The organism is Enterococcus sp. AZ040 (assembly GCF_050499185.1).
Classification (GTDB): domain Bacteria; phylum Bacillota; class Bacilli; order Lactobacillales; family Enterococcaceae; genus Enterococcus_D; species Enterococcus_D entomosocium.
Genome location: NZ_JBMHEW010000001.1, coordinates 913,186 through 970,856, shown reverse-complemented (window position 1 = coordinate 970,856; position 57,671 = coordinate 913,186). Strand labels below are relative to the sequence as shown.

General features: G+C 43.0%; 52 protein-coding genes and 2 pseudogenes (2 of these 54 only partly in view). 14 read left to right on the top strand and 40 right to left on the bottom strand.

Annotation, left to right across the window (positions count from 1 at the left end):
* Together IGK63_RS04375 and map are read right to left on the bottom strand one after the other, a co-directional pair.
* A protein-coding gene (locus IGK63_RS04375) for a YihY/virulence factor BrkB family protein (RefSeq protein ID WP_005237256.1) crosses the window boundary here: on the bottom strand, nucleotides 1-173 show its start. 751 nt of this gene lie to the left of the window's left edge; 173 of the gene's 924 nt are visible here — the first part of the coding sequence; its start codon is at nucleotides 171-173; its stop codon lies beyond the left edge, outside the window.
* A 79-nt stretch (nucleotides 174-252) separates the two neighbouring features.
* The gene (map, locus tag IGK63_RS04370) at nucleotides 253-1,017 is read right to left on the bottom strand and encodes a type I methionyl aminopeptidase (RefSeq protein ID WP_005228863.1); all 765 of its coding nucleotides are present in this window, start codon (nucleotides 1,015-1,017) and stop codon (nucleotides 253-255) included.
* A gap of 176 nt (nucleotides 1,018-1,193) precedes the next feature.
* On the opposite strand from map, the gene IGK63_RS04365 reads away from it, so the two are divergent.
* Nucleotides 1,194-1,640 (top strand): flavodoxin, encoded by a 447-nt coding sequence (locus tag IGK63_RS04365; RefSeq protein WP_005237258.1) that lies wholly within the window; start codon nucleotides 1,194-1,196, stop codon nucleotides 1,638-1,640.
* 54 nt (nucleotides 1,641-1,694) lie between these two features.
* Here IGK63_RS04365 and IGK63_RS04360 read toward each other — a convergent pair whose 3' ends face one another.
* Nucleotides 1,695-2,270 carry a TetR/AcrR family transcriptional regulator gene (locus tag IGK63_RS04360; protein WP_005228861.1) on the bottom strand — a complete coding sequence of 192 codons (576 nt, stop codon included), beginning with the start codon at nucleotides 2,268-2,270 and terminating at the stop codon, nucleotides 1,695-1,697.
* Nucleotides 2,271-2,501: 231 nt separating this feature from the next.
* Here IGK63_RS04360 and IGK63_RS04355 point away from each other — a divergent pair, with 231 nt between their 5' ends.
* The 11 genes from IGK63_RS04355 (at nucleotide 2,502) to vanS (ending at nucleotide 13,962) form a co-directional block, all read left to right on the top strand.
* Nucleotides 2,502-3,737, top strand: coding sequence for an aminopeptidase (locus IGK63_RS04355; protein ID WP_005237260.1), 1,236 nt, complete (start codon nucleotides 2,502-2,504; stop codon nucleotides 3,735-3,737).
* A 142-nt stretch (nucleotides 3,738-3,879) separates the two neighbouring features.
* Nucleotides 3,880-4,527: a metal-dependent transcriptional regulator gene (locus IGK63_RS04350; RefSeq protein ID WP_008377371.1), complete on the top strand. Its 648-nt coding sequence runs from the start codon at nucleotides 3,880-3,882 to the stop codon at nucleotides 4,525-4,527.
* Between the two features lie 9 nt (nucleotides 4,528-4,536).
* Nucleotides 4,537-6,063 (top strand): glucose-6-phosphate dehydrogenase, encoded by a 1,527-nt coding sequence (zwf, locus tag IGK63_RS04345; RefSeq protein ID WP_008377369.1) that lies wholly within the window; start codon nucleotides 4,537-4,539, stop codon nucleotides 6,061-6,063.
* Nucleotides 6,064-6,166: 103 nt separating this feature from the next.
* The gene (locus IGK63_RS04340; protein ID WP_005237263.1) at nucleotides 6,167-6,955 is read left to right on the top strand and encodes a bifunctional hydroxymethylpyrimidine kinase/phosphomethylpyrimidine kinase; all 789 of its coding nucleotides are present in this window, start codon (nucleotides 6,167-6,169) and stop codon (nucleotides 6,953-6,955) included.
* Entirely contained in the window at nucleotides 6,952-7,431 is a 480-nt protein-coding gene (locus tag IGK63_RS04335) for an ECF transporter S component (RefSeq protein WP_016613832.1), read from the top strand. The genes IGK63_RS04340 and IGK63_RS04335 overlap by 4 nt, the downstream gene beginning before the upstream one ends.
* A gap of 5 nt (nucleotides 7,432-7,436) precedes the next feature.
* Nucleotides 7,437-7,982, top strand: a complete 546-nt coding sequence (locus tag IGK63_RS04330; protein WP_008377364.1) for a TIGR01440 family protein — start codon at nucleotides 7,437-7,439, stop codon at nucleotides 7,980-7,982.
* Nucleotides 7,983-8,327: 345 nt separating this feature from the next.
* Nucleotides 8,328-9,380 carry a D-alanine--D-serine ligase VanC gene (vanC, locus tag IGK63_RS04325; RefSeq protein WP_016613831.1) on the top strand — a complete coding sequence of 351 codons (1,053 nt, stop codon included), beginning with the start codon at nucleotides 8,328-8,330 and terminating at the stop codon, nucleotides 9,378-9,380.
* Nucleotides 9,377-9,949, top strand: coding sequence for a D,D-carboxypeptidase/D,D-dipeptidase VanXY (gene vanXY / locus IGK63_RS04320; protein ID WP_008377360.1), 573 nt, complete (start codon nucleotides 9,377-9,379; stop codon nucleotides 9,947-9,949). The genes vanC and vanXY overlap by 4 nt, the downstream gene beginning before the upstream one ends.
* Nucleotides 9,946-12,048, top strand: a complete 2,103-nt coding sequence (gene vanT / locus IGK63_RS04315) for a membrane-bound serine racemase VanT (protein WP_008377356.1) — start codon at nucleotides 9,946-9,948, stop codon at nucleotides 12,046-12,048. The genes vanXY and vanT overlap by 4 nt, the downstream gene beginning before the upstream one ends.
* 98 nt (nucleotides 12,049-12,146) lie before the next feature.
* Complete coding sequence (gene vanR-C, locus IGK63_RS04310) at nucleotides 12,147-12,842, top strand: vancomycin resistance response regulator transcription factor VanR-C (RefSeq protein ID WP_005237269.1); 696 nt, start codon at nucleotides 12,147-12,149, stop codon at nucleotides 12,840-12,842.
* Nucleotides 12,832-13,962 carry a vancomycin resistance histidine kinase VanS gene (vanS, locus tag IGK63_RS04305; protein WP_034878724.1) on the top strand — a complete coding sequence of 377 codons (1,131 nt, stop codon included), beginning with the start codon at nucleotides 12,832-12,834 and terminating at the stop codon, nucleotides 13,960-13,962. The genes vanR-C and vanS overlap by 11 nt, the downstream gene beginning before the upstream one ends.
* Nucleotides 13,963-14,045: 83 nt before the next feature.
* Here the strand turns inward: vanS and IGK63_RS04300 are convergent, their stop codons facing one another.
* The 19 genes from IGK63_RS04300 to IGK63_RS04210 all read right to left on the bottom strand — a co-directional run bounded on the left by IGK63_RS04300 (nucleotide 14,046) and on the right by IGK63_RS04210 (nucleotide 38,853).
* Nucleotides 14,046-15,485, bottom strand: coding sequence for a glutamate synthase subunit beta (locus tag IGK63_RS04300; RefSeq protein WP_275626288.1), 1,440 nt, complete (start codon nucleotides 15,483-15,485; stop codon nucleotides 14,046-14,048).
* A 1-nt stretch (nucleotide 15,486) separates the two neighbouring features.
* Nucleotides 15,487-19,992 carry a glutamate synthase large subunit gene (gene gltB / locus IGK63_RS04295; protein WP_429972445.1) on the bottom strand — a complete coding sequence of 1,502 codons (4,506 nt, stop codon included), beginning with the start codon at nucleotides 19,990-19,992 and terminating at the stop codon, nucleotides 15,487-15,489.
* A gap of 367 nt (nucleotides 19,993-20,359) precedes the next feature.
* Complete coding sequence (gene ileS, locus IGK63_RS04290) at nucleotides 20,360-23,155, bottom strand: isoleucine--tRNA ligase (RefSeq protein ID WP_275626290.1); 2,796 nt, start codon at nucleotides 23,153-23,155, stop codon at nucleotides 20,360-20,362.
* 582 nt (nucleotides 23,156-23,737) lie between these two features.
* Entirely contained in the window at nucleotides 23,738-24,493 is a 756-nt protein-coding gene (locus IGK63_RS04285) for a DivIVA domain-containing protein (RefSeq protein WP_005237274.1), read from the bottom strand.
* Between the two features lie 20 nt (nucleotides 24,494-24,513).
* A complete protein-coding gene (locus IGK63_RS04280; RefSeq protein ID WP_086372687.1) occupies nucleotides 24,514-25,296 on the bottom strand; it encodes an RNA-binding protein in 783 nt (260 codons plus the stop codon).
* Nucleotides 25,297-25,314: 18 nt separating this feature from the next.
* Nucleotides 25,315-25,578 (bottom strand): YggT family protein, encoded by a 264-nt coding sequence (locus IGK63_RS04275; protein ID WP_005228822.1) that lies wholly within the window; start codon nucleotides 25,576-25,578, stop codon nucleotides 25,315-25,317.
* A 26-nt stretch (nucleotides 25,579-25,604) separates the two neighbouring features.
* Entirely contained in the window at nucleotides 25,605-26,258 is a 654-nt protein-coding gene (locus IGK63_RS04270; RefSeq protein ID WP_005237276.1) for a cell division protein SepF, read from the bottom strand.
* A 16-nt stretch (nucleotides 26,259-26,274) separates the two neighbouring features.
* Nucleotides 26,275-26,946, bottom strand: a complete 672-nt coding sequence (locus IGK63_RS04265; protein WP_008377340.1) for a YggS family pyridoxal phosphate-dependent enzyme — start codon at nucleotides 26,944-26,946, stop codon at nucleotides 26,275-26,277.
* 12 nt (nucleotides 26,947-26,958) lie between these two features.
* On the bottom strand, nucleotides 26,959-28,203 hold the full coding sequence (gene ftsZ / locus IGK63_RS04260) for a cell division protein FtsZ (protein ID WP_005237278.1): 1,245 nt from the start codon (nucleotides 28,201-28,203) through the stop codon (nucleotides 26,959-26,961).
* 31 nt (nucleotides 28,204-28,234) lie between these two features.
* On the bottom strand, nucleotides 28,235-29,557 hold the full coding sequence (gene ftsA / locus IGK63_RS04255; protein ID WP_005237279.1) for a cell division protein FtsA: 1,323 nt from the start codon (nucleotides 29,555-29,557) through the stop codon (nucleotides 28,235-28,237).
* A 153-nt stretch (nucleotides 29,558-29,710) separates the two neighbouring features.
* Nucleotides 29,711-30,703 (bottom strand): cell division protein FtsQ/DivIB, encoded by a 993-nt coding sequence (locus IGK63_RS04250; protein WP_275626291.1) that lies wholly within the window; start codon nucleotides 30,701-30,703, stop codon nucleotides 29,711-29,713.
* Between the two features lie 86 nt (nucleotides 30,704-30,789).
* Entirely contained in the window at nucleotides 30,790-31,884 is a 1,095-nt protein-coding gene (murG, locus tag IGK63_RS04245; protein ID WP_005237281.1) for an undecaprenyldiphospho-muramoylpentapeptide beta-N-acetylglucosaminyltransferase, read from the bottom strand.
* A gap of 15 nt (nucleotides 31,885-31,899) precedes the next feature.
* Complete coding sequence (gene murD / locus IGK63_RS04240) at nucleotides 31,900-33,258, bottom strand: UDP-N-acetylmuramoyl-L-alanine--D-glutamate ligase (RefSeq protein ID WP_005237282.1); 1,359 nt, start codon at nucleotides 33,256-33,258, stop codon at nucleotides 31,900-31,902.
* A 12-nt stretch (nucleotides 33,259-33,270) separates the two neighbouring features.
* Nucleotides 33,271-34,233, bottom strand: coding sequence for a phospho-N-acetylmuramoyl-pentapeptide-transferase (gene mraY / locus IGK63_RS04235; RefSeq protein ID WP_005237283.1), 963 nt, complete (start codon nucleotides 34,231-34,233; stop codon nucleotides 33,271-33,273).
* 15 nt (nucleotides 34,234-34,248) lie between these two features.
* Nucleotides 34,249-36,444, bottom strand: a complete 2,196-nt coding sequence (locus tag IGK63_RS04230; protein WP_008377336.1) for a penicillin-binding transpeptidase domain-containing protein — start codon at nucleotides 36,442-36,444, stop codon at nucleotides 34,249-34,251.
* Nucleotides 36,445-36,864: a cell division protein FtsL gene (gene ftsL / locus IGK63_RS04225; protein ID WP_008377334.1), complete on the bottom strand. Its 420-nt coding sequence runs from the start codon at nucleotides 36,862-36,864 to the stop codon at nucleotides 36,445-36,447. It lies immediately after the preceding gene.
* Nucleotides 36,865-36,869: 5 nt separating this feature from the next.
* Nucleotides 36,870-37,829: a 16S rRNA (cytosine(1402)-N(4))-methyltransferase RsmH gene (gene rsmH, locus IGK63_RS04220; protein WP_008377332.1), complete on the bottom strand. Its 960-nt coding sequence runs from the start codon at nucleotides 37,827-37,829 to the stop codon at nucleotides 36,870-36,872.
* A 25-nt stretch (nucleotides 37,830-37,854) separates the two neighbouring features.
* Complete coding sequence (gene mraZ / locus IGK63_RS04215; protein WP_005228792.1) at nucleotides 37,855-38,286, bottom strand: division/cell wall cluster transcriptional repressor MraZ; 432 nt, start codon at nucleotides 38,284-38,286, stop codon at nucleotides 37,855-37,857.
* Nucleotides 38,287-38,484: 198 nt separating this feature from the next.
* The gene (locus IGK63_RS04210; RefSeq protein WP_005237289.1) at nucleotides 38,485-38,853 is read right to left on the bottom strand and encodes a DUF3397 domain-containing protein; all 369 of its coding nucleotides are present in this window, start codon (nucleotides 38,851-38,853) and stop codon (nucleotides 38,485-38,487) included.
* Between the two features lie 332 nt (nucleotides 38,854-39,185).
* On the opposite strand from IGK63_RS04210, the gene IGK63_RS04205 reads away from it, so the two are divergent.
* Nucleotides 39,186-39,305, top strand: coding sequence for a DUF4044 domain-containing protein (locus IGK63_RS04205; RefSeq protein WP_005237290.1), 120 nt, complete (start codon nucleotides 39,186-39,188; stop codon nucleotides 39,303-39,305).
* A gap of 62 nt (nucleotides 39,306-39,367) precedes the next feature.
* Here the strand turns inward: IGK63_RS04205 and cls are convergent, their stop codons facing one another.
* The 16 genes and pseudogenes from cls to IGK63_RS04125 form a co-directional block, all read right to left on the bottom strand.
* Nucleotides 39,368-40,813, bottom strand: a complete 1,446-nt coding sequence (gene cls / locus IGK63_RS04200; RefSeq protein WP_005237291.1) for a cardiolipin synthase — start codon at nucleotides 40,811-40,813, stop codon at nucleotides 39,368-39,370.
* A 123-nt stretch (nucleotides 40,814-40,936) separates the two neighbouring features.
* Nucleotides 40,937-41,821 (bottom strand): permease-like cell division protein FtsX, encoded by an 885-nt coding sequence (ftsX, locus tag IGK63_RS04195; protein WP_005237292.1) that lies wholly within the window; start codon nucleotides 41,819-41,821, stop codon nucleotides 40,937-40,939.
* Nucleotides 41,814-42,500: a cell division ATP-binding protein FtsE gene (gene ftsE / locus IGK63_RS04190; RefSeq protein ID WP_005237293.1), complete on the bottom strand. Its 687-nt coding sequence runs from the start codon at nucleotides 42,498-42,500 to the stop codon at nucleotides 41,814-41,816. The genes ftsX and ftsE overlap by 8 nt, the downstream gene beginning before the upstream one ends.
* A 112-nt stretch (nucleotides 42,501-42,612) precedes the next feature.
* Nucleotides 42,613-43,720, bottom strand: a protein-coding gene (gene prfB / locus IGK63_RS04185) for a peptide chain release factor 2 (protein WP_101495161.1) whose coding sequence is annotated in 2 segments (ribosomal slippage) — nucleotides 42,613-43,647 and nucleotides 43,649-43,720 — 1,107 coding nt in all. Because the reading frame shifts where the segments join, the coding sequence is not laid out codon by codon here.
* Between the two features lie 88 nt (nucleotides 43,721-43,808).
* A pseudogene (locus IGK63_RS04180) lies at nucleotides 43,809-43,883 on the bottom strand (SEC-C metal-binding domain-containing protein); the annotation flags it as partial.
* Between the two features lie 45 nt (nucleotides 43,884-43,928).
* A pseudogene (secA, locus tag IGK63_RS04175) lies at nucleotides 43,929-46,313 on the bottom strand (preprotein translocase subunit SecA); the annotation flags it as partial.
* A gap of 247 nt (nucleotides 46,314-46,560) precedes the next feature.
* The gene (locus tag IGK63_RS04170) at nucleotides 46,561-47,376 is read right to left on the bottom strand and encodes a hypothetical protein (protein WP_016613819.1); all 816 of its coding nucleotides are present in this window, start codon (nucleotides 47,374-47,376) and stop codon (nucleotides 46,561-46,563) included.
* Between the two features lie 10 nt (nucleotides 47,377-47,386).
* Nucleotides 47,387-48,220 (bottom strand): sugar ABC transporter permease, encoded by an 834-nt coding sequence (locus tag IGK63_RS04165; protein WP_005237297.1) that lies wholly within the window; start codon nucleotides 48,218-48,220, stop codon nucleotides 47,387-47,389.
* A 2-nt stretch (nucleotides 48,221-48,222) separates the two neighbouring features.
* Complete coding sequence (locus IGK63_RS04160) at nucleotides 48,223-49,512, bottom strand: carbohydrate ABC transporter permease (RefSeq protein WP_005237298.1); 1,290 nt, start codon at nucleotides 49,510-49,512, stop codon at nucleotides 48,223-48,225.
* 160 nt (nucleotides 49,513-49,672) lie between these two features.
* On the bottom strand, nucleotides 49,673-50,938 hold the full coding sequence (locus IGK63_RS04155) for an extracellular solute-binding protein (protein WP_005237299.1): 1,266 nt from the start codon (nucleotides 50,936-50,938) through the stop codon (nucleotides 49,673-49,675).
* A 156-nt stretch (nucleotides 50,939-51,094) separates the two neighbouring features.
* The gene (locus tag IGK63_RS04150; RefSeq protein ID WP_429972444.1) at nucleotides 51,095-52,042 is read right to left on the bottom strand and encodes a LacI family DNA-binding transcriptional regulator; all 948 of its coding nucleotides are present in this window, start codon (nucleotides 52,040-52,042) and stop codon (nucleotides 51,095-51,097) included.
* Between the two features lie 186 nt (nucleotides 52,043-52,228).
* On the bottom strand, nucleotides 52,229-52,786 hold the full coding sequence (hpf, locus tag IGK63_RS04145; RefSeq protein ID WP_005237301.1) for a ribosome hibernation-promoting factor, HPF/YfiA family: 558 nt from the start codon (nucleotides 52,784-52,786) through the stop codon (nucleotides 52,229-52,231).
* Between the two features lie 137 nt (nucleotides 52,787-52,923).
* Complete coding sequence (locus IGK63_RS04140; RefSeq protein WP_034872461.1) at nucleotides 52,924-53,607, bottom strand: ComF family protein; 684 nt, start codon at nucleotides 53,605-53,607, stop codon at nucleotides 52,924-52,926.
* Nucleotides 53,597-54,907, bottom strand: a complete 1,311-nt coding sequence (locus IGK63_RS04135) for a DEAD/DEAH box helicase (protein WP_016613815.1) — start codon at nucleotides 54,905-54,907, stop codon at nucleotides 53,597-53,599. The genes IGK63_RS04140 and IGK63_RS04135 overlap by 11 nt, the downstream gene beginning before the upstream one ends.
* Nucleotides 54,908-55,013: 106 nt before the next feature.
* Complete coding sequence (locus IGK63_RS04130) at nucleotides 55,014-55,334, bottom strand: PTS sugar transporter subunit IIB (protein WP_005228768.1); 321 nt, start codon at nucleotides 55,332-55,334, stop codon at nucleotides 55,014-55,016.
* Nucleotides 55,335-55,406: 72 nt separating this feature from the next.
* Nucleotides 55,407-55,700: a DUF7662 domain-containing protein gene (locus tag IGK63_RS04125; RefSeq protein WP_005237305.1), complete on the bottom strand. Its 294-nt coding sequence runs from the start codon at nucleotides 55,698-55,700 to the stop codon at nucleotides 55,407-55,409.
* 110 nt (nucleotides 55,701-55,810) lie between these two features.
* Between IGK63_RS04125 and IGK63_RS04120 the strand changes: the two genes are divergently transcribed.
* Nucleotides 55,811-56,452, top strand: coding sequence for a YigZ family protein (locus IGK63_RS04120; RefSeq protein WP_016613813.1), 642 nt, complete (start codon nucleotides 55,811-55,813; stop codon nucleotides 56,450-56,452).
* A gap of 200 nt (nucleotides 56,453-56,652) precedes the next feature.
* Here IGK63_RS04120 and IGK63_RS04115 read toward each other — a convergent pair whose 3' ends face one another.
* Both IGK63_RS04115 and IGK63_RS04110 read right to left on the bottom strand, forming a co-directional pair.
* Nucleotides 56,653-57,360, bottom strand: a complete 708-nt coding sequence (locus IGK63_RS04115) for a GntR family transcriptional regulator (RefSeq protein ID WP_005228765.1) — start codon at nucleotides 57,358-57,360, stop codon at nucleotides 56,653-56,655.
* A 199-nt stretch (nucleotides 57,361-57,559) separates the two neighbouring features.
* Nucleotides 57,560-57,671 carry the 3' portion of a 2-hydroxyacyl-CoA dehydratase gene (locus IGK63_RS04110; RefSeq protein WP_016613812.1) on the bottom strand. The gene runs 4,115 nt beyond the window's last position, so 112 of the gene's 4,227 nt are visible here — the last part of the coding sequence; its start codon lies beyond the right edge, outside the window; it ends in the stop codon at nucleotides 57,560-57,562.

The window sequence follows — 57,671 nt, the reverse complement described above, 5'->3', positions numbered from 1 at the left end:
AAATAAGGCAAAAGATTCCCCAGCGCAATCATTAACGGGAAAAGTGAAAGCAATAAATAGTAGGCCACGACGACCGAAGTGGTCCCCATTTCTGAATCAGTTATTCTATTTTGCGTCGTTTCGATGAAACGCATCAGCTTTTGATTGCTTTTTACTTTATCAACGATTTTCATGTTTCTTCCTCCGCCAGCGAATCATCTGCCTTTTTTTCTTTGTCATACGTAACAACCAGAAGTCTCCTACTTATAAAATTTAGTAGGTTCCTTCTTCTCCTTGAGAAGTTAAAATTCTCGGACCTTCTTTGGTGATCGCCAAACTATGTTCATATTGGCAGCTTAAGCCACCATCTAGAGTATAGGCGGTCCAGCCATTAGGGTCCATTTTCATTTTCCACGTCCCTGTATTGATCATAGGTTCGATGGTAATGACCATTCCTTCTTTTAAACGTAACCCTTTGCCGGCTTCTCCGTAGTGAGGGATCATCGGACTTTCATGGATCGTTGGGCCAATGCCGTGTCCTACGAAATCACGCACAACCCCGTACCCTTCTTTTTCCGCATAGGTTTGAATGGCATGACCGATGTCACCGATTCGGTTGCCCACTTGCGCTTGTTCGATTCCTAGATACAATGCTTTTTTGGTTACTTCCATTAATCGATCAATCTCAGGCGTCGAGTTCCCTACGACATAACTCCAACAAGAATCAGAAATGGCGCCTTTTAAATCAATACACATGTCGACTTTGATTAGATCGCCGTCTTTCAATGGTTTTTTTCGAGGAAACCCGTGACAAATCTCATCATTGATACTGCAGCAAGTGGCATATTTGTAATCTTCAAAACCAATTTGGGCAGCGATGCCGCCGTGGCTTTCAATATAATCTCTGACAAACACTTCGATATCCCAACTCGTGATACCTGGTTTGATGAAACTGCGTAATTGTTTGTGGACATCTGCTAACAGCGCGCCGGATTCGGCCATGCGGTCAATTTCTCTGGCAGATTTTAATGTAATCATGTTCTCGTCTCCCTTAATTAAATTCCTCTTATTTTACCATAGAAATCCCTTATTTTACAAAATTCACAGACATTGTAAAGAGTTTTTCAAGTTTTGTTTTCAAACTTTCGTGCATTTGCTATAATCTGTAAGAGAGTTTTCCTTGAGAATAGGAATGAGATTGGAGGAAAAAGCCCATGGCTTTAGCAAAAATCGTCTATGCAAGCATGACGGGGAATACGGAAGAAATTGCGGATATCGTTTCTGAAGCCCTTGAAAATCTTGACATGGAAGTAGAAATGAATGAGTGTACCCAAGTGGATGCAGATGACTTTGAAGATGCCGATATCTGTATCGTCGCAACGTATACATATGGAGACGGGGAGCTACCGGATGAGATCGTCGATTTTTATGAAGATTTGCAAGAACTTGATTTAAGCGGCAAAATCTTTGGAGTCTGCGGCTCCGGTGATACTTTTTATGATGACTTTTGTAAATCGGTTGACGACTTTGAAGCCGCCTTTAGCAAAACTGGTGCGACAAAAGGAGCTGACAGCGTCAAAGTTGACTTGGCTGCAGAAGAAGACGATATTCAAAACTTAGAAGCCTTTGCCAAAAAACTAGCAGAAGCATTCGCTGAATAAAACAAGAAAACCTCTGACAAAATCAATTGATTCTGTCAGAGGTTTATTGTTTGCTTAATGATAACTGATATCGATGGGGGTTTCTCTTGCTAAAATATTATCGGTGGTTTCCGTCATCAGCTTAGCAATCTGATCTTCTGTCGGATGAATGATTCCCGAAGACATCAATGCCGCTAAGCCGGTAGCGACGATCCAGACACCGGTGTGCAAAGATTGTAATTTTACATCAGATAGATCTTGATATTTTGGTTCTTTTTTCACTGATTTCACAAAAAGGTCAAATGAAAACTGTTGCATGGAATCCCCACCACCATGCTCTTCTAAGTATAGCGCTCGGTATAATCGTTTTTCTTTATTTGCAAAGCCAATATAATTTAGCGTTAAGTCAACGATGACATCTCCCCGTCTTTCAACTGGAAAAACTTCTGTCGCTAAGTAGTCGTAAATCTGATTGATCAATGCATTTTTTAAGTCATCCATATTTTTAAATTCTAAGTAGATCGGTTGCGTTGAACATTTCATCTTCGCTGCGATATTGCGTGCGGTAAAACGTGTAAATCCTTCGGTTGCGACAACTTCATAGGCAGCTTTTAAAATCTGGTCTCTAGTAATAGTTTTCTTTCTTGCCATAATTTTTTAATCTCCTTAATTCTGCTATACATCGCTTTCAGAAATACCTTTTACTTATTGTATCATGTTTTTTTAAGTTTGCAAAAAAACTTTTATAATTATTGCCCTTAGTGTTTCCAGTTTTTCAATTTGAAGACCACTGTTTTTTTGCTCACTTTTTCGTTTGTTTTCAAAAATACTTAGTGCTATCATGAAGACAGTTATAAATTTAGAATAAATGGAGGAATTTTAATGGTTTTACCAAACTTTAATCAGAACCTTGAAAAATATGCCCAACTGATCACTGAAGTTGGCGTAAATGTCCAAAAAGGGCACACGATCGTCATCCAAATCGCCGTGGACCAAGCACCTTTAGCTCGCCTATTAACGAAAAAAGCGTATGAATTAGGTGCAGACGAAGTAATCGTCCAATGGACCGACGATGAGATCCAAAAAGAATTTCTGACTCATGCGGCCGAAGATCGTTTGTCTACGATTCCTCAGCACAAAATTGATCAAACGGAAGACTGGGTTGAAAAAGGTGCCAGCCGTATCAGTGTCGTTTCCGCGAATCCAGATGCGTTAGCGGGCGTCGACTCAGACCGAGTGGCAACCTTCCAAGCAGCTTCTGGTAAAGCGATGATGAAATTGCGGCAAGCAACACAAGCCAACAAAGTCAGCTGGACTGTGGTTGCGGCGGCTGGTCAAGATTGGGCTCAAAAAGTATTCCCTGATGCTTCCCCTGAAGAAGCACAAGACAAGCTTTGGGATCAAATTTTCAAAACGACGCGTATCTATGAAGAAGATCCTGTCGCAGCTTGGAAAAAACACGATGAAACCTTGCAAGTTAAAGCCGAAGAATTAAACAAAGAACAATTCAGTGCTCTGCACTATACGGCACCTGGTACCGATTTGATCATCGGTTTGCCTAAAAACCACTTGTGGGAAGGTGCTGGCAGTTACAATACCCGCAATGAAAAATTCATGGCGAACATGCCAACAGAAGAAGTCTTTACTGCCCCAGATAATCGTCGCATCGATGGCTATATTTCAAGTACGAAACCATTGAGCTACGCAGGCACCATCATCTCTGGGATGAAGTTCACCTTCAAAGACGGCAAAGTCGTGGACTTTTCTGCGGAACAGGGCGAAGAAGTGTTAGGCAAACTGCTAGCAATCGATGAAGGAGCAAAATCTTTAGGTGAAGTCGCATTAGTTCCTGATCCTTCCCCTATCTCACAATCCGGCATCATCTTCTTCAATACGTTGTTCGATGAAAATGCCTCAAACCACTTGGCTTTAGGATCCGCTTATGCCTTCAGCTTGCAAGGCGGCACTGAGATGAGTGAAGAAGAACTGGCAGCTGCTGGTTTGAACCGCAGCCAAACCCACGTAGATTTCATGGTTGGCTCTGACCAAATGTCCATCGATGGCATCAGAGAAGATGGCACCACGATTCCTGTCTTTCGCAATGGTGACTGGGCTTAATAAAAAAAGGCTGAGGTGGAGTTGCTCCCCTCGGCCTTCTTTTACATAGAATATTGGAAACCGGCGGGTTTTTTCGTAGTAATCAGCCGGATTTTTTGATAAAATCTACTTTGATAGTCTTTGATAAGAGAGGATGGATCCGATGACACCAAATCGTGAAGATTATTTAAAGCTCATCTTGGAGCTTGGTGGTGACCAAAAGAAAATCAATAACAAACAAATCGTGTCAGGTCTGGACGTCTCAGCAGCTTCAGTAAGTGAAATGATTTCAAAATTATTAAAAGAAGGCTTAGTGGAACATTCACCTTATCAAGGGGTACAGTTGACTGAAACTGGTTTAGCTTCTGCAAGTGCTCTGATCCGCAAGCATCGTTTATGGGAAGTCTTTCTTGTGGAGCACCTGCATTACTCATGGAATGAAGTTCATGATGACGCAGAAGTTTTAGAACACGTCACCTCGGAAACACTGGCGAGCCGCTTAGAAGCCTACCTTGATCATCCTCGGTATTGCCCACATGGCGGAATGATCCCCGAACAAGGAGAACTCATTCACGAAGGCGAAAAAAACACCATGAGTTCCTACCCGGTAGGAACCAAGATTCGTATCGCCCGTGTCCTTGATGAACGAGAACTGCTGGATTACCTTGTTTCGATCCAATTGAATATTCATGAAGAATACGAGATCATCGATGCGGCAGCATACGAGGGTCCGATTACGATCAAAAATGACACAAAAGAAATTGCTGTCAGCTACAAAGCCGCCAGCACGATTTTTGTTGATAAACTGTAAGGAGTGAAGATGATGGAAAAAAAGGTCCTTTTTACGATTTTTGGCGGTACGGGCGACCTTGCCCAACGCAAACTATACCCTTCTTTGTTTCGGTTGTACAAAAAAGGCGATTTGAAAGAAGATTTTGCAGTCATCGGTACTGCTCGCCGTCCTTGGTCGGATGAACACTATCGTGAAGTAGTAATAGGTACGATCAAAGAATTGAGCGACTCACAAGAGCAAGCAGAGACATTCGCTTCTCATTTCTACTACCAATCACATGATGTAACAGATACGAGTCATTATGATTCATTAAAGGATTTGGCGGAAACCTTAGATCAGAAATACCATTTAGAAGGCAATCAGATTTTTTACTTAGCAATGTCCCCTAATTTCTTTGGGACGATCGTTTCTCACTTGAAATCCCAAGGAATGCTGGATACTGACGGCTACCATCGAGTGATCATCGAAAAACCATTTGGAAGCGACTACGACTCAGCAAAAGAATTGAATGAAGAGATCAATCAAGTCTTTACAGAGCAAGAAATCTACCGGATCGATCATTATTTAGGAAAAGAAATGATCCAAAACATTTCTGCGATTCGTTTTGCCAATAACATTTTTGAGTCGATGTGGAACAATCGGTACATTGACAATGTTCAGATCAATATCGCAGAAAACTTAGGTGTTGAAGAACGCGGTGGGTATTATGATAAGAGCGGCGCCTTGAAAGATATGGTCCAAAACCATATTCTGCAGATCCTTTCCTTATTAGCCATGGAACCGCCAGTGGCTTTTTCTGAAAAAGAATTACGGACGGAAAAAATCAAAGCCTTAAATGCGATCCGTATTTACTCCGAAGAAGAAGTGAAACAACACTTCGTTCGTGGTCAATACGCCAAAGGGCAATTAGAAGATAAGGAATTTGCTGGCTACCGAGAAGAAGCCAATGTCGATGAAGAATCGGCAACTGAAACCTTCGTTGCTGGAAAATTCTTGATCGACAACTTCCGCTGGTCCGGCGTACCTTTCTATGTACGAACCGGGAAACGCTTGACGGAAAAAGGCACTCGAATCAACATTGTCTTTAAACAAGTCCCTGTCAATGTCTTTAAGCAAGACCTGAATGAACAAAAGCAAAACGAGAGTTTGGCACCGAATGTGCTGACAATCTACATTCAACCGACAGAAGGCTTCTCTCTTTCCTTGAATGGAAAAGAAATTGGCCAAGGGTTTGAGACATTGCCAGTGAAGCTAGATTATCGGAATAGTACTGAAATCGTCGAAAACACCCCTGAAGCCTACGAAAAATTGATTTTAGATGCTTTGAATGGGGATGGCACTAACTTTACCCATTGGGATGAAGTTGCCCAATCTTGGCGCATCGTTGATGTGATCCGTCACGCTTGGGACCAAGAAACACCTGATTTTCCAAACTATGCCGCAGGAACGATGGGACCCCAAGCTGCCTATGATCTCTTAGCTGCCGATGGTTTTGAATGGATCTGGCGCCCCGATGAATGGTATCGTGAGCGAGATTTACTAAATGAGAAATAAGCAAATGGTCAATTGGATGAGGAAAAAACATCCAATTGGCCGTTTTTCTTTTTTACCGACTGTTTATAATAGAAAGAAATGAGAAACGAAAGGAGCAGCAGACATGAAACAAGTCTTATCGATCGCCGGTCTCGACAGTTTGGCAGGTGGCGGCATGACGGCTGATTTGAAAACATTTGAGGAATTCGGGGTGTTTGGCCATGCCCTATTAACATGTGTGGTCGCCATCAAGGATGATCTTATGTTCCATGATCTCCCTGAGCCTGTGATCCAAGCACAGCTGGATTCACTGCGCTCGGTCGTATCCCTAGATGCAATCAAAATCGGGCTGCTTCACCAAACGGCCATCATTGAATTGCTGCGGGATTTTTTACAAACATTTACCGGACCGATCGTGCTCGATCCAGTTCTTGCCTTTAAAGAAGGAGATACTGCCTTTAACCACTCCTATCAAGCAGGATTGATCTCATTGTTTCCTTACACAGCATTAGTGACACCTAATCTGCTCGAAGCACAACACTTATCTGGACAAAGCATTACCTCTTTAGCAGAGATGAAAACGGCGGCAAAAAAAATCCATGCGCTTGGTGCCCCAAATGTTCTGATCAAAGGTGGCAGTCGACTAACTGGGGAAACAGCCTATGATGTTTTGTATCAAGAAGGACAATTTACCGTTTTTGAGGCAGAAAAAAGTACGCGAACCACAACCAACGGTGCTGGCTGTACCCTCTCATCAGCGATTGCCGCAATGCTTGCTAAAGGCACTTCGTTGGAAGCAGCTATCCAAACCGCAAAAGCATTTGTTTGGGCAGGGATCGAAGACGGTCTGCCTTTAGGAACCTCTGGCAACGTCAATCAGCTCGCCTATTTTAAAAAGGAGGAACACCTATGAAAGTAAGAAACCTAACCATGATCGCTATGCTGACGGCACTTACCTGTGCACTTTCTTTGACCTTTATCATTCCTGTTCCACAAACGAAGGGCTTTGTGACCTTATGTGAAGCAGGGATCTATATCTCGGCCCTTTTGTTCGGACCTAGCGCCGGGGCCTTCGTAGGCGGAATGAGCGGTGGCATCATTGATTTTCTATCAGGCTATCCTGAATGGGCCTTCTTTTCCATTGTGATCCATGGTGTACAAGGCTGGATCGTGGGTAGAATGAATCATCGACCACTAGCAGCCGTTATTGTTGGCAGCTTGATCATGATTGCCGGCTATGCAGCAGCAACAGTTTTACTATTCGGTTTAGGGGCAGGGATCGCCTCAGTTCCAAGTAATTTGATCCAAACGGTCTTTGGCAGCATCGTTGCTTTACCGCTGATCCATGCCTTACGCCGCACGAAAAAGTTTTCTTTAAATGAAAGGTGATTCTCATGACAGATATCAATCAATTAAAAACGGATTTAACTACAATCGTTGAAGAAGTCATTACGACAGCGAACGTTGATGAAAATGATCTTTTTGTTCTCGGCTGTTCAACAAGTGAAGTGGTTGGTGGCTTGATTGGCAAAAATTCCAGTCAAGAAGTAGGCATGGTTATCGTTGAAACACTACGAGCGATTTTGCGTCCCAAAAATATTCATTTAGCCGTTCAAGGCTGTGAACACCTCAATCGGGCTTTAGCCGTTGAGCGTGAAACGGCTCGACTATATCAATTAGAAGAAGTCGCAGTAGTGCCCCAGCTGCATGCAGGCGGTGCTTGCTCAGTTGCGGCTTTCCAGCTGTTCGATGAGCCTATTGAAGTGGAGCACATAGTGGCAAAAGCTGGCATCGATATTGGTGACACAGCGATCGGCATGCATGTCAAACATGTTCAAATCCCGATCCGTCCCTCTATCAAGACCCTTGGCGCTGCCCATGTCACAGCTCTGGGATCACGGCCCAAATATATCGGTGGTCCTCGTGCTCATTACGCATAATAAGCGAATCGTATAATGAGCGAAAAACCATCTTCAAAAGGAAAAAGCATGCTTCGGCGTGCTTTTTTTGTGTCAACGTTCCTGCTATTGCCTCTCCTTTCCTTCCTTAAATGTGCTCTCCTTTCACTATTTTCTCCGCTCCATCTTATGGCAGCTTTTTCTACTTCAAATTCTGTTTCCTTTCTTGCGTAAAAAGAGCGACAGCTGTCGCCTTCCTTTTGTCATAAATTCGTCACAATTTCATCACAAAAAGAAAAGAAAGATACCAGTAAGCCCGTAAATTTCTTTTTTCTTTCCTTGATAGACTGAATGTAGCAAGAATCGAAAAGTGGAAGGAAGAAAAATATGAAAAAAATCGCCATTATTTTTGGAGGCAATTCATCGGAATACACCGTTTCTTTAGCCTCAGCAACTAGCGCAATCGAAGCACTCCAATCATCTCCCTATGATTACGACCTCTCTTTGATCGGGATCGCCCCAGATGCTATGGATTGGTATTTGTACACAGGAGAACTGGAAAACATCCGACAAGACACGTGGCTGTTGGATACGAAACATAAACAGAAAATCCAGCCGCTTTTTGAAGGAAACGGCTTTTGGCTAAGTGAAGAGCAACAAACGTTGGTACCTGATGTTTTATTTCCCATTATGCATGGCAAATACGGGGAAGATGGCAGTATCCAAGGATTGTTTGAATTGATGAAACTACCTTATGTAGGCTGCGGTGTGGCGGCCTCCGCATTATGTATGAACAAATGGTTATTGCATCAAGCAGCAGAAGCGATTGGCGTACAAAGCGCTCCTACGATTCTCTTGACAAATCAAGACAACCAGCAAAGACAAATCGAAGCCTTTATCCAGACCCATGACTTTCCGGTTTTCTTTAAGCCTAATGAAGCGGGCTCCTCAAAAGGGATCACAAAAGTGACTTGTGTCGAAGAAATTGCTCCTGCCTTGAAGGAAGCCTTCGCTTATTGTTCAGCAGTGCTCTTACAAAAAAATATAGCTGGCGTTGAGATTGGTTGCGGTATCTTAGGCAACGACTCTTTGACTGTCGGTGCTTGTGACGCTATTTCATTAGTAGAAGGCTTTTTCGATTTTGAAGAAAAGTACCAGTTGATTAGCGCCAAGATCACCGTTCCTGCACCATTGCCTGAAACGATTGAAACCAAGGTCAAAGAACAAGCTCAGCTGCTCTATCACAGTCTTGGTCTTAAAGGACTTGCTCGCATCGACTTTTTTGTCACGGATCAAGGAGAACTATACTTGAATGAAATCAATACTATGCCGGGCTTTACTAGTCACTCCCGCTATCCTGCCATGATGGCAGCAATCGGCTTATCCTATCAAGAACTACTACAAAAACTGCTTGTCTTAGCAAAGGAGGAAGGCAAATGAATCCCTATCTACAGTTAGTTAGCAAAGAGTTTCCATTAGAAAAAAACCAAGAGCCGCCCCACCTCGTCCTTGCTGCTTTTAGTGAAGAAGAAGTTTACTTGCAGCCTGAAGCAGCCAAACAATGGGAACGCCTCGTCAAAGCCTTAAAACTTGAAAACGAGATCTGCTTATTAGACGGCTATCGAACCGAAAAGCAGCAACGGCATTTATGGGAATATTCCTTAAAAGAAAATGGATTAGCCTATACGAAACAATTTGTGGCGTTGCCCGGCTGCAGCGAGCATCAGTTAGGCTTAGCGATCGATGTTGGTTTAAAAGGCCAGCAAGGTGATTTGATCTGCCCACGGTTTCGTGACAGCGCAGCGGCGGATTTATTTACACAGGAAATGATGAACTACGGATTTATTTTACGCTATCCCGCAGACAAACAGGAGATTACAGGGATTGGCTATGAACCATGGCATTTTCGTTATGTCGGTCTGCCTCATAGTCAAATCATCGCCAGTCAACAGTGGACATTGGAAGAATACTATCAATATCTTGAACAAACCGCGAGGCAGTTCGCATGAAGAAGAATCAAGGAATTGAGCAGTTTCGGGTGATTTTAGCGATGATGGTGGTGGCGATCCACTGTCTGCCCCTTCATCGATTGTGGCCCAATGGTGATATCCTGATCACATTGACTCTTTTCAGAATCGCCGTCCCCTTCTTTTTTATGATCAGCGGGTATTATGTGTTCAGTGATTTAGCCACCCAAAACAGCTATCCTGCCAGACAACGTATCTGGTTATTTATCAAAAAACAGCTGCAAGTCTATCTCATTGCCACACTGCTCTTTTTGCCGCTTGCTTGGTACAGCGGCATACTAGGATTGAACATGCCACTAGACACTTTTATTCAAACTTTGCTAGTCAACGGCATTCTTTACCATCTTTGGTATTTTCCTGCGATCATTACCGGCGGTCTACTAGTGATGGGCCTCTTGACACGGCTTTCTTTCAAGCAGGTGTTTTTCATTGCTGTCGGTTTGTATGTGGTTGGTTTAGGTGGGGACAGTTGGTCTGGCCTGGCTGCACAAACACCCATCACGCCACTCTATTCACTGATTTTCCAACTATTGGATGGAACTCGCAACGGCATTTTTTTTGCTCCCTTATTTTTGATCTTAGGGGTACTAGCCAGAAGATTTGCCAAAAAACCTGCTTCTCCCCATCGCTATAGTTATCTGATGATTAGTCTTATTTGCTTGCTTTTGGAAAGTTATCTCTTGCATCACTTTACTACACCTAAACATGACAGCATGTATGTCTTTTTGCCCTTCGTTCTCTTGTTTTTATTTCCGATCATTCAGCAATGGCAAGCACCCATGATCTGGAAACAAGCGGGTCGTCTGTCCCTTTGGCTCTATTTGCTCCATCCTTATACCATTGCAGTAACCCATTTTCTTAGTCAAAAGCTACCCTTGCTGCAAAACAATCTGATCAATTTCTTGGTGGTCTTAGGACTGACCATTGGGGTGGTGCATGGTCTCTTTGCTTTGCAAAAGCTGTTGCCGTTTCCGAAAAAAACGCCGCTCCACTTGCAGCGGGCAGCCAAAGAATTCTCAGCCCCCGCCCTGTTGCACAACTTGCAGGAAATCAAACGAGTGATTCCATCCACAACAAAAGTGATGGCGGTGGTTAAAGCAGATGCCTATGGTTGCGATGCGCAATTGGTCGCTCGTACCTTGGAAAGAGTAGGCGTCGATTTTTTTGCTGTTGCCACCATAGAAGAAGCCATCGAATTACGGCGAGCTGGCATTAAAAGTCGCTTACTGATTTTAGGGTACACTTCTGCCCAACGTGCCAAAGAGCTGAAACATTATTCCTTGATTCCAACCATCGTTAGTGAGGCCCATGGGCATGCTTTAGCCCAAACAAGCATTCCGATCGAATGCCATTTAGCGGTAGATACTGGTATGCACCGCTTAGGCGTTGCACCTGATGTTGAGACAGTTACTGGACTTTACGCCTTGCCATCTCTCAAGATCACGGGCATTTTTTCCCATCTAGGCTCTTCAGATCAGCTGGATACGGCAAGTATCTTGCGGACACAAGCCCAAATCACTTGTTTTGATGATCTGTTGGCTGGCTTATCCGCTAAAAATATCGCCTATGGACTGACACATCTGCAAAGCAGCTACGGAATATTGAATTACCCAGAGAAACACTATGATTATGTACGTCCAGGTATTCTTCTAACTGGTTCATTGAGCGTCCCGAACGAACCAACGAAGCAGAAGATAAACATACAGCCGATTTTGACACTCAAAGCCTTACTGGTAGACAAAAAAACAGTTGCCGCTGGTGAAGCGATCGGCTATGGATTAGGCACTGTTTTTGATCGACCAGCCACGATCGGGATCGTTAGCATCGGCTACTGCGACGGGGTTCCACGTGCCCTATCAAACCAAGGGTTCCAGCTTTCTTATCAAGGTGCTTTACTCCCGCAGATTGGGTTGGTTTGTATGGATATGCTCTTGATCGATTTAACGGACTATCCAGAACTGGCGGTCGAAAGTTCGCTCGAAGTAATCAGCGATTGGACGACTACCGCTGATCAAGCACAAACCATTACCAATGAATTGATCAGCCGCCTAGGTTCCCGCATCACCTCTAGTTCAAAGTAGAAAACGAATGCATTCGCTTACCGATTACGGTATGATGGGTGTAGAGTAAATGGTAGTTTAAATGAAAAAAGATCGTAGATAGTTGGAGTGAATCAAGGATGGCAGAAAAAATAATTGTTGTTGATGATGAAAAAGAAATCGCCGAGTTAGTCACGACGTTTCTAAGGAATGAAGGCTTTCAAGTGGAACCTTTTTATGATGGAACGAGTGCTTTGGCTTATCTCGAAAAAGAAACAGTCGATGTGGCAGTTTTAGATGTGATGCTGCCGGATATCGACGGCTTTCAGCTGTTACAGACCATTCGCAAAACCCACTTTTTTCCAGTACTGATGCTCACTGCCAAAGGAGAAGATCTGGATAAAATTACCGGTCTAAGTCTAGGTGCAGATGATTATGTGACTAAACCCTTCAATCCATTAGAAGTTGTTGCTCGGGTCAAAACGCAACTACGGCGATACCAACGATACAATCAGTCAGCTGTTCCGCAGAAGATTGAAGAATACGAAAAGGAAGGCTTACTGTTGAAAATCAACAGTCACCAATGTTATCTTTATGGCAAAGAGGTTTTCTTGACCCCCATCGAATTTAAAATCCTGCTTTACTTATTTGAACACCAAGGATCGGTCGTTGCCTCAGAAACTCTTTTTGAAGCAGTCTGGAAAGAAAAATATTTAGACAACAATAACACAGTGATGGCACATATTGCCCGTCTGCGGGAAAAGCTAAACGAACAACCCCGCAAACCGAAATTAATCAAAACTGTATGGGGGGTCGGCTATATCATTGAAAAATAGAAGTCCATTGATCCGGAAACTTTTGACTCAATACTTTATCACCACAGGTGTTTTAATGCTCCTTTTGATTCTGATCCCTTTAACTGTTCGCTTTGTAGCAGGATTGAGGGTTTGGTACGGCTATGAGCCCATTTATCAAATATTACGGCTTTTTGCTGATTATTGGCTCGTCTGTCTAGCGATCGGTGCCTTGCTGATTTGGGTGAGCACAACGATTTATTATATGAGTAAAGCCATCAGCTATTTGAATGAAACGATCCAAGCCACGAATCAATTGATTGCCGAACCAACGAAGCGAATCATTCTCTCCAGCAATCTGATCGATGTGCAAGAAGAAATGAACCAGTTACGGGAAAAAAATCTCCAAGATCAACGAGCAGCCAAAGAAGCAGAGCAGCGGAAAAATGATTTGATCGTCTATCTCGCACACGATTTACGCACGCCTTTGACCAGTGTGATCGGCTACTTGACGCTTTTAGAAGAGGAACCACAGCTTTCTACCGAACTACGGGCACGCTATACCAAGATCGCCTTGCAAAAAGCCCAGCGGCTAGAATTATTGATCAGCGAGTTTTTCGAAATCACCCGTTTTAATCTTACAACGATCGCCTTACAGACCGAAACCACGGATCTGAGCTTGATGCTGGAACAGTTGACGTTTGAATTTTTGCCGCTGTTAGAAGAAAAAAACCTTCATTGGCAACTGCAGCTGCAGAAAAAAGTCTATGCGACTGTCGATACAGAGAAGATGGAACGCGTCTTTGATAACTTGATCCGCAATGCCATCAATTATAGCTATCCTAACTCCCCTTTGCGTTTAGCCATCAGCGAATCTGATGATATCCTGATTCGTTTGACCAATCAAGGAAAAACGATCTCAGCTGAAAAGATCGGCTTGATTTTTGAGCCTTTCTACCGCATGGATGCTTCCCGAGCAACAGCGACGGGTGGGACCGGTCTGGGGCTGCCGATCGCCAAAGAAATCGTTGAAGCATTAGGTGGAAAAATCTGGGCGGAAAGCCGTGACGAAACCATCGTCTTTTCGATTCGTCTACCGAAGGTATCAATGGAAAAAAATGAACAGCGGTCAAAGCCCCATCCATCTGAACCAACTGCTTAACAGGCAAACAACCTGAGCATTTCGCTGTTCCCCATCTAATTCAGAGGGAGGAAGAGCTGCTCAGGTTGTTTTTTATTGATTGCTTATTGATACACCAATGATCGTAACGCTTGATCGACTTTTTCTGCCGCTAAGCGTCCTTCGCGAATCCCCCAGATGACTAAACTCGGTCCTCTTTTAGCATCTCCTGCGACTAACACTCGTTCATTGTTCGTCGTGTAATCATCGTACACTTCTCGCACACCAAAGGCATCGAAGAGTTGGGTCTCTGCACCAACAAAGCCCATTGCCAACAAAACCAAATCCGCCTTGATCACTTGCTCTGTGCCAGGGATCGGCTGAAACTGTTGATCTACTGAGACCGTTTCGATGGCGATCAACTGGCCGCGTTCGGCGCCGATAAAGGCTGTTGTGGACACCCCATGATACGTCACTTGTGTTTGCAGGACTTCAGCCGCTTCTTCTTGCCCATATCCTGTGCGGGCTGTCATTGGGTATTCAGGCCAAGGATTGCTGTCGGTACGTGTCAATGGCAGTTGGGGCGTGATCTCCAATTGACGCACAGAAGCGGCTCCTTGCCGAATCGCTGAACCAATACAGTCATTTCCAGTGTCGCCGCCGCCAATCACGACGACGTGCTTGCCAGCAAGTTTTTTACTTGTTGCCGCTTTGCCATGCTTTAAGACATCTTTGGTTGCTTCCGTCAGATAATCGACTGCAAATTGCACCCCAGTCAATTCACGACCTGGAATCTTCAAGTCACGAGGAACACTAGCTCCTGTTGCCAAAATGACCCGATCATACTGAGCGGACAATTCTTCTGCTGACAAGTCACGACCGATCTCCGTATTAGCGACAAAGGTCACGCCTAGCTCTGCCATTAGATCAATACGTCGCTGCACGACATCTTTGTCTAATTTCATGTTTGGGATACCATACATTAGCAAACCGCCAAAGCGATCGCTGCGTTCATAGACCGTCACTTGATGTCCTAGTTGATTCAAGCGCCAAGCAGCGGATAAACCAGCCGGTCCACTACCAACAATGGCCACCTTGAAACCAGTCGCATCTTGAGGCAACCCGGAAGCTTTGACCCAATCGTTTTCAAAAGCAGTATCGATAATAAAACGTTCATTGTCATGGATCGTGACACCTGATCCATTCAGTGCCTCGGTACAGCCTTTTTCACATGGAGCAGGACAGACACGCCCTGTCATTTCTGGTAGTGGATTGGTTTTGGCTAAACGCTCAAAGGCGGCTTGGAAACGCCCTTGATAAACCAGATCATTCCATTCAGGAATCAGGTTGTCATTGGGACAACCGGAAACCGCCCGTTGCCCGCCGTAAAAAGAACCCGTATGACAAAATGGGATCCCGCAATTCATACAGCGTGCCGCTTGCTCTTGACGCTCATTTTCAGGCAATGGCATCTGTAATTCTTGCCAGTCTTCGATACGTTCTGAAACCGGTCGGGTAGGATTTTCTACTCTTGGGTACTTTAAAAAACCAAATGGATCTGCCATATTAGTCACGCTCCTTTCCTGGGATGGTCAATTGTGGACCGACGACAGCTTCGAAGGCTTTCGTCACAAGTTCCTCCCCGATAAATCCTTGCTCAGCCAAGGTCTCCGTCGCTTGGATCATCTGATGGTATTCTGTCGGATAGACTTTGATGAAATGTTGTTGCTGATTTTCCCAATCTTCTAAAATCTCAGCCGCCTTCAATGAATCCGTATAGGCAAAATGCTGCTGGATCATCTCCTTCAACTGGTGGTCATCACCGCTTTCACCAATCCGGTACAAATCAACCATTTCCCGATTGCATTTATCAGCAAAGGTTTGATCGGGATCGTAAACATACGCCACGCCACCGGACATTCCAGCACCGAAGTTGCGACCGGTTTTTCCTAAAATTACCACGACACCGCCAGTCATGTACTCACAGCCATGGTCACCAACGCCTTCGACAACGACTTTGGCTCCACTGTTACGGACACAAAAGCGTTCGCCAGCAATGCCGCGGAAATAGCCTTCACCACGATTCGCCCCGAAACAAGCAACATTACCGACAATCGGTGAATGCTCTGCGTCATAAGCGGCATCATCAGGCGGCACAATGATCAAACGGGCACCACTCAGTCCTTTGGCTACATAATCGTTGGCCTCGCCAATCAGTTTCAACTGGATGCCCTGGGTGGCAAACGCCCCAAAACTTTGTCCAGCAATGCCGCGGTACGTAAACTGCAACAAGCCTGGTGTTACTTCGTAATTGCCAAAGCGTTCTGCGATCCAGCCCCCTAAACGAGCGCCGACTGAACGTTGAACATTATTGATCGTATGATTCATAACGATTTCTTGATTATTGTCGATAGCTGCTTGGGCAAAAGCGTCTAATTCTGGCCATTGTCGTTTTTCAAGGAATGGGTCGGTCACTTTGCGCTCGATTGGGATCGTCGTCCCAATCATTCTAGAAAAGTCTAACGACTTTGCTTTGCCTTTGGCAACGAAGCGTGGTGTCAACACTTCCGCGTGTCCTACCATCTCATCAATCGTGCGAAACCCTAGCTCGGCCATTGTTTCCCGTAAATCTTCTGCTAAAAAGTACATCGTATTGATGATGTGCTCAGGTTTCCCTGCGAAAAATTTGCGCAACGCTGGATTTTGCGTAGCAATGCCGACAGGACATGTATTGATACTGCAAACCCGCATCATGACACAACCAATCGCAACTAGCGCTAAAGAGGCAAAGCTATATTCTTCTGCTCCTAAAAGAGCAGCAATGGCGATGTCTCGACCCGTCATTAATTTTCCATCTGTCTCTAAGGTCATTCGCTGCCGCAAATGATTCATAGCTAACGTTTGATGGGCTTCTGCAAGCCCCATCTCCCAAGGCAAGCCAGCATCACGAATCGAATTTCTCGGAGAAGCACCGGTCCCACCGTCATAGCCTGAGATCACGACTACGTCTGCGCCGGCTTTGACGACACCGGTAGCGATCGTACCCACGCCCGTACTAGAAACCAATTTGACATTGATGCGGGCATAGGGATTGATTGCCTTTAAGTCATAGATCAGCTGGGCTAAGTCTTCAATCGAATAAATGTCGTGATGTGGTGGCGGCGAAATCAATCGGACCCCAGGTGTTGAGCCACGAATCTCAGCGACCCACGGGAAGACTTTGTTGCCTGGCAATTGCCCCCCTTCACCAGGTTTCGCCCCTTGCGCCATTTTGATCTGGAGTTCGTCCGCACTCATTAAATATTCGGCGTTGACACCAAAACGGCCAGAAGCTACTTGTTTGATGCGACTATTATAATTAATGCCCTTCACTGGTTTGAAACGATTTCGGTTTTCTCCACCTTCTCCACTGTTGGATTTTGCACCGATCGCATTCATCCCTTCAGCAATACAGCGATGCGCCTCTTCACTTAGAGAGCCGTAAGACATCGCACCGACTTTAAACCGTTTGACGATCGTTTCAACAGGTTCCACCTCAGCTAAAGGAATACTGCGTCTCGTGTTCCCAAAAGTCCACATAGAACGGAGGGTCGTTGGATTCTCTAACGCGTCTTGGTTCATCTCCGCCGCATATTCTTTATAAAGCGCATAGCTGCCTGTACGAACAGCTTTTTGAAACCCATAGATCGTTTTTGGATTGAACAGATGATGTTCCCCGTCGGCTTTGTATTGGAAACTACCACCCGAATCAAGATAATCCACGCGTTTCTCGCCATACGCCGCTTCATAACGCATTAAGTATTCTTGCTCGATTTGCGCTAATGAAAGTCCACCGATACGAGTAACCGTGCCGGTAAAGTATTCGGAGATGACTTTCTCAGAGATACCAACAGCTTCAAACAATTGCGCCCCATCGTAACCGGCGATCGTTGAAATCCCCATTCGTGACATGATTTTGACAATGCCCTTTTCACATGCCTTACGGTAACTTTCGATCTTCTCTGAAAGCTCAAAATGCGCCAATGTCTGGTAAGCCCCATAAGGGTGGACCCCACTTACTCCGTAGCCGACTAACATGGCATAATGATGGACCTCACAGACTTCCGCAGTATCCGCAACGATTGATACCAAGGAACGTTTGCCTTTTCGCACCAAGTAATTGTGCAGACCTGATACCGCCAAGAGAATCGGAATCGCCACTTTTCCTTCTTGCGCTTGGATGACTTCCCGATCACTTAAAATGACGATCGTTGCCCCAGAATCGATTTTTTGCTCCGTCTCTTTAAAAAGCGCTTCTAATGCTTGTTGCAAAGCTGCCCCGTTTTCTGGTACATAATCATAAAGAATCGACTGTAAAGCCGCTTTTTGACCATTTTGATCTAACTGTTTGATTTTTTCATATTCACTCGTTTTTAACACCGGACTAGCAATCTTCAGCTTATTACAATTGATTCGAATGTCCTTTGAAACATCCCCATCTCGACCTAAAAACAGCTCGGTACCGATCACCAATTTTTCGCGAATCGCATCGATTGGCGGATTGGTCACTTGGGCGAATTGTTGCTTGAAGTACGTAAACAAGGATTGGGGACGTTCGCTCAAAATAGCTAAGGGTGAATCAAACCCCATGGAGATCACTGGTTCTTCTCCCGTTTGAGCCATTGGTAAAATCAACGTGCGAATGATCTCATCCGTGTAACCATTTCGTTTCCAAAGGGTCTGGATCGCATCATCTGCTGTTTCCTCCTGCTTCTCAGTCTCAGGAAGCAGCTCTGGTGTCAATAAGTGATCCGCTAGCCACTCCTGGTAAGGATGGGCATTCGCATAATGCGCTTTGATTTCTTGATTGCGTAAGATCACCCCTTTTTTGGTATCCACCAAAAACATATTTGCTGGTCCAAGCACCCCTTTTTCAATCACTTCCGATGCTGGAAGATCCACAACGCCTGACTCAGAGGCCACGACCACAAAACCAGTTTTCGTGATCGAGTAGCGAGATGGCCGTAACCCATTTCGATCGAGTGCAGCCCCTACCAAATCCCCATCTGTAAAACATAAAGCTGCCGGTCCATCCCAAGGAGCCATAAAGCTTGCGTTGTACTCATTAAAAGCCGTCAGCTCCGGTGACAATCCAGCTTCTTTGGACCACGCTTCTGGCACCATCATCAACAGTGCTTGAGGAATATCTCGCCCTTGACGGTACAAATATTCCATACAATTTTCTAGTTTCGCCGAATCAGAATTTTCATCATCATAGACTTCGATCTGATGTCCATGCATCCAATTTTCTGCCCCGCGTAACGTGTTGATTTCGCCATTATGGGCTAAGAAACGAAAAGGTTGCGCCCGACTCCAACTTGGAAAGGTATTTGTCGAAAAACGAGAATGGGTCAAAGCAATACTCGAAGTCATTTCTGCGCTTTGAAGATCTTTGAAAAATAAGCCAACTTGATAGGCATGCAGCATTCCTTTATAAACAACTGTCTTACTGGACAAGCTGCAGATAGACAACTCATCGGTATGATACGTTTTTTCCAGTTTACGTCGTAGCCGGTAAAGCTGATCTTCAAAGAGACGTCCAGCAGCTACATCGACAGGTTTTTCAATAAAGACTTGCACAAATGAGGGCATGACTTTTTGCGCCCCCGGTCCACACTGATAATAATCATAAGGCACATCCCGTTGCCATAAAACGGTAAAACCCATTTGTTGAATATCTTTGACTACTTCTTCTTGGACCTGTGCTGCTCGGAGCTTTTCTTTCGGTAAAAAAAACATCCCAACAGCATAGGCGCCTTTTTCAGGCAATGGGATTTCGGCCTCTTTTGCTCGCTGTTGAAAAAATGGGTCAGGCATTGCCATCAAAATTCCAGCTCCGTCACCTGTGTCAGGTTCAGCGCCAGTTCCCCCTCGGTGGTTCATCCGTTCTAACATTGTTAAGGCATTTTGCACAAGTTCTCGGGAATAGCGACCATCTTTTTGTGCAATAAACCCCATCCCACAAGCATCTTTTTCAAAAGCGGCATCGTACATCGTTTGGTTCGTTTTCCTCATCATCTCTAAATCACTCATGGAATCACACTTTCTTTCAATATTCTGAATATTCCGATTTTTAACAGTTTACAACCTGTTTTTCTATCTGGCAAGTTTTTTTTACTTGATCCGAGCTCGTTGGTTTCTTCTGTTGACTGTGAAATACTCTATCTCGAACAAACAATTGCCTACAGACCTTTAAGGAAGAAACTTCGTCTAGTAAGGTTTTTTTATTATACAATAAACTGTCGAAAAATTATTGCAAACAAATGAGAATCGTTATCAATTGCCACCTATTTTCTCATATTCATGTCAGAAACGTGCGTTTTTCTCCCATTCTCAAGGAATAAGAATGAGCAAGCGCAAAAAAAGATGACCCGCAATGGGGTCATCTTTTTTCGTTCTTTTATTTTTCAAAGCCTTCTGCAACTGCTTCGGGATAGTTTTCTTTGACGATGGTTGCACAATGCCCACAAAGTGTTGGCAGTTGCTCTTCTACACCAACATCTACCCGGACTTGGCGACAACGTTCACATACTTCCCCTTCGGCTTTTTCAACTAAGATCGCCACATCCTCAAATTGATATGCCGCTTCAGGAGCTGCTTCACCGGCTTCTTTGATCGTTAAGAAGTCTGGTGAAATGATCAGCAGTTGTGCAATATCTGAATCGATAGCTTTTAGCAATGCCGCAACTGGCTCAGTTGGATAAACAGTGACTTTCGCTTCAAAGGACTTTCCGATCAATTTTGCATTACGCGCTTCTTCTAATGCTTTTAAGACATTGTCACGGAAATCAAGGAAGGCCCGCCAAAGATCGAGCAGTTCTTCTTGGTTAGCAAATGTATCATAGCCAGGGAACTCCGCTAACTGTACGTATTCCTCTTCTTCTTTCAAGTGTGACCAGATTTCTTCTGCGGTATGCGGAATGATCGGTGTCAATAATTTCGTCAATGCAACCGCTGTTTGATAGAAGACGGTTTGCATGGCGCGACGTTGGAAATCATTTTCAGCTTCGATATAAACGACATCTTTCGCAAAATCCAAATAGAAGGACGACATATCGACTGTCAAGAAGTTGATGACTGTCCGGTAAATATGCAAGAAGTTATATTTTTCATAGCCATCTTCCCGAATCGTTTTGATGGTTTGATTCAAACGAACCATCATGTATTTATCGACAGAACGCAAGTTTTCAAAAGGTACGCTGTCTTTTGCTGGATCAAAATCACTCGTGTTCGCTAATAAGAAACGCATGGTATTGCGAATCTTCCGATAGACTTCTGACACTTGATTCAAGATATCCATAGACACTCGGACATCCGCTTCGTAGTCAACACTGCTGACCCAAAGACGCAAAATATCCGCACCCATTTGATTGATCACTTTTTCTGGTGCAATGGTATTACCAAGAGATTTACTCATCTTGCGACCTTCGCCATCTAAGGTGAAGCCTTGAGACAAGACGGCTTTATATGGTGCGACTTCATTGATCGCAACACTAGTCGTGATACTTGAGTTGAACCACCCACGATATTGGTCAGAACCTTCCAAGTACATGTCAGCTGGGAACGTCAATTCTGGACGTTGACGTAACACGGCTTCGTGAGAAGAACCTGAATCAAACCAAACATCCATGATGTCAGTCTCTTTCGAGAATTTGCCATTTGGTGAGCCCGGATGCGTGAAGCCAGCTGGCAGTAATTCTTCTGCTTCTTTTTCAAACCAAATCGTTGAACCATGTTCAGCAAACAAGTTTGCCACATGCTCGATCGTTTCAGGCGTAATGATGGCTTCGCCGTTTTCTGCATAAAAGATTGGCAACGGAACGCCCCACGCACGTTGACGAGAGATCACCCAGTCGCCGCGGTCGCGAATCATATTGTATAAACGAGTTTTGCCCCATGGAATGATCCAATCTACTTTTTCGATTTCATCCAAAATATTTTGACGGAACTTATCAATAGACGCAAACCATTGTGGTGTTGCCCGATAGATGACTGGTTTTTTCGTCCGCCAATCATGTGGATAGCTGTGAGTAAAGAAGTTTAGTTTTAGTAGGGCTCCTTTTTCTTCTAAAAGCTCAGTGATCATTGGATTGGCTTTGTCAAAAAAGACCCCTTCAAATCCTGGTGCTTCTTCTGTGAAGACCCCACGGCTATCGACTGGTGATAAGACATCTAGACCATATTTTTTGCTGACGATGTAGTCATCTTCCCCGTGTCCTGGTGCAGTGTGGACCAAACCAGTACCGGCATCCAATGTCACATGGTCCCCTAACATCAATAGAGACGTACGATCATAAAAAGGATGTTGTGCCGTCATTTTTTCCAATTGATCGCCAGCCAATTCTTGTAATACTTCGACAGATTCCCAACCGATCTCATTCGTCACGGTTTCTAATAAATCTTTTGCCACGACGAATTTGCGGCCATCGGCCAAGATTTGAACATAGGCAAAGGTTGGATTCACAGAGATTCCTAGATTCGCTGGTAAGGTCCATGGCGTCGTCGTCCAGATAACAAAAGATGTATCTGAATCAAGCAAATCTTTGCCATCTGCTACTGGGAAAGCCACATAGATCGATGGTGATTTCACATCTTTGTATTCGATCTCAGCTTCTGCTAATGATGATTCACTAGATGGTGACCAGTAAATTGGTTTCAATCCTTTGTAGATGTATCCTTTTTCTGCCATTTTTCCGAACACGCGGATTTCTGCTGCTTCATAGTCTGGTGTCAATGTGATATATGGATGATCCCAGTCACCAGAAACGCCTAAACGTTTGAAATCAGCTCTTTGTGTATCCACTTGTGTCAAAGCATATTCTTCACATTTTTTCCGATATTCTGCCAAGCTCATTTCTTTGCGCTTGATTCCTTTATTGGTCAGTACTTGTTCGATCGGCAAACCATGAGTATCCCAACCAGGTACATAAGGTGAACGGAAACCTGACATCGATTTGGAACGTACGATGATGTCTTTACTGATTTTGTTCAATGAGTGTCCAATATGGATGTTTCCATTTGCGTAGGGAGGGCCATCGTGTAAGACAAAGGTTGGCTTGCCTTCATTTAATTCTTGACGACGTTGATACAATTGATTTTCTTCCCATTCTTTTTGCCAATCCACTTCGCGGTTCGGCAAGTTGCCTCGCATTGGAAAAGCGGTTTTTCCAAGATGCAGTGTTTCTTTCATTTTCATTCTTGTTTCGCTCCTTTTCGTCTCTCAACGTTTTGGTATAGTTTCAAAATCCATCGACTCGATCAACCGATTGCTTCTATTGAACCTGTCAAATGGATTGGTTGCCATAAACTCAATGCATTTAGGATTCACTGATTGTTAACAGTTGATCAGCGTGATTCCTAATTTGGTTACTACGCTCCCTACGGTCGCCTAGTACTGTTCATCATCTATTCTGTCTTGCTTCGCAAGCCAATCATAGTGATTCCTAGTACGGTTACTACGCTCCCTGCGGTCGCCTAGTACTGTTCATCATCTGCTCTGTTCCGCTTTGCGGACCAATCGCAGTGATTCACAGCAAAAAACACGTCCGTCCCTGGTAAGGGACGAACGTGTTCGTGGTACCACCCAAATTTTATTGTCGGTTGACAATTCTTTGATGATCGGTAACGGGATCAGGCGTCGTTCTCTACTCGAGTCTTTGAAAAGTCAGCTCTTTCAAGAACGCAACTCACAGATGATCTGATTTCTTACAGGGTTTTATTTGGCTTCCACTCTCCCAAACTCGCTTGAAAAATATAAGAAATTTTTCTGTTCTGTGTCTTAGTTATTATCTGTCTTGTTCAATTCGTCTAATAAGTTTCTCGCATCATCTAATGTTTTCACTTCAGGGCTTTCACTTACATCAACGATTTTTTCATCTGATTCAACAATGTCCACATCAAATGTTTCCACTGCTTCTGAGTTTACTCCAGAACCATTTTCACTGTCAAGTTCTTTTGACAAAACTTCTCTGATCACTTGGTGGGAATCTTGTACATAGCTTGAAAATGGCGCCAAAATTTCTTCCCACTCAGGACTCTTCACTTGTTCTAATTGCGTTTGCAACATAACTAATAAGTTGTTATGGAAGACTCTGGTTTTCTTCTTCAAGTCATTTGTTTCTGTCGCCAATTGACGGGCATTGTCGGTTGCATCCGTCAAAATCTCTTTGGCTTTTTCTTCCGCTGAGGTCATCAAGGCATGCGCATGTTTTTCTGCAGTAGCAACCATTTCATCCGCACGGTTTTGAGCAGAAGTAACGATTACTTCTGATTCTTTGCTTGCGCTTGTTTTTACTTTATCCGCCGTATCTTGAGCCACGATAATGGATTGATTCAAGGCATCTTTCAATTCATTGAAATATTCAAGTTTTTCTTCTGCGTGTTTCAACGATTTTTCTAACTCACGATTGCGTTGAACGGCTTCTTCATAATCACGAACGATCATATCCAAGAAGTCATCGACTTCATCTTGGTTGTAGCCTCTCATTTTTACTGAAAAGTTTTTATTTTGAATGTCTAATGGAGTTAATGCCATATTCTATACACCTCTTTGATTTATTTACGTAATACACCTAATAACAATCTAACTTTTTCTTTTTTCGTGGTTCCTTCTAACCCCTGTATTTGAATCCGACCAAATCCTCTTACCGAAATGATATCCAGTAAATCCAGAACAAAATCTGGTCGTAATGCTTCTGTCCAGTTTACTTTTACTTTTCCTGATTCGATCAACTGTTTCGAACGCTGGCGTGAGATGTTGTATACGGCAGAGATCACTGTATCAAGACGCAATGAGCTAACCGTTTCTCTTTCCTCGGTCCAGCCATCTTTAGGCACGATCAAATCGGTATATCTTGTTTCTTCCAATCGAACGGATACGTTGCCGATTTTATCCACTTGGAGTTGAATAAAATGACTGACTTCAGTGGCAACGAATACTTGCCATATTTCACCATCGGAAAGAATGTCTCCAAAGTATTCCCTCTTGACTCCAGTCCCCATTAATGTGCCTAAAACTTTTCCATGACTCAACACCGTAAATTTTTTCGGGTATTGAATCGTAAATAAAGTCATGTCAAACTCATCGGTGGTGGGCTCATAGTAATCGGGATAAATCAAACAACGTCGTCTCTCAGCAGCTTCATATCCACCAAAAAAGCGGAAACTTAAATCCGTTGATTGACGAATCAAACTTTCTAAGATATACGCTTGTCTCGGATCTAAAAAATCAGTCAAGTAAGGCGCATACTGCATTTGCACTTGTTCGATCCATCCTTGAGCGGAATCAATAAAAGGGCGTTCATCGTTTCGAAAATGTTGATAGACATTTGCGTTCACCGATAACCACCCCTTACGTTAAAATAAAATTGATTGTAGGATCAATATCAATGCTTGTGATGCTAGCTGTAAGACAATAATTGCAAATGCAATCGTAAAATCGATACCAGCAAAACTTAATTTCAATCGATCAAATAAACTCAAATACGGTTCACACACTTTTGCTAAGAAACGGCCAAAAGCGGACTGATACCCTCCTGGAAACCAAGACAAAAGTGCATAGATCACTAATAAAATGGTATACAGATAAACAGCATCACTCAGTAATTTAACGAATCTCAAGAATAAAATTGGCGTTCCTCCTCACTTTAGATATCAAAAAAATTGGTATCTGCTAATGTTTGGGCAGTGCCTTCAATTTCCATACCCTTAGGCGTGCAAAGAAAAATTTCATCGCCAACACGCTTGATATCACCATCTTCAGCGTACACTGTTCCTGTTAAAAAATCAACTATTCGACGAGCTTGGTACTCTTCAATTAAATGAAAATTAACAAGTACAGCATCTCCATTGATGACTTGCTTCGCAATCCCCATAGCTTCTGAATAAACGCGTGGTTCTACGATCGTTATTTTTCCAGCCATTTGTGGAGAAGTTTCTTTTGCTTTTGTGTCTTTGACTCTCGTATTAGTTCTTTGTTGCGCCATTGGAACGACTTTTTCTTCCGTCTTAGGCACCGATCTTACTCGTTCAGCCGCCGCTGAGGATTGTTGATAGGCAGCAGTTTGAGGCTGCTGTCTGTATTGATAAGCTTGATTTTGTGGTTGACTTGTTGTATAAGAAGCCGCTTGGCTAGAAGCACGCGTACTCGCTGTTGTTCTAGGGGCGGTAAAAGCTCCTCCTTGGTTCACAGCTGGTTTCGCTGCCGTGCGTGCCGGTTCTTCAGTGGCAAATGTTTCTTCATAATAATCTTCTTCGTCAGTCAATCCAAAAAAATTGGTCAGTTTCTCTTTGAGCGACATCGGTCAACCTCCTTTTTTATTGAAATAATGCTGTTCCTACACGAATAAATGTTGCGCCTTCTTGAATCGCAATGGGAAAGTCATTACTCATTCCCATACTCGTTTCTAAGCAAGGGGCATGTGTAAGATGCAGGTCAGCGATCTGTTGTTGAATCCTTTTTAATTCTTTGAAAATCTGATGCTGCTCGTCTTTGGAAGCAGTGAGCGGGGCCATCGTCATCAATCCAACAACACGAATTTTGTCGAACGAAGCGAGTGCTTCAATAAAAGCCACCACCTCTTCTACGAAAATCCCTTGTTTCGTTGCTTCCTGCGAAACATTCACTTCCACAAAGCAGTTGATCGGATGCTCTGCTCGTTTTTGAATTTCTTGTGCCAGTTTGATTGAATCCAACGCATGGAAAAAATCAATCTCATTTATAACTGATTTTACCTTTCTGCGCTGTAAATTACCAATAAAATGCCAACGGACATCTGGGTAATCAGTTAATGCTGCCTTTTTTTCAAGTAGCTTCTCTACTCGATTTTCTGCACAATCACGCACACCATTTTCTAGAAGTTCTCTTGTCGTTTCTGTATCGACGGATTTTGTCACAGCTGTCAAACAGACCTCACTGGCATTTCTAGAAACAAGAGCACAGGAGTCCTGTATCTCTTGCTGGATCTTGTGCAAGTTCTCAGAAATCATGTGCTCTGCCCCCTAGCGTTTACGACGGAAAAATGGTGGTGTGCTTAATTCGTCGTCATCATTCGAGCGTACTTCATCACGGCTGAAGGTGTCGAATTCTTTCTTTTCTACATTTTCAAATGTGTTTTCTTCTACTTTAGGTCGTACATTTTGTTCTTTACGAATATCCCAATCACCAAAACCATTGCTTTCTTCTGCTTGTGCTGGACGCGCTTGGTCCATATCTAAGGTTGGTTTTTGTGGGATAGAATGAATTTGGCTTTGACTTTGTCTGCTAGAGCGAGACCCACGTTCTTTTTTAGAAGGGTCAATGCCGGTTGCAATGACAGTCACACGGATTTCATCGCCTAAGTCTTCATTGATTGATGTACCTAAAATAATATTTACATCACCTGTTGCCGCATGAGCGACGATATCAGAAGCATCTTGTGCTTCAAATAAAGTCATGTCCAATCCGCCAGTGATGTTCAATAGCACTTGTTCAGCACCATCGATCGATGTTTCTAGCAATGGTGAAGAGATTGCTTTTTTCGTTGCTTCGATCACGCGTTCTTCGCCGCTAGCAACGCCGATTCCCATCAAAGCGGTGCCTTGATTTTCCATCACTGTTTTCACATCAGCGAAGTCTAAGTTGACATAGCCAGGTGCAGTGATCAAGTCTGAGATCCCTTGAACCCCTTGACGCAAGACATTGTCTGCTTCACGGAATGCTTCAAGCATTGGCGTTTTCTTGTCAACAACTTCTAACAAACGGTTGTTTGAGATGATCAATAAGGTATCGACATTCTCTTTTAATTTAGCGATTCCTTCAGCAGCAAAACGGCCGCGTTTTGGTCCTTCAAATGTAAACGGACGAGTAACGACGCCGACTGTCAATGCGCCGATTTCTTTGGCAATTTTAGCTACGATCGGTGCAGCACCGGTCCCGGTTCCGCCACCCATACCAGCGGTAATGAAAATCATATCCGCGCCTTCTAATGATTCACGAATAGAATCTTCACTTTCTTCTGCTGCTTTTTGACCAACTTCTGGTTGTGAACCAGCACCAAGACCACGGGTATATTTAGGGCCTAATTGAATGACTGTTTCTGCTTTTGAATTTTTTAATGCTTGAACGTCAGTGTTGGCTGCAATAAATTCTACGCCTTTGACATTTTCTTCGATCATACGATTTACTGCGTTGCCGCCACCACCGCCGACTCCGATGACTTTGATCACAGCGCCGTCATTGATGTTATTATCAATTGAAAATTCCATAGTTTATCTTCCTCCTGAGAATCGTTTTAGATTATTCAAAGATATTTGAGAAGAAATCTTTTACTCGGTTTGTGATCGACTCACCTTTTTTCTCTTCTTCTGTTTCTTCATAAGTTTCTTCTGGAGCTTCATATTGTTCGTAATGCACTTCTTGTTGTTGAATGGCAACGGGCTGTTGCGCGACTGTTTTTTCACCAGTGATCGCACTTTTGGCAAGCTGATAGACTTCGCTTAAGTTTGCTGAATAGTCAACGATACTGATTACATTGGTGAATACAGGATTTCTAAGTCCCATATGATTAGGAACGTAAAGCTTAACGTTTGTTTCGAATACTTCTTGAGCCAAATCTACGACACCCGGCAGGCTTGCAGCACCACCAGTCAAAATCACGCCACCTGGCAAATCAAGTCCATCAATTTCATCTAAGACTTCTTTTGATTTGGTAAAAATCTGTTCCATACGTGCTTCGATGATTTCTGACAAATAGCGTTCATCGATCTTCACAGGTTCTGATTTCCCAATCACATCCACTGGAAATTCTTCACTAGCGGACGTCCGTTCAGGATACGCATCCCCATAATTGATTTTTAACGCTTCTGCATTGTTGAAGGAGGTATTTAAAACTGTCGAAATGTCTTTTGTGACAAATTCGCCACCCTCTTGGTTCACATGGGTAAATTTCAATTGCTTGTCGTGCATCGCTGATGTCGTCGTTTGGCCGCCGCCGATGTCGATAACGATCGTACCAAAGTCTTTTTCACCATCAGATAAAATCGATTCTGTCAGTGCTAATGGCGTAATGACTACTTCATTAACGATCAGACCAGATTTTTCCACACATTTACGAATGTTGTGAATGATGGTTTTTGGACCTGTATAAACCACACCAAACATCTCTAGGCGAACACCGATCATGCCACGAGGATCTTTGATCCCTTCAAAACCATCCACTGTAAATTCTTGCGGTAAGATAGCAATGATCTGTCTTTCAGGAGGGGTTGAACGTACAAGTGCTGCGGAAGCAACATTGCGGACGTCTTCGTCGGTGATCTCTTTTGATTCACTGTTGACAGCGATCATCCCTTGACAATTTTCCACTTCAAGAAGATTGGCTGGTACACCAACACTTACACTGCGAATTTGAATTCCTGCTTTTTCTTCTGCTTGTCTTACTGCTCTTTGAATGGCTTGTACCGTTTTATCGATATCTACAATGATGCCACGGTTGATTCCTTCTGATTTTGCATTTCCTACACCAATGATATTCATTTGGCTGTCAACGTATTCGGCTACTACAACTTTTACAGATGTCGTACCGATATCAAGGCCAACATACATTCCCGTTTTTGCCATGGATGGGGTTCCCTCCTACTTAAATTGGATATATAGCGAACCATCACAGTCCGTTTTTAGAGTTCATTCGAATAATTTGTTCACTGTTACCAATTCTACCATATAATGGCGCTTTTTAGAAACAAGTTAATGAAAAAAACTCTTGAATTTTTCCTAAGAATCACTATCAGCTGTTTGATTTTCGTCTGCATCGTCTTCTTGTGTATTTGAAATTGGATAAGTAAAGATCCCAACTTCCATATCCACAATACTGTCCTCGGTCAAATCTTTGGCAATTTGCGGATAATACTGCATTTGACTCACCATATTTGAGATATTGACAATCACTTGATTGCCATCATTCATAAAGAGAGTTAACAGTTCATCATTGCTGTCACGGGGGGTGTATTTGATTTGAGAAATGCCATCTCGAATTTCTGAACTTAATTCTTGATAGGCACTGAGTGTCGCCTTGATTTTGTCTTCAGCCGAAAAATTTTCTAAAACCGGCAATCCTTCCTCTGGCTGCTCACTGATATCATCCAAAACAGCGCCATTTTCCAAAACTGGTGCATAGCCGCCATCTTTGGCTAATAAAGCCACTTCCTGGAATTCAGTGACAGTGATATCAAAACGATTAATACCAGATAAAGAAATAGAAGCATTTTTTATGCGCGGCAATTCTTTTTTGATTGCTGCTACTCTCTGATTCCGTTCAAAAAATTGCGGCCACATCTCTTCATTGACGGCTAGGTCAGAATTTTTGAGAATCGCTTCTGCGGATACTTCTTGATTGCCTTTGACCACCACATTAGCCAAACGACTAAGCGGCGAAACAAAATACAAAACAATCAGCAAAGGAATCATCAGTAAACCGATAATCAGCGCTAAACGGCGAATCAATACTTGATTGCGGTACGCCTTTAGATTAGGTAGCCGGTCAGCAAAGGAGCGAGCCTTTTTTTCTGGCTCAGGCAGCTCTTCTTTCCCAGCGTCGGTTTCTTCTATCGCTTGTTCTGCTTCAAAAAGTGCTTCTTCTGCCAACTCCTCTTCATCTTCATGCGCTTCTTTCATGTCTTCTGTTTCTTCAGAAGCGGGTGAAGACCAAGCTGGCTGATTGCCTTTTTCTTGCAAATATTTTAGATTTTCTTTTTGCCAAGGGGTCAACTCTTCCGTTGACGAGGGGGTTTGATCATCATGAGGTGTTTTGTCTTTACTAATGATAATCGCTCCTTTCTATCCCACACATTGTACTATTTGATTACCTCTTGCACAAGTCGAAATAATCGTTCTGAGGCATCGCTGATCCCTTGTTCTTTTGAGGCTTTGGCCATCTTACTACGAAGGGCTTCATCTTGCATGATACTATCTACTGCTTCCACGAGGTTTTGGCTGTTTAGTTCATGATCGGCAATCATTTTGACTGCTCCTGCATTAGCTAAACTTTGGGCGTTCTTTGTTTGGTGGTCATTAGTCACATAAGGGCTAGGAATCAGAATTGCTGGAATCCCTAATGCCGTAAATTCGGCAATCGATGTGGCACCTGCTCGTCCAATCAACAAATCACTATTTGCCATCACTTCTGCCATTTGATCGATATAGGGACGAATACTGATATTAGGGAAAGCATCTTTTGACATCCCGATTTTTTCTTCGATCTCTTTGTAATACCTTTCGCCAGATGCATAAAGTAACTGATACTCTTTTTGAGCAAAAAGCGGCAGCGCATCAATGATCGCTTGGTTGATTTTCAGAGCTCCTTGACTCCCACCAAAAACCAAAACCGTTTTTTTCGCCGGATTTAAATCGTAAGAAGACAAAATCGTCGACTTTTGACTATTCCGTACTTCTTGCCCCCTGGGATTGCCCACAAGCACCGTTTTCTTCGCTGGAAAGTATTGAGAAGCATCGTGAAAAGCAATGGCGATTTTATCCACATACTTGGTTAGAAACTTATTGGTGATTCCAGGAACACTATTTTGTTCATGAATAATGGTAGGTATTTTCAACTTCGCTGCAGCAAAGACCACGGCGCCAGAAACATAGCCGCCGGTGCCAATCACCACATCCGGTTGAAACTCCTTGATGATTTTCTTTGCTGCATAATAGCTTTTCATGAAAAGCTGGATCGTTTTTACGTTATCAAAAGACAGCTTACGCTTAAAGCCTTGGATCTCTAACGTTTTAAAAGGAATACCTGTTGGAGGGACGATTTTATTCTCTAAGCCCCTTGTTGCACCAATGTATAAAAATTCGGCTGTCGGGTCAATCTCTTTTACGTAATCGACAAAAGACAACGCTGGATAGATGTGGCCGCCAGTACCGCCGCCAGTCACAAGTATTTTCATGTCCTTCACTCATTTCTATTTAAGTTCTGCTACTGCCGCCATAAATTTGTCGCCGCGAACTTCAAAATTAGGGTATTGATCCCAACTTGCATTCGCCGGTGACAATAGAATCGTATCTCCAGCAGCACTTAAAGAAAAGGCAACTGGGACGGCTGTTTCAACATTGTCTGTCATTTCAATCGTTTTTACGCCAGCTGCTTGAGCGGCTGAGGCTAATTTTTCTTTTGTTTCTCCAAACACTACGATAGCTTTGAGTCCTTTTAGTGCTGGAACCAACTCATCAAAACTGTTGCCACGGTCCAAGCCGCCTGCCAATAAGACCAATTTCTCATTGTCAAAACCGCCTAAGGCCATTTCTGTTGCTAAGATGTTGGTTGCTTTGGAATCATTGAAAAATTTCACCTGATTGATGGTGGTGACATACTGGGTCCGATGAGGTACCCCAGTGAAGGTTTGCAACGCTTGTTTGATTGCTTCGTTTGGCATATTGCAAAGTTTTCCAACAGCGATCGCCGCTAAGGCATTTTCAATATTGTGTGCCCCTGGTACGCCAAGTTCCTCCGCTGCCATAATTGCTTCTTCTTTATAGTAGAGCATCCCATCAAGCATATATGCTCCTGCTACTTTTTCCTTGGTGGAAAAAGGAATGATTTTCGCCTTTGATTTGGCCGACAGTGCTTCTAGTTCCGGTTGGTTCCAGTTGATCACTAAATAATCGTCAGCGGTCATTCGTTGTTGCAAGCGCCATTTTGCTAAGACATATTCCGGGCGACTACCATGGTAATCGATATGGGCTTCATATATATTCGTGATGACAGCGATTTTCGGCCGTAAGGTATCGATTCCCATCAATTGGAAACTTGAAAGCTCCATCACCAAGCGATCTTCAGGCTTAGCTGTTTGAGCAACGGAACTTGCAGGAAACCCGATATTTCCAGAAAGCAATGCCTGTCCTTTTTCCATTCCAGCATTCAAGACATTGGCGATCATAGTCGTTGTGGTGGTTTTTCCATTCGTACCAGTAATACCGATAATCGGCGCTTCAGAGATTTGATACGCTAGTTCCACTTCCGTGATCACAGGAATTTTTTTCTCTAAAGCTTTTTGAACAAGAGGTTGTGAATAGGGGATCCCTGGATTTTTAACGACTAGCGAAAATCCTTCATCCAATAATTCAATCGGGTGGCTGCCAGTGATCACTTTGACCCCTAAAGCCAAAAGATCTTGTGCTTCTGGATTTTCAGCAAATGGCTTTCCGTCATTAACGGTCACAAGTGCGCCCAAATCATGTAACAATTTGGCCGCACTGAATCCACTACGCGCTAATCCTAGCACAAGAACTTTTTTATTTTGATATGTTGTAATTTTTTTCATTTTCTTCATCTCCTACCATACAAGGGCTATTGTGAGCAAAGAGCAACCTAACGCGATACACCAAAACACAGTGTCGATCTTCCACTCAGACCATCCGCTCATTTCAAAATGATGATGGATGGGTGACATCTTGAAGATTCGTTTGCCTGTTAATTTGAATGAGGCAACTTGCAGCATCACGCTTGCTGTTTCACAAACATAGACCAGTCCGACAAGCAATAGGGTCCATTCTTGGTGTAAAAGAATCGAGATAGCTGCCAGCAGACCGCCTAAAGCCAGTGAGCCGACATCCCCCATAAAGATTTTTGCCGGTTTGCGATTGTAGGGAAAGAAGCCGATCAATCCGCCGATGATCGCAAGACAAACGATTAACACATCGATTTGATCTTGTCGCCAAGCAATCAGTGCGTAAGTTGAAAAAGAAATCGTGCCCAGTCCTGCGACTAGCCCATCGATACCGTCCGTCAAGTTGACTGCATTTGAAAAACCAACAAGCCAAAAAATGACGAACAAGCCATAAAAAATCGATAGCGACACGTCTATCCCAAAGAAATTCAGTACATCCGCATTGCCTTCGGATCGGAAAACAAAGTAAAAGACGAGTCCGCCTAAAATCTGTCCAATCAGCTTTTGCAACGAGTTCAGCCCCATATTTCGTTTGCGGAAAATCTTGATGAAGTCATCAAGAAATCCTAATGCACCATAAACCAAGGTAATGAACAAAAGAATGAACAATGAAGCAGTCAATTGATTTTGCCATGCTCCTACCCAGATGGCAGTGATCATTGCAGAAATCAAAAATACAAACCCACCCATCGTTGGTGTACCGGCCTTTACATTGTGCCATTTGGGGCCGTCACCACGTATTTCCTGTCCGTATTTCTTCATTTGAAAATAGCCGATAAACAAAGGCATTGTGGCTGTTACGATCGCAAAGCCACTTGCCAAAGGTAATATCATCTCTGTCCATTCCATATTGTTCTCTCCTATTTATTCGTTTTCACTTAGTGTAAACTTGATCGATTGTCCTGATAATTCGGTGTATGGTTCCACGCTTTGTTTGGTACAATAGCCGTTTCCTTCAAAACTGACGTCTACATTCAGCAGACTACCAAATTTGATTAAGTCTGCTTTTGACCAAGAAGTCGTATCCGGCATATAGTACTTATCGCTGTCGGTAACGAGCAGTACCCGACCGCCAGGCATGATCGAAGTCCCACTGTCAACCGATTGGGCAATGACTTTTTCACCATCCCCGATGACTACCGGGATCAATCCAGCTTTTTGAACATCCGTTGCAGCCGATTCTGTATCGAGATTGCGATAATCCCCCACAGTTGTTTCGCTACCAGATGTTGTGCTTTCTTCTAATGCAGAGTTTTTCAGATCCATGACCCGTTTCATCAATGGATTGGCAATTTCACCCAACACGGTGCTTTCGTGCTTCTCTGGTAATTTAATCGTCAAATACAAAATGTATTCTGGTTCTTCTGAAGGAAACATCAAAACAACGGAATATAGATAATTGGTGCCACCAGACAAATACTTACCGGTTGTTGGATCGGCTACTTGGGCCGTCCCTGTTTTTGCAGAAATGTTGTAGCCAGGTAATTCATAAACGCCATAGGCACTTCCATAATTTTCACTCTCGACAACATCACGCATATATTCACGGACCTCTGTTGCAGCCTCTTTTGTGATCGGATGGCCGACCTCTTCTGGTTGCGTGACCGTTTCTTCTCCAGTATTGCCATCAACGATTTTACTAATAAATTGTGGTTTCAGCATCGTTCCATTATTTGCGACCGATGTGAAAGCCTGCATCATTTGGAAATTCGTCACACCAATCGCTTGACCAAAGGAAGTCATCGCTTGGCTGACAGGATTATCTTCTGGGGTGATTCCAGTATTTTCGTTAGGCAATCCTGAATAGGTGCTACGGCCAAAGCCAAATTCTTTTAAGTATTGTTGCCAACGATCAGCCATCCGCTGCTCCAAGGTCACCATTCCGATATTACTGGACCATGAAAGAGCTTGGCGCATCGTCAGTGTTCCTTTTTGACCAAAGTCCCAGTCATTGATGGTTGCATCGTAAAGTTTTAATCCATCAGGACTTGGGGTAAAGGTTTCGTTCTCATTGAAGATGCCTTGATCGATGGCAGCTGCTGTCGTCAAAATCTTCATGGTTGATCCTGGCTCATAGTTGTCTTCAACTAACAGATTTTGCCAATCATTGATCGAATCCAAATTTTCTGGATTGTAGGTTGGTCGTTGCGCCATCGCTATGATTTCGCCGGTTTTGGCATCCATTAAGTTCGCTGTTAAGTTTTCTGGTTTGTTTTCTTTAAAGACGCTGTCCATCAGCGTTTCCAAATAGCTTTGGATTCGACTATCGATGGTGGTATAAACGTCTTTTCCGTCAACGGCTGCGACGGTCTCTGCTACTGTTCCGGGCAGCGGGTTTTGATTGTTATCTTTTTGATAAACGATCTCACCATCAGTTCCCGATAATACATCATTGTAAGCAGCTTCCAACCCAGTTTTGCCGACTAGACCAGTATCGTCATCATTGGCAACAGCATACCCGATAAAGTGAGAAGAAAAGACCCCATTCGGATAAAGGCGAGCTGGATGGCTATCAAAATGGAAGCCGGCAATATCTTCTTTTTCCATTGCATCTTCGATCGCATTTTTTTGTTCTAATGTAATATTATTTCCCTTGCTCCCAAAAGAGACCCGCCACAATTGTTGCTCAAGGCCATCCTCTAACGTATTGACTGCTGTTTCTTGATCAATGGACAATACATCTGACAAAATTTTGGCCAACTTATTGAAGTTTGCTTTTTCTGCAAAGAGATTTTTGTTGCCATCTTTGTAATTCTGATTCAAAACAGCATAAATGGAATACGAGGTCACATCTTCGGCGATCGGAATCCCATTACGGTCATAGATTGTTCCACGTTTCGCTTTGATCACTTCGCTGCCTTCATAAAGATTTTTGGTCTTTTCTGCTAATGAAGTTCCCGCGACATCCCCGACAATGACGATATAGCTCAAACGCGTGACAAACAAAAAGAACAATCCAATACTCGTAGCAAAGAGAATAATACCTACTTTTTTGCGATTGTTCGTTGTAGTTTGATTGTTCTTTTTTAAGTATTGCTTGAATTTATCTGTTAACTTCATTTAGTCCACTTTCCTTAAATTGCCATCATCGATCGACAATCCATTATCCTCAGCAATCTTTTGGATGCGCTCGGTTTTAGAAAGTTCATTTTTCTCTTGTTCCAACTGTTCTGCTTGTGTTGTTTTCTCAGTGATATCCGATTGGATCAAGGAAATATCATGCTCAACTTGGCTGATATTGGTCCGAATATTGATGGTCAAGATTGCCAACGTCAATACAGCGATAATCACAAAGGCAGCAATCAGTTTTTCTAGAGTAGAAATACTTTTTAACCGACGAGCCGGAGATGCTGGTACACGGATGACCTCAGGACGCTGGGGATCAGTAGGCAGTTTTTCAGTTGTCGGTTCAGAGTGATCCAAAGGTTGTGATTCAAGAGGTTCTCTGAATTCATAGTCATGAACTTTTAGTTCTGCCATAGTTGTTACCCTTCGCTTTCCTTGATTTTTTCCGCGATTCGTAGTTTCGCACTACGAGAACGATTATTTTCAGCTACTTCTTCCTCAGTAGGAAGCAGTGGTTTTCTTGTTATAAGTTTTAGTGTTGGTTGAAATTCTTCTGGTATCATCGGCAGACCTGGTGGCATATCCTTTGGTGTACTGTATTCCTTGAACATCGATTTCACAATGCGATCTTCTAATGAGTGGAACGTGATCACACTGACACGTCCGTTGACTGCTAAAAGATGAATGGCTTGTTCAAGTGATTCTTCAATTACACCTAGCTCATCATTGACTGCAATTCGAATGGCTTGGAAAACCCGTTTTGCTGGGTGACCGCCCTTTCTTCTTGCTGGAGCTGGAATGGCTGTTTTGATGATATCGACCAATTCCCCTGTTGTTTCGATGGGATGATCTTGTCTCACCCGCTCGATTTCCCGAGCGATTTGTTTTGAGAATTTTTCTTCTCCATAACGGAAGAAGATTTTGACTAATTGATGGTAGTCGAATTGATTGACCACTTCATAGGCAGTCAATGCTGCAGTTTGATCCATCCGCATATCCAGCGGTGCATCTTGGTGGTAGCTAAAGCCACGTTCGGCTTCATCTAATTGGGGTGAGGAAACACCTAAATCATACAAAATACCATCGACTCGGCTTACGCCGTGTTGATTCAATGCTTCCTTTAAATAGCGGAAATTACTTTTAATAAACGTGACCATCCCTTTAGCAACATAAGGTGCTAAACGTTCTTTTGCATGGTCGATGGCGGTTTGGTCTTGATCAAAAGCAAAGAGATGTCCTTCTTCAGACAGTTGTGACAATAAATATTCACTATGACCAGCTCCACCTAATGTACAATCGACATAGACGCCTTCTGGACGAATTGATAATCCATCAACGGTCTCCTGTAGCATAACGGTGTAGTGTTGAAAATCTGCCATGTGTTTTTTCCTCTTCCTATCAAGCCTATAAGCCAAAGTCGATCATTGTTTCAGCAATTTCATCAAAGTTTTCTTCTGCTTCTTCAGAGAATGCTTGCCAACGCGTTTCATCCCAAATCTCGATTCGATTTGAAACCCCGATGATCACGCAGCTTTTAGTAAGGTCTGCATGATTTCTCAATGTAACAGGGATATTGATTCGTCCTTGTTTATCGATCTCGCACTCTGTTGCAGCAGAATAAAAGAAGCGGACAAATGTCCGAGCATCCTTTTTCGCTAAAGGCATTTCGTTTAGTTTTTCTTCAAGTTTTTCCCATTCAGATAAGGGGTAGCCAAATAAACAGCCATCTAATCCACGTGTCACAACAAATTTTTCTCCGAGTTTTTCTCGTAGTTTTGAAGGGACGATTAGTCGGCCTTTTGCATCTATCGAATGTTGAAATTCTCCCATAAACATCGATAAATAACCCCCGATCTCCACCTGATATTCACAGTCTACCACAATCCCCCACTTTCTACCACAAATTATATGAAATTTGAAAGGGAAGTTGTTTGACTTTTCTTTACCAAATGAACAAAAAGAGGGAATCAGACTCCTTAAAGTCTTTAAAAAAACTTTAAGCAAAAAAATGGACGTTTATCAAGGGGCAAAACACTATAAGTAACTTACGATATTTAGAATGATCAAAACGACATGAAAGATGATCGTAAATAGAAAAATACTGCGCCAATACATCTTAAAATAGCGACCATATTGGATCTCTTCATAGTAGTACGCCTGAAAGACGGCCAGTAGAATGCCTAATAAAAAAATGGAGATCAAATAATACAATGTGATTGCTTGATCAAAAGTATATTTTGATAATTGATGAATCCCCACCATTAAAAATGGTACCGCTAAATCCGGTGCCTTCACATGGAAACGATCATTCAACGAAAGTGCAGAAACGATAAAACGACAAGCAAAATAAACGAGCACAGGAAAAATATACCAAAACAAAACGATTGGATTAAATCCAGACATACAGCAAAATCCTTTCTAACAACTAGTGTCACTATACTTTATTTTCTTTACATCCATGTTTCAGTTCTTTTAAAAATCTAAGCCGGAATAAGACAGCCATGAAATTTTTTAAGGAGGCTCTTATTTCAACAACTAACTTTCGAAAGTTTTAAAGAATGTATTTCTTTACCTATTAAAACAGAAGGGCGTAGCTTCAACAAGCCTATCTTGCCATTCTAACGAATTTTTTTATAGTGAAATTGAAATTTTCTTAATTTCTCCTTGGATCAACTTGAGTTCTTGAGAAATTGAGGGTAAACTGTCACTAGAATAACTCTAAAAGGTGGATTAGAATGAACGAGAAAAAACCAAAAAGTACCTTTGCAAAAATCACGCAAGTCGTGATCTGGACCATGCTTATTCTCACTGTCGGCTCGATTTTCTTAGCAGCGTACACAAGTATTATGGGTTAATCCTATTAAAAAATGCCCTTTTCCAAAATGATGGCTTCCATCTTTTGGAAAAGGGCATTTTTTTACAGTAACGGTGACACAAGACGTGCCAGGCCTTCCTTGATCTTGATCGTCAATTTTCTTTGTTGATACGCTTCGATCGTTAACGGTTTGGAATCGATCGAATCCGCCAGAAACGCTTCTTTTGTTTGAGTCGCAAGTTGCGCATCATAGATAATCGTATTGACTTCAAAATCTAAGCGAAAGGATCGAACATCGATATTTGCTGAACCAATCGATACAAGTCCACTATCTATAATCATCGTTTTCGCATGCATAAACCCTTTCTCATAGGTTTCAATGATTGCACCAAAATGAAGCAGCTCAGCCGCAAAGGAATAGGTTGCCCAATATACCAAGGGATGATCCGGTTTATTAGGGATTTGGATATGGACTTTCACCCCAGAAAGCAGTGCCAACTTTAAGGCATTGTGAATAGCTTCATCCGGAATATAGTAGGGCGTTTGGATTAGAATTTCTTTTTTGGCTAAATTGATCATTTTCAAATACGTCATTTTTATTTCTTCATGTTCCGTATCAGGACCACTAGTGATAACTTGGGCTGCGACTGTCCCCGCTTGTTTGATTTCAGGAAACAAAGAAGGATCATATTTGATCTCCAAGGCATGTTGTGAATTCCAATCCATCAAAAACCGATTTTGCAGCGAATAGACAGCTGAACCGGCAATTCGCAAGTGATTGTCTCGCCAATAGCCAAATTTTTCCACTTGTCCTAGATATTCATCTCCCACATTAAAACCGCCTGTATAACCAATCTCACCATCAATCACCACGATTTTACGATGATTCCGATAATTGATTCGCGGATTGACATAAGGAACGAACAAAGGAAAGAAAAAGGCAATTTGCCCGCCATGCAGACGCAATTCATCAAAAAACTTCAATGATACCTGGGTACTGCCCCAAGCATCTAACAAGACTCTTACTTTTACGCCTCGCTTTGCGGCTCGTACCAATGCTTCTTTGACCTCATTTCCCAATGCATCACTGCGATAAATATAATATTCCATATGAATGTGATTTTTTGCCTGTTCGATATCCGCGATCAAGGCATCAAATTTCTGCCGCCCATCGGTATAAAGTGTCATGCTATTGGCTGTCGTATAGAGGGATTGACCAAAGACCGTCAACAGATAGACTAACTGCTGGACCTCTACTTGAGCAGTCGGCGGATGCGGAAACAAATGACGCGCGAGCGCTTGTTTTTGTTCTTCTAATTCAACGTTTAGACCAATCTTTGCTTGTGAGCGCATATCGAAAATCTTTTCCTTGGAAATTCCTCTACCAAAGAAAAAGTAAAGCACAAAACCAACGATTGGGATGAACATCAAGACCAAAAGCCAGGCCCATGTCTGAGCAGTCTGACGTCTCTCTCTGAAAATGATAATGATTGATAACAAAATATTAACTATAAATAAAATGGTTACCAAATTATCCATTACAACCATTTTTCCACCTCTTCCCCGATTTCCCGCTACTAAAGCATATCAAAAAATAGTACCTAAAGTAAAGAAACACTGTGATGAAACAAAAAAAGCCGATCTGACGATCGACTTTAATAAAACATACGTTTAGAATTTTAAAAATCGGCGCATTGATAAGACGGAACCAAGCGAACCAATCACGATACCAATCAGTGCCATCACACCGCACACTTGTATTAGAAACATATTTGGTGCAATTAAGCTGTAATTTGAACGTAGCAAGGATGGATTGACCATTGCATAAACTTGATGATACCCGAAGTACATCAACGCAATTGGGACAATTGATCCTAAGAGTCCGATCCAGCCTCCTTCAAGGAAGAACGGCCAACGAATGTAGCCGTTTTTCGCCCCAACCAGACGCATGATTTGAATTTCTCTTTGACGGGACAAAATCGTGATCCGAATCGTATTAGAGATTAGGAACATTGCCACAAAAATCAGTAAGACAGCAGCAGCTAAGCCCCAAGTCCGCACAGCCGCAGACAATTCAAAGATTCGGTCAGAAGAATCTCCACCGTAATCGGCTTTAAAGACATTCGGCAAATCCCCAGCTTGTTCTGCGATCTCTGTCGTATACTCTGGATCTGTGGCACTTACAACAAATACGTTATACAGTGGATTACTGTCGCCTTCGAACAAGTTCCATGAATCCCCCATGGCATCCTGGATCTTCTGCAATTCTTCGTCTCGACTAGAAAATGTCACTTCTGAAACGTTCGGCAGATCATTTAAGGCCTGTTCTAAAGCATCCATGTCTTCTTGTTCTGTACCAATATCAACGAAAACCGACACGTCCACATTCTCACGAATATCTTCGGCTAGTTTTGTTGCATTTAAGATTACACCTAGAAAAATACCGACTAATGTTAATGTGATCGTCACGGCACTCAATGACGCGATAGTCATCCAGCCGTTACGCTTTAAACTTTTAATACTCTCCAGGAGATGACGGAAAAATGTTCTAATCATCGTAACCATATTCTCCTTCCGCTTGGTCGCGAATAATGCGGCCATTCTCAATCGCGATCACGCGATGACGAATCGTATTTACGATCGTACTATTATGGGTCGCCATAACGACCGTTGTTCCTTGTGCATTGATTCGATCAAGCAATTTCATGATTTCCCATGAGTTTTCAGGATCTAGATTTCCGGTTGGTTCATCCGCAATCAATACCTTCGGTGTATTTACGATGGCACGAGCGATCGACACCCGTTGTTGTTCCCCACCGGAAAGTTCACTTGGAAAGACCCGAACTTTATGTTTCAGTCCGACCAAATCCAAAACTTCCATCACCCGTTTTTTGATATCACGGGGTTTGCGTCCGATAACTTGCATTGCATAAGCAACATTTTCAAAGACCGTTTTCCGCGGTAAAAGTTTGTAGTCTTGGAAGACCACGCCGATTTCCCGGCGCATCAAAGGGATCTCACGGTTTTTCATGCCGACCAAATCATATCCTGCGACATTCAAAACGCCTTTTGTTGCTCTTTCTTCTCGATACATCAATTTGATAAAGGTTGATTTTCCGGCGCCGGATGGTCCAACGACATAGACAAACTCCCCTTGATCAATTGAAATCGAAAGGTTACGGATAGCAGTCGTACCATTAGAGTACTTTTTCATTATATCTTTCATTTCTATCATACAGCTATCTCTCCATCTCAAATTTTCATTCTGGCTTATTATAGCATGAATATATTTCACCTTGCTTGCAACAGATTACAATTGTGTTTCAATCTGTTTAAGTCATACCAGGTTATTTTTGATTCAGTTTCAGCTTCAAATAGGCATCGATAAAGCCGTCCAAATCGCCATCCATGACTGCCTGTACATTCCCAGTTTCGAAATTCGTTCGGTGATCTTTGACCATTGAATAGGGATGGAAGACATAAGAACGAATTTGCGAGCCCCAGCCGATCTCTAATTGCTCGCCTCGCAAGGCTGCTGCTTCTTGTTCTTTCTTTTCGACTTCTAATTGATACAGCTTAGCTTTCAACATCCCCATCGCTTGCTCACGGTTTTTCAGCTGTGAACGCTGGGCTTGGCTAGCGACCACTGTACCTGTTGGAATGTGAGTGATCCGCACAGCAGATTCGGTTTTGTTGATGTGCTGTCCACCAGCGCCGCTTGCGCGGTACGTATCGATCTTCAAATCATCTGAGTTGATCTCCACATCGATCGCCCCATCTAATTCTGGCATCACATCCACCGAGCAAAATGACGTATGCCGTCTCTTAGCAGAATCAAAAGGTGAAATACGGACCAAGCGATGCACGCCTTTTTCCGACTTCAAATAGCCATAGGCGTTGTGGCCTTTCACAAGTAATGTGACACTTTTGATCCCCGCTTCATCACCGGCTTGATAGTCCAAAGTTTCCACCTGATACCCATGTTGTTCACAAAAACGAGTATACATCCGTAACAGCATGCTGCCCCAGTCTTGCGACTCGGTACCGCCTGCTCCCGGGTGCAGCTCGATGATGGCATTGTTTCGATCATAGGGTTCATCTAACAACATCGACAATTCATAAGAAGCCATTTTCTCATTTAACTTACCGATTCGCGCATCAAGTTCTGCTTCCATTTCCGGATCGGCTTCTTCTTGAATCATTTCCAACATCACTTCGAGTTCTTCCAATTCTTCTGCTAGCTGATTGAATTGATCGTAAGTCTCTTTGTTGGCATTGTTGGCGTTAATGACTTGTTGAGCTTTTTCTGAATCATCCCAAAAGGTAGGATCTGCCATTTGGTGTTCCGCTTCCGCAATGTCCTCTTCTAACTGATCTAAGTCAAAGAGACCCCCTAAAACTGATTATTTTTTCATTCATCTGGGTCAATTGATTCCGAATATCTGCGATTTCCATTAAAATTCCTTCTTTCTTTTTTTCTTACAAACGAAAGTAGACTGGACAAAAACGTCTGCCAGCCTACTCTCACCTTTTTCAAAACTTGTTACATATTTTTCCCGTGGCAATTCTTGAATTTTTTCCCGCTTCCGCAAGGACAAGGATCATTGCGGCCCACGTTTTTGAAACTTGGCGCTTGGGCAGCCGGTGCTTCTTCTACCCCTTGTGCTTCTCCTTGGGCTACTTGTTCCCGTTGAACGTTTTGGCGGATTTCTGCCTTCATAAACAGACGAGTTACTTCATACTCGATGGCTCCAACCATGTTTTCAAACATATTGAATCCTTCTGTTTGGTATTCAACTAACGGATTGTTTTGTCCATAAGCCCGTAACCCAACCGATTGGCGCAATTGATCCATGGCATCGATGTGGTCGGTCCACTTCGTATCAACGACTCGTAAAATCACTACTTTTTCAAATTCCAGTAATTGTTCTGGACTATTAAGTTGTGTTTTCTTTTGTTCAAAGACTTCTTCTGCCCGTTGGTTTAGATAATCTTTAATCTCTTGAGCTGATTTGCCCTTGATGTCTTCAATACTGATGGTATCTTCATGAACAAGTGCATTGGCAGCAAAATCAACGATTCCTTCATAATTCCAATTGCTTTCTTCTAATTGCGTATGACTGTCAACGACACGGCTGATGGAACGTTTCACCATATTCATTAATTGTGGTGAAAGATCCGTTTCTTCCATGATTACTTCTTGACGTTGTCCGTAAATAACTTCCCGCTGTTCTCGCATTACGTCATCGTATTGCAAGACGTTTTTCCGGGTATCGTAGTTATTCCCTTCCACTCGTCTTTGGGCAGATTCTACTTGTTTTGAAAGCATCTTGCTTTGGATCACGGCATCGCCTTCATCGATTTTCATCCGATCTAAGAACACTTTGATTCGTTCAGAACCAAAACGTTTCATTAAATCATCTTCTAGCGACAGGTAAAATTGCGACATCCCTGGATCTCCTTGACGTCCCGCACGTCCCCGCAACTGGTTGTCGATCCGTCGTGATTCGTGACGCTCGGTACCAATAACTGCCAATCCGCCTAGTTCTGCAACACCAAGACCCAACTTGATATCCGTTCCCCGACCAGCCATATTGGTCGCGATCGTTACAGCACCTTTTTGCCCAGCATTCAAAATGATTTCCGCTTCTTTAAAGTGATTCTTGGCATTCAATACTTCATGAGGAACTTTCTCCCGATCAAGCATTGATGATAGTAATTCAGAAGTCTCAACAGCGACCGTCCCTACAAGGACTGGTTGCCCTTTGCGGTGACGCTCTTTGATGTCTTGAACGACTGCTTGGAATTTGCTGGTAAGTGTTGGATAAAGCAAGTCCGCACGATCATCCCGTAAGATCGGTTTGTTCGTAGGAATCTGAATGACTTGCATGTTATAGATTTCTCTAAACTCTTCTTCTTCCGTTTTCGCAGTACCGGTCATCCCAGACAGTTTTTTGTACATCCGGAAATAGTTCTGGAATGTGATCGTCGCCATCGTTTTGGTTTCATCTTCGATCTCGACACTTTCTTTTGCTTCGATCGCTTGATGCAGCCCGTCAGAATAGCGGCGGCCATCCATGATCCGACCTGTAAATTGGTCAACAATCATTACTTTGCCATCTTGCACCACGTAATCAATGTCACGAATCATGATGTAATTCGCCCGCAACGCTTGGTCCAAGTGATGGGTCAATGCGGTGTTTTCGATATCATACAAGTTTTCTAAGCCGAAGGTCTCCTCCGCTTTTTCGATCCCACGTTCTGTCAAGCCGATCGTTTTTGATTGAATATCGATTTTGTAGTCTTCTTCTTCCGTCAAGCGTTTGACGAAATTGTCGACCCGATTGTATAGCGCGGTCGATTTTTCTGCTTGTCCTGAAATGATCAATGGCGTTCTCGCTTCATCGATCAAGATCGAATCGACTTCATCGACAATGGCATAGTTTAATGGACGTTGTACCATTTGATGACGATAAACCACCATGTTGTCCCGCAAATAGTCAAACCCTAATTCATTGTTTGTACTATAAGTGATGTCACAAGCATACGCCGCACGTTTTTCTTCTGCTGATTTTGAGTTGATGTTCAAACCGACTGTCAATCCTAAAAAGTTGTACAGCTCCCCCATCTCAGTCGAGTCACGAGTTGCCAAGTATTCATTGACAGTTACGACGTGGACACCTTGACCGCTCAAAGCATTCAAATAAACAGGTAATGTCGCCGTCAAGGTTTTCCCTTCACCCGTACGCATCTCTGGGATATTCCCATCATGCAAGACGATCCCACCCATTAATTGGACGTGGTAAGGATAAAGGCCCAAAACGCGTTTTGCAGCTTCACGTACTACTGCAAAGGCTTCAGGTAATAATTTATCCAAAGTCTCTCCCTCTTGGAAACGACGACGAAATTCATCGGTTTTCCCGCGTAATTGTTCATCAGATAAAGCGGCCATTTCATCCGCATGTGATTCAACTTGATTCGCAATATGGTCAAGACGTTTTAATTCTTTTTTGTCGTTTTCGATTAATTTTCTAAAAAAATTGGCCATACCTTAATAATTCTCCTTTTACTTCTGCATTATCCTAGCTGGAAACTCTCCTAACTATTTTAGCACTAGTTCACCATAAATGAAATATTTTTCGATAGAACTATCGCATCAATCTTGCGTGATAAACGGATTCTTAACCTTTTTTCACAGATTTTAAAGAAACGAAGGGAAAAAATACGCAACAAGCCATCGATCGGTGCCCAAAGTCCAGCGCACGTCCAAATGACTTGTTGCGAATATTTGCAAATTAGGCCGTTTTAAAACGGGTTTTTATGAAAGCTAAGAAGAGCATCAGCAGCATGCCTAAAGATTGGATCCCAATCATCAAGATGATGTCCGCGCCAATAAATCCTGCCAACATCGCCACCAGAGAGCCTGCCCCCAGTGCATTCAAAATCACGTTGGTACTTTCTTTGAAACTGCTGATCGTCGACAGTCGCGACTTTTTCGTCAGCCAGAGGAAAAACGCTGCGCCCATGACGAGGATACTATTCATTGCCACCAATAAAAATGCCACCGTGATCGTCTGGCTGAAGAAAATCGCCGTCTCGTTGTTGCGATAAAAGCCGTCTTCGATCACTTTCTGAAACGAAGCCGCATCATGCACTTGATCAGGCATCATTTCCGCCGTGTAACGCATCTCATAATGATAGGTTTGTCCATCGATTTCCTCTTTGATGGTCCAGTCTGTTTCACGAAAATTGATGGCATATTTTGCTCTTGAAAGGTCCGCTTCTGAAAGCGCAACACCTATAATGCCCGCTTCTGTTTGCGAAAAGACTTGTGACTCATCCGTTAAAAGTTTGCCATCTTCCAGCTGCAGTTCACTGTATTCGGCTGCTGTTTCAGCAGTCATGAGTGTTTTTGCATGGGGGAAAAATGCTGCAAAGGCTTGATCCGTTTGCTTGCTGATCATCAAGGTCAGCGGGATCATCAGCAAGGACATCAAGAAAATATAGACAAACACTTGCTGCCAGCGATTTAATTTTTTACGCCATGCATAGACTTTTGTTGGAGAAAATATGGCCCCAAAGTATGTTAAGGGAAATCGTTGTTCAGACATCCTATCATTCCTATCCTTTTGTTCCGCCCGAGGTCAAACCTGAAACAAAGTATTTTTGTAAGAAGAAAAACAGTGCAGCAATCGGTACGGCGATCAAAATCGCCCCAGCCGCAAAGAGTGCGACCCGTTGATTACGGGCATCGTTGATAAAGGTCTGCAGCCCGACTGCGACGGTCAAACGCTCTTGTGAGCGAAGCAAGAACCGCGCCAGCAAGAATTCGCCGAATGGCCCCATAAAGGCCCACAATGCTTGGACGGCAACCATTGGTTTTACGAGGGGCAAAACGATTTGCCAAAAGATGCGGAAATGCCCTGCACCGTCAAGTTTTGCTGATTCATCCAAGTCGATCGGTACCGTATCAAAGTACCCTTTCATCAGCCAAGTATTCATGGGAATCCCACCACCGATATAGATCAGTGTCAAGAACCAGAAACTATCTAGACCGTTTGCTAATAAGCCCATGACATAAAAAGCGGTCAACGCCGACATCGTTGGCACCATCTGAACGATCAAGAACACCATCAAACTGCTCTTACGACCGGCAAAGCGATAACGACTGTAAGTATACCCTGCCAGTGTTACGATCATTACTTGGATCACCATCGTGGAAACAGCCACGATCAAGGTGTTTTTATACCATGTCAAATAGGGGGTTTCATTGAACAATCGTCGAAAGTTGTTCAATGTCCAATCCGCATCAAAATCCAAGCGAAAGGCGATCATATTCCCTGCCTTGAAGGCTGAGGTTGCGGTAATCAACAAGGGATAGATGATAACGATCGATAAAGCGATCATAAACAAGTAGGTAAATAATTTGCTGAAAGAAAACTTTTTCTTTTTCATCCTCAATCCTCCATATTAAATGCATTCGTCTTTTTAAACACCAGTAATGAAATGGAAATCACCACAAAGGAAATGATCAAGGTCAATGCAGAAGCAATCGAGTATTGTGGCGAGCCGCCCGTCGTCAATTTGTAGATCCATGAAATCAAAATATCCGTCGAACCGGCATTTCCACCTAAACTTCCTGGACCACCTTCGTTAAAGAGATAGATCATGGAGAAGTTATTAAAGTTCCCTGTATATTGCGTAACGAAGGTTGGTGCTGCCACCAAAAAGATCGCCGGTAACGTAATATTGCGAAAACGCTGAATCGCATTTGCTCCATCCATTTTGGCTGCTTCATACAAATCTTCAGAAATGGATTGTAAAATCCCTGAGACCATAACATAAATATATGGAAACCCTAACCAACCTTGAATCAAAATAATCGCGGTCTTTGTCCAAAACGGGTCGGTTTTCCAAGCAATATTGCCAATATCAACAAAAGGCAAATTGTTCAATAGCGGGATCACCTGCGTATTGATCGCTCCAGCGGTATCATTAAACATGTTCGAAAAACTCATGATCGTGATGAACGCTGGCACCGCCCAAGGAAGCAAGAAAATCACCCCGAAGACCCGACGGAACTTCACAAATTTTTGATTGGCAACAACTGCTGTCAGTATTCCTAAGGTAATTTGCAAAGTAGTTGCTAAAACGGTCCAAATCACCGTCCAACTAAACACTTTTACAAAGGTGTCGCGGTAAGAACTTAAGGTGAAGATATTCGTAAAATTCGAAAAACCGATCCAGTCGATTAAGTTTGCTGGCGGAATATGTCGAAAATCATAGTTGGTAAACGCCATGAAGAGTGTCACCATTACCGGAAAAATAATTGCTACGATCATCACCAGATAGGCTGGGATCGTCAATAGATAAGCGAAACCATCCTCATACAATTTATTGAAAAACTCTTTTCTCGTAACTGCCACCGGGAACCCTTTTTCAATACTTTGGCGAACTTGATAGGCATCTTTGATATTTAAAACCCAAAAGATAATGAAAATAACGGTAACGATGACCTGTAGCGTTCCTTCGATCAACAAGAACAAAGAATTGTGTTCCATCGGTACTGATCCCAGTGTGACAAAGTTATATAATGCTTGTCCACCGAACAAAAGCATTTCGCCTAGAAAAATTAGAAAGACCGCAAAAAAGAGTCCCGCTTTAAATTTCTGACCATTTTTGAATTGTCCCACCCCAGGGATGATTGAAAGAAGCGCTGTCTGCGTGGCTTTTGAATTCGTCCTCATATGTATCCTCCTTAAAATCGAAAGTCTGCCAAGCGGCCGACGATCCATAGAAATCAATCTCATCAAGCAATTTCTTGCGTGCTACGTTGCAAGGAATCCTTTTGACAAACATCCTCTATAGAATCGTCGACATGAATGACAGACCGTAATCGGCTATTTATTAATATTTCTGCTCAATCGCTTCTTCGATTGTTTTGGCAGCATTATCCGCTGCTTCTTGAGGAGTCATATTGCCTGAACCTGCATCAAACAGCATGTTTTCAGCCCCTACCCAAACCTCAGACATTTCAGGGATATTTGGCATTGGTTGTGAAACACTGTATTGCTCGATCACTGCTTTTGCTACTGGATCATCAGAAGCAGCAACTGTTTCTTGAGCCATAATGTTTGCTGGAATATCATGACGCATTTCATACAATTTCTCTTGATTAGCTTCGTTTGTTAAATATTCGACAAATTGTTGAGAAACGTCTTTGTTTTGTGAGTAGTTGGAAACAACCCATGCTTTTCCACCACCAAACGTTTCATAATCATTGCCATTGCTCAGCGTTGGGATTTTCGCTACGCCATAGTTAATCCCTGCTTCTTCAAAGCCGTTCACGCCCCATGGTCCGTAAATGATGGCTGCTGTTTTGCCTTGGTTAAAGTAATCTAACATCAAGTTTTCGTTGGCTGATACATCCAGCATTCCTTGCGGCCAGACATTTTGGAACCAATCAGTTGCGTACGTGATTGCTTCAACAGAACCTTCATTGTTGATCCCTAAATCAGATGGATCTGTCCCTTCATCCCCAAAGACATAACCACCATAACCAGCTAATAGACCATACGTATAATAAAAGTCTGTCCAACGAGCTAAGAAACCAACATTGTCATCGCCTTCTGCAAAACGATCATCTTTTGCTAGCTCTTCTAAATCAGAAAAAGTTGCTGGCGCTTCATCGATCAAATCTTTGTTATAGAACATGACAACTGCTTCAATCATTGCTGGTGCGCCATAGATTTTATCATCGATCGTCACTTGTTGCTTGTCTGTATCGCTGTACCGTCCATCATCTGGCAAAGTCATTTCTGCCAAATGCCCTTGCGAGCCTACTTGACCTACACGATCGTAAGGAGACATCGTAACATCTGGACCTTTCCCAGCAGGACCGTCTAGTTGAAGCGCATCCATTTGATCGAACATATCCATTTCTACAACGTTGATGGTAACATCATTTTCAGATTCAAAGTCAGATTTCACTTCATTGATATAATCAATATAGTCTGCGCCTACAGAGACCGTGAGCGTTTTTTCATCGCTACCTGAACCTGCATCTGCATTACTACCATCGGTACTACCACCGTTGCCGCCACACGCCGCAAGCGCTAACAACGCACTTCCTGAAACTAATCCTAGAGCTGCCTTTTTCCAATTCACTTTCATCCTGTTTACCTCCTGCAATTTGTAACTCCATTATGCAACCGGTTTCTTAAAATGGCAAACCTTTTCTAAATGTTAGCGATAACAAAAATAGAAAAAGCCTTTAAATTAAGATGTCGAGGAATCGAAAAGAAATTGCGCAACCATTTGCTTAATTTTTCATTTTGTGGATTCACGAACCACGAGTTGAGGTAAAAAGCGCTGTTGTCGCTGGCTCGTATCATTATGTTCGATTTTTTGGATCAATAATTCGCCGCAAACTTCCCCCATTTCCACAATGGCTTGCTTCATCGTTGTCAATTTTGGCGAACTTACCTGATCAAGGAATACGCCATCGTAGCCGATGATCCCAAAATCATCTGGCACCTCCACTCCGATCGACTGTAAGCCTTGATTGATGCCTAACGCTAAACGATCTGTGGCACAGATAAAACAAGTGTTTTTCATTAAATGCTCATTCTGCGATTGGATAAACTTGCGGGCGGCGGAAGATCGGTTGTCAAAACGATAGATTTTTGGTGATATTCCCGCTTTTGTGACTGTATCTATGTACCCTTTTTCTCGGCTTTTCGTAAACGCTTCTTTCAACTCTAAACCAATATAGACCAATTGTTGATAGCCGGTGTCGATAGCATGTTTGCATGCAGAAACGATTCCTTGGTAGTTGTCACTGTCAACAAAACTGAACCCAGCTTCATTTTCGCCAAATAACACCACAGGCTTTCTTAAATTTCTTATCCAGTCCATGTCAGCCTGGCGAAAGCCCGTAATGATGCAGCCATCTGCTGGACCACGATCCACCCCGTCAGTCGTAACTAGCTGCAAAGAATAGTGTGCTTTACCAATAGAACGAGCGATCCCAACCAATAAGTTCATATAGTAAGGTTCCGTCGTATCCATCTCCTCTAAAATATACACTTTGATGATATGGGAACGCTTGGAAACTAATGATTTGGCAGCAATATTCGGCTGATAATCCAATTCAAGCATCGCTTGATGAACCAGCTGCTTTAACTCTTCAGTTACTTTGTCCGGATGATTGATCACTCGAGAAACGGTCATTGCGGAAACATTTGCTTTTTTAGCAACATCTGCTAGCGTAGTCATGATTCACTCTCCTTGTATTATTTCATCTATAGTATAACATAATAAACCAAAAGAAGAACCAAGGCACTCTCTATATAAAAATATTTCCAGCCAATTTAATGAGTATAAAAAAACAGAGTAACTTCTCAGCTACTCTGTCAAAAAAGACTATTTTTTGGGGTGTCGAGAAAAAGGTATCAACACTTGTTAATCGGTTTCGATCAACCCGTATTTGCCATCTTTTCGACGATACACAATGCTCGTTCCATTCGTTTCCGCATCTTCAAAGATAAAGAAGTTGTGTCCAAGCATGTTCATTTGTAAAACAGCTTCTTCACTGTCCATTGGTTTTAAAGACAAACGTTTTGTACGTACGATGTCTAATTCAGAACCATTGTTTTCTTCATCGTTTGCTTCAGTTGTGAACAAATCACCATCTGTTGGCGGAACCAATGCTGTCTCGCGAGATTTGCGGTTGATTTTTGTTTTAAATTTGCGGATTTGGCGTTCCAATTTGTCAACAACCAAATCGATACTAGCATATAGATCAGGTGAGGTTTCTTCCGCACGCAGAACTAAGAATGGTAAAGGAATCGTTACTTCTACTTTTGCTGTTTTTTCAGTATAAACTTTCAAATTAACATGTGCTGTTGCTTCCGGCACATCGTTAAAATAACGTTCTAATTTACCTACTTTTTTCTCGACGTAATCACGGATCGCTTCTGTTACCTCGATATTTTCGCCGCGCACATTATATCTAAACATAAAAATTACCCCTTTCGTCTACCAGTAAAGAAGGAAAAGGACCACTCTTTTCTTCTTCTTAACTCTATTATATCGAACTCTTGCTCATTTGCCTAGTAAATCGAACAAATTTCTTTAAGCGTTTTCAAAATAACGATTCAACGGGCAAAGGAAAAGGATCGAATCGACTGGGGGCCAAAGGTCTGCAATGCTTCAGCTGCGTGATATAACGTTCTACCGGTAGTGTAAACATCATCGATCAACAACAGTTTCTTGTTTTTTATTTCAACCGTTGCCTCTGGCTTCACCGCAAAAGGTTGCACCTCCTCTAATCGTTGCTTGCGAGAACGTTGAGCTTGTGGTGCGGTATCAACCACTTTATCCAGCCATTCTTTCGACTTAACTCCGCCTGCGTCTAGCACAGCGGTCACTTGATTAAACCCTCGCTCCTGGTAACGTTCTGCCGATAGCGGGATGGGTATCAAACAATCGTAATCAAAGTTGTTGATCTTTTGTCTGATGGCAGCAGCAAAGGTCTCTCGCAACTGATAGTTTCCCATTAATTTGTATTCGTGAATCCACTCCTTCATCCCTTGATCGTAAGCGAACAGTGCCCGATGCTGCAAATGGATCATGGGACAGGTTTTCGCCCAAAAGAGACAGTCACTGCAGGAAATGGTATCCTTTTTGCCACATGTTGGGCAGCAGCTTTGCCAATTGATCACTGTAAATCGCTGAGCGCATTGTGGACATAATTCTTTTTCGGGGATGCGCCAAGGAGCCAACAGCTCAATGATCGTTACCTCTCTTGAAAAAAATATTTGGCACCAACTACACTCCATCGGTCAACCAGCTCCTTGCTAATTGGTTCATCTCATTGATTTCTTTGATTGCTTGACGGATTGCTTCTGTCATTTGGTCGTAGAAAAAAATGACTTCCCCTTCTGTAAACGCACCTTTGCGATCGACACGGCCAGCGATTTGTACTAACGCCGATTTTGTAAAGACCGGGTGATTGGCTCCCAGTACCACCACTGAGACATTTTCAAACGTTACACCTCGTTCTAAAATCATCGTTGTAAACAACACCTTGTACACTTGGCTACGTGCCGATTGGACTTTTTCCCTCCGTTTTTCATCTTGTGAAGAAACACTAGTGAGGAGCCATGATGCTTCTTGCCTGCGGACTGCCCCTTCCATTTCCTTCATCAGCTGAATACTTGGACAAAATACCAAGACAAAGTTTTTTTTAACCAACCGCTGCAAGTGCTGTAGCAATGGTCGCAGCCAACGTTTTTTGCGATAAGCCTGCGCCCAGCGGCTATAATGAATAGGTTTCGGAACGATCAGCGGACGCTGATGAAACCGTAGAGGCATTTTTAACACTGCAAATTCCGAATGAATTTCTTGCAACAATCGTTTTGAAGGCGTCGCACTTAAATAGATCAGACACCCGTTTTCTGCCAAGGCATTGTATAATCCGTAACGCAGCTGCGCATCGCCCTCGTAGGGAAATGCATCTATCTCATCCACCACGATCAGTTGAAAGCTGCGATAAAAATGCAGTAGCTGATGAGTGGTGGCAATAAGGATCGTTGTATAACGATAAGGTTCTTCTGATTTCCCATAAAGGAGCAGGCTTTCCTCTTGTGGGAACGCTTGTTGAATCCGGGGGAACAGTTCACGGCAGACATCGATCCGTGGCGAGACGATCGCCACACGACCACCTTCTTGCCGTATGTGGCGGATCGTTTCAAAGATCATCTCGGTCTTCCCTGAACCCGTGACTGACCAAACAAGAGACGATTTCTTTTGTCGACAATTTGCCACTAGTTGCTGAGAAATTTTTTGCTGAAACGAAGTCAACACTCCTGGCCAAACGATCTTGTGATCAAAGGCTGCAAGATCCGTTTGTTGAATTACGAGTTGGCCATCTGATGTGATCCGACCATAGCGAATACAAGTTGGACAGTAATAGCAGCCTATCGGCAATAGAACCGACGGCTTGTGGTGGGAAGAACCGCAACGCTGACAAACGATTCTCTTCCCCTGCTCGAGCATTGCCGGTCGAGAATCAAAAGTTTTTCCTACACTCATTGTTTCATCTAAAACAAAAAATTGTCTTCCTTTTTGATTGGTCATAACATACACCTCAGTTTTAAGTACGCAAAAAAATCGGTTCAAGTACTTTTTGAAAAGTACTTGAACCGATTACAGGTTTCTTGTTTGCTTCAACAGCAGGTCTTGCTTATTCGCCGATCAATGTCAAAGCTTGATCTAAGACTTTTTCGCCGTTCATCATGCCGTAATCTGCCATGTTGATTACTTCTAATGGAATTCCTTTTGGCGCTAGACGTTTCTCGAAATCCCCTTTCATGAAACGAACTTGTGGTCCTAATAGTAAAACGTTTACGTCTTTGCTTTCTAAATGTTGATCTGCTTCTGATGCGGAAACTGCAAAAATATCTGCTTCTAATCCTTTTGCTTCAGCTGCTTTTTGCATTTTTGTTACTAATAAGCTTGTACTCATCCCTGCAGAACAAACTAACATAATTGTTTTTTTCGCCATATCGAACACTCCTTGAATTTTAATAATAAGATAACATTTCCTATCTCTAGTATAGAACAAGTTTGAAATTTGTCAACGCTTTCTATCCAGCAACCAGTTTGATTTTACTAAACGATTAAAAACGACGTACTCTTTTTTTAAATTGACTAGGACTACCTCGTAGCCGGCATTCAGCCACGCATAAGCCCCATTTTCTGGATGTCGGTAATCATTCGCCCACCAATCGCTACTGGTGCGGGCACTTTTGGGCAAACCGGATGCTGGGAAAAGAAATTCATCAAACTGCGTAAACGTTAAGGTGATTTGCGAACCACCGTTGTTTTTTAAATAGTGAGTGATCGTATCGTACTTTTTGCGTCTACCCAAAGCAACTGCCTCCTCTTTGTAGAGTCTATGTTCGTACCTGTTTCTTTCTTCTATTTGTAACTTTCCTTCCGATTGCCTATACTAGAAACATAAAGGAGGCGATCGTGCGCGTGACTTATCGAACGATTCGACAAGACGGAGAAACAGAAATAGAAATCAAAAAATCGCGTTTCCTCTGTTCATTAAAACGAATTCAATCAGAAGACGAAGCCAAAGCGTTTATTCAAGCCCTCAAGAAAGAGCATTGGAAGGCAAATCATCATTGCAGCGCCTATGTATTAGGTGAAAATCATGAGATCCAGCGCAGCAGTGATGATGGTGAACCGAGCGGCACCGCTGGGGTACCGATTTTAGAAGTGTTAAAGAAAAACGAACTGATCAATGTGATCGCCGTTGTTACCCGCTACTTCGGTGGAACGAAACTGGGTGCTGGTGGATTGATTCGCGCTTATTCAAGTTCGGCCTCTGCTGGAATCAAAGAGGTAGGAATCGTCGAGGGTATTTTGCATCAAGAACTTGCCTTGACCATCGAGTATCCCCTTTTAGGCAAGCTCCAAAACTACTTAGAACTGCAGAATATCTATATAAAAGATATTGCTTATACGGAGAAAATCGTTGTCACCTTAATGATTCCTGAAGCAGTACTTGCCGACCAAGAAGCCGCTCTGATCGATTTGCTACAAGGTCAAGTGCAATTGACCAGAGGGACTACCGAATATGTAGAACGCTTGATCGAGCAGTCAACAGAGTAAGCCAGCTTACTAAAGACCTTCCAGTGTGTGCTCTTTTCCTCAAGGAGGACGCTGCCAAGTTTGCTACAACCAATGCAGGAAGCCCAAATATTTGAAAAGCCGAAACGGTCATGCAACCAGCGACGCTACGCAACAGCTGAAACGCTCGTAGGGTCCTTTCGGCTTTTTTGGTCTTTTTGTTGCCAATTGGAATAGACAGGTTATTTTTCCATATAAAATTCAAAACGATTACCAACATATTGGGTGCGCACGTATTCAAATGGTTGACCATCTTCAAATGAAGTGATTTGCCGCATACGTAAAATCGCATCGCCGCGTTTGATTTGTAAGTAATCAGCAATTTGCTCGGAAGCGACCATAGCTGAGATCGTTTGCGAAGCGCCGCCAATTTTCCGCTGTCCTTTTTCTTCCAACACTTTATAGAGGGAAGAGATGATCTCCTCCTTGCTAAAGTCATGAATAAACTTTTCAGGGATACTCGCTACTTCAAAACAGATCGGCACATCATCCGCATACCGAATCCGCTCCATCCGTAAAATCGTTTCGTGACCTTCTAATTGCAGCTTTTCCATCTCACTGGAGCTAGGTGCCGTCAAGAAATAAGCGACCGCTTTGCTGGAAGGCTTACGACCAAGAGAATTCATGATTTCGGTAAAACTCGTCGTGCCCGTCATTTTCTCTTGTACTTTTTGGCGAGCCACATAAGTGCCGGAACCGATTTTACGCTCAAGAATCCCCTCATCTGCTAAGGTTTGGATCGCTTGTCGCAACGTCATGCGACTCACGCCGAATTGTTTCGACAACTCGCGCTCTGAGGGCAGACGATCCCCGATTTTGTATGTATTGTTTTCAATATTGGCTTTAATTTGATCATGAATTTGGATATAAACAGGTAATTTTTCCACCACTACACATTCCTCCGTTCCCCTCCTATTATAACTGGTATATACCTAAATAGCTAATAAAAAAAGCAAAAACTGCTCTGTTTTTCTCAATTTGTGCGAATTCTTTCCCCATTTTATAGGCAGAAGAAAGAAGTTATCACAAAATGTCCAAACAAGAGCAGTCGCTTTTCTTTTAAATTGGTTCGGTCGCTGGCTTGAGAATTTATTCAGCCAACGCTTTATTGGCAGTGGCCATCAACAATCGGATACGATTCAATTGATTGACGATTGAGACACCTGGATCATAATCAATGGCCGCAATGTTCGCCTGCGGG

What these genes read in the sequence shown, in the direction of transcription:
- map (WP_005228863.1), bottom strand. Translation starts at nt 1,017, where the DNA reads ATGATTACATTAAAATCTGCCAGAGAAATTGACCGCATGGCCGAATCC.
- IGK63_RS04365 (WP_005237258.1), top strand. Translation starts at nt 1,194, where the DNA reads ATGGCTTTAGCAAAAATCGTCTATGCAAGCATGACGGGGAATACGGAA.
- IGK63_RS04360 (WP_005228861.1), bottom strand. Translation starts at nt 2,270, where the DNA reads ATGGCAAGAAAGAAAACTATTACTAGAGACCAGATTTTAAAAGCTGCC.
- IGK63_RS04355 (WP_005237260.1), top strand. Translation starts at nt 2,502, where the DNA reads ATGGTTTTACCAAACTTTAATCAGAACCTTGAAAAATATGCCCAACTG.
- IGK63_RS04350 (WP_008377371.1), top strand. Translation starts at nt 3,880, where the DNA reads ATGACACCAAATCGTGAAGATTATTTAAAGCTCATCTTGGAGCTTGGT.
- zwf (WP_008377369.1), top strand. Translation starts at nt 4,537, where the DNA reads ATGATGGAAAAAAAGGTCCTTTTTACGATTTTTGGCGGTACGGGCGAC.
- IGK63_RS04340 (WP_005237263.1), top strand. Translation starts at nt 6,167, where the DNA reads ATGAAACAAGTCTTATCGATCGCCGGTCTCGACAGTTTGGCAGGTGGC.
- IGK63_RS04335 (WP_016613832.1), top strand. Translation starts at nt 6,952, where the DNA reads ATGAAAGTAAGAAACCTAACCATGATCGCTATGCTGACGGCACTTACC.
- IGK63_RS04330 (WP_008377364.1), top strand. Translation starts at nt 7,437, where the DNA reads ATGACAGATATCAATCAATTAAAAACGGATTTAACTACAATCGTTGAA.
- vanC (WP_016613831.1), top strand. Translation starts at nt 8,328, where the DNA reads ATGAAAAAAATCGCCATTATTTTTGGAGGCAATTCATCGGAATACACC.
- vanXY (WP_008377360.1), top strand. Translation starts at nt 9,377, where the DNA reads ATGAATCCCTATCTACAGTTAGTTAGCAAAGAGTTTCCATTAGAAAAA.
- vanT (WP_008377356.1), top strand. Translation starts at nt 9,946, where the DNA reads ATGAAGAAGAATCAAGGAATTGAGCAGTTTCGGGTGATTTTAGCGATG.
- vanR-C (WP_005237269.1), top strand. Translation starts at nt 12,147, where the DNA reads ATGGCAGAAAAAATAATTGTTGTTGATGATGAAAAAGAAATCGCCGAG.
- IGK63_RS04300 (WP_275626288.1), bottom strand. Translation starts at nt 15,485, where the DNA reads ATGGCAGATCCATTTGGTTTTTTAAAGTACCCAAGAGTAGAAAATCCT.
- gltB (WP_429972445.1), bottom strand. Translation starts at nt 19,992, where the DNA reads ATGAGTGATTTAGAGATGATGAGGAAAACGAACCAAACGATGTACGAT.
- ileS (WP_275626290.1), bottom strand. Translation starts at nt 23,155, where the DNA reads ATGAAAATGAAAGAAACACTGCATCTTGGAAAAACCGCTTTTCCAATG.
- IGK63_RS04285 (WP_005237274.1), bottom strand. Translation starts at nt 24,493, where the DNA reads ATGGCATTAACTCCATTAGACATTCAAAATAAAAACTTTTCAGTAAAA.
- IGK63_RS04270 (WP_005237276.1), bottom strand. Translation starts at nt 26,258, where the DNA reads ATGTCGCTCAAAGAGAAACTGACCAATTTTTTTGGATTGACTGACGAA.
- IGK63_RS04265 (WP_008377340.1), bottom strand. Translation starts at nt 26,946, where the DNA reads ATGATTTCTGAGAACTTGCACAAGATCCAGCAAGAGATACAGGACTCC.
- ftsZ (WP_005237278.1), bottom strand. Translation starts at nt 28,203, where the DNA reads ATGGAATTTTCAATTGATAATAACATCAATGACGGCGCTGTGATCAAA.
- ftsA (WP_005237279.1), bottom strand. Translation starts at nt 29,557, where the DNA reads ATGGCAAAAACGGGAATGTATGTTGGCCTTGATATCGGTACGACATCT.
- murG (WP_005237281.1), bottom strand. Translation starts at nt 31,884, where the DNA reads ATGAAAATACTTGTGACTGGCGGCGGTACTGGCGGCCACATCTATCCA.
- murD (WP_005237282.1), bottom strand. Translation starts at nt 33,258, where the DNA reads ATGAAAAAAATTACAACATATCAAAATAAAAAAGTTCTTGTGCTAGGA.
- mraY (WP_005237283.1), bottom strand. Translation starts at nt 34,233, where the DNA reads ATGGAATGGACAGAGATGATATTACCTTTGGCAAGTGGCTTTGCGATC.
- IGK63_RS04230 (WP_008377336.1), bottom strand. Translation starts at nt 36,444, where the DNA reads ATGAAGTTAACAGATAAATTCAAGCAATACTTAAAAAAGAACAATCAA.
- ftsL (WP_008377334.1), bottom strand. Translation starts at nt 36,864, where the DNA reads ATGGCAGAACTAAAAGTTCATGACTATGAATTCAGAGAACCTCTTGAA.
- rsmH (WP_008377332.1), bottom strand. Translation starts at nt 37,829, where the DNA reads ATGGCAGATTTTCAACACTACACCGTTATGCTACAGGAGACCGTTGAT.
- mraZ (WP_005228792.1), bottom strand. Translation starts at nt 38,286, where the DNA reads ATGTTTATGGGAGAATTTCAACATTCGATAGATGCAAAAGGCCGACTA.
- IGK63_RS04210 (WP_005237289.1), bottom strand. Translation starts at nt 38,853, where the DNA reads ATGTCTGGATTTAATCCAATCGTTTTGTTTTGGTATATTTTTCCTGTG.
- IGK63_RS04205 (WP_005237290.1), top strand. Translation starts at nt 39,186, where the DNA reads ATGAACGAGAAAAAACCAAAAAGTACCTTTGCAAAAATCACGCAAGTC.
- cls (WP_005237291.1), bottom strand. Translation starts at nt 40,813, where the DNA reads ATGGTTGTAATGGATAATTTGGTAACCATTTTATTTATAGTTAATATT.
- ftsX (WP_005237292.1), bottom strand. Translation starts at nt 41,821, where the DNA reads ATGATTAGAACATTTTTCCGTCATCTCCTGGAGAGTATTAAAAGTTTA.
- ftsE (WP_005237293.1), bottom strand. Translation starts at nt 42,500, where the DNA reads ATGATAGAAATGAAAGATATAATGAAAAAGTACTCTAATGGTACGACT.
- IGK63_RS04170 (WP_016613819.1), bottom strand. Translation starts at nt 47,376, where the DNA reads ATGTCTGAACAACGATTTCCCTTAACATACTTTGGGGCCATATTTTCT.
- IGK63_RS04165 (WP_005237297.1), bottom strand. Translation starts at nt 48,220, where the DNA reads ATGAAAAAGAAAAAGTTTTCTTTCAGCAAATTATTTACCTACTTGTTT.
- IGK63_RS04160 (WP_005237298.1), bottom strand. Translation starts at nt 49,512, where the DNA reads ATGAGGACGAATTCAAAAGCCACGCAGACAGCGCTTCTTTCAATCATC.
- IGK63_RS04155 (WP_005237299.1), bottom strand. Translation starts at nt 50,938, where the DNA reads ATGAAAGTGAATTGGAAAAAGGCAGCTCTAGGATTAGTTTCAGGAAGT.
- IGK63_RS04150 (WP_429972444.1), bottom strand. Translation starts at nt 52,042, where the DNA reads ATGACTACGCTAGCAGATGTTGCTAAAAAAGCAAATGTTTCCGCAATG.
- hpf (WP_005237301.1), bottom strand. Translation starts at nt 52,786, where the DNA reads ATGTTTAGATATAATGTGCGCGGCGAAAATATCGAGGTAACAGAAGCG.
- IGK63_RS04140 (WP_034872461.1), bottom strand. Translation starts at nt 53,607, where the DNA reads ATGGAGTGTAGTTGGTGCCAAATATTTTTTTCAAGAGAGGTAACGATC.
- IGK63_RS04135 (WP_016613815.1), bottom strand. Translation starts at nt 54,907, where the DNA reads ATGACCAATCAAAAAGGAAGACAATTTTTTGTTTTAGATGAAACAATG.
- IGK63_RS04130 (WP_005228768.1), bottom strand. Translation starts at nt 55,334, where the DNA reads ATGGCGAAAAAAACAATTATGTTAGTTTGTTCTGCAGGGATGAGTACA.